Annotated in this window: 44 protein-coding genes (1 of these 44 running past the window's edge); 22 read left to right on the top strand and 22 right to left on the bottom strand. The window is 72.9% G+C overall.

Annotated elements, in window-relative coordinates; translation table 11 throughout:
* A protein-coding gene (locus ACFWJW_RS00220; RefSeq protein ID WP_387232590.1) for an NlpC/P60 family protein crosses the window boundary here: on the top strand, positions 1 to 1,035 show its 3' portion. Its footprint begins 114 nt before the window's first position; only the last 1,035 of its 1,149 coding nucleotides appear in the window; its start codon lies beyond the left edge, outside the window; its stop codon occupies positions 1,033 to 1,035.
* A gap of 118 nt (positions 1,036 to 1,153) precedes the next feature.
* Here the strand turns inward: ACFWJW_RS00220 and ACFWJW_RS00215 are convergent, their stop codons facing one another.
* Positions 1,154 to 1,507, bottom strand: a complete 354-nt coding sequence (locus tag ACFWJW_RS00215) for a hypothetical protein (protein ID WP_168481005.1) — start codon at positions 1,505 to 1,507, stop codon at positions 1,154 to 1,156.
* A gap of 322 nt (positions 1,508 to 1,829) precedes the next feature.
* Between ACFWJW_RS00215 and ACFWJW_RS00210 the strand changes: the two genes are divergently transcribed.
* A complete protein-coding gene (locus ACFWJW_RS00210; protein ID WP_387232586.1) occupies positions 1,830 to 3,011 on the top strand; it encodes an NlpC/P60 family protein in 1,182 nt (393 codons plus the stop codon).
* Positions 3,012 to 3,103: 92 nt separating this feature from the next.
* Here ACFWJW_RS00210 and ACFWJW_RS00205 read toward each other — a convergent pair whose 3' ends face one another.
* The 4 genes from ACFWJW_RS00205 to ACFWJW_RS00190 form a co-directional block, all read right to left on the bottom strand.
* Positions 3,104 to 4,228, bottom strand: a complete 1,125-nt coding sequence (locus ACFWJW_RS00205; RefSeq protein WP_387232583.1) for an alpha/beta hydrolase — start codon at positions 4,226 to 4,228, stop codon at positions 3,104 to 3,106.
* A gap of 184 nt (positions 4,229 to 4,412) precedes the next feature.
* Positions 4,413 to 5,123, bottom strand: coding sequence for a LuxR C-terminal-related transcriptional regulator (locus tag ACFWJW_RS00200; protein ID WP_387232580.1), 711 nt, complete (start codon positions 5,121 to 5,123; stop codon positions 4,413 to 4,415).
* Between the two features lie 89 nt (positions 5,124 to 5,212).
* Entirely contained in the window at positions 5,213 to 6,511 is a 1,299-nt protein-coding gene (locus ACFWJW_RS00195; protein WP_387232577.1) for a PspC domain-containing protein, read from the bottom strand.
* A gap of 96 nt (positions 6,512 to 6,607) precedes the next feature.
* Positions 6,608 to 8,413, bottom strand: a complete 1,806-nt coding sequence (locus ACFWJW_RS00190) for a serine/threonine-protein kinase (protein WP_387233406.1) — start codon at positions 8,411 to 8,413, stop codon at positions 6,608 to 6,610.
* A 250-nt stretch (positions 8,414 to 8,663) separates the two neighbouring features.
* Between ACFWJW_RS00190 and ACFWJW_RS00185 the strand changes: the two genes are divergently transcribed.
* Both ACFWJW_RS00185 and ACFWJW_RS00180 read left to right on the top strand, forming a co-directional pair.
* On the top strand, positions 8,664 to 10,103 hold the full coding sequence (locus ACFWJW_RS00185; RefSeq protein WP_387232574.1) for a PspC domain-containing protein: 1,440 nt from the start codon (positions 8,664 to 8,666) through the stop codon (positions 10,101 to 10,103).
* On the top strand, positions 10,100 to 10,330 hold the full coding sequence (locus ACFWJW_RS00180; protein WP_387232571.1) for a hypothetical protein: 231 nt from the start codon (positions 10,100 to 10,102) through the stop codon (positions 10,328 to 10,330). Before ACFWJW_RS00185 ends, ACFWJW_RS00180 begins: the two co-directional genes overlap by 4 nt.
* 109 nt (positions 10,331 to 10,439) lie before the next feature.
* On the opposite strand, the gene ACFWJW_RS00175 is transcribed toward ACFWJW_RS00180, so the two are convergent.
* A complete protein-coding gene (locus ACFWJW_RS00175; RefSeq protein WP_387232569.1) occupies positions 10,440 to 10,985 on the bottom strand; it encodes a TQO small subunit DoxD in 546 nt (181 codons plus the stop codon).
* Positions 10,986 to 11,447: 462 nt separating this feature from the next.
* Complete coding sequence (locus ACFWJW_RS00170) at positions 11,448 to 12,725, bottom strand: hypothetical protein (protein ID WP_387232566.1); 1,278 nt, start codon at positions 12,723 to 12,725, stop codon at positions 11,448 to 11,450.
* Between the two features lie 1,125 nt (positions 12,726 to 13,850).
* On the opposite strand from ACFWJW_RS00170, the gene ACFWJW_RS00165 reads away from it, so the two are divergent.
* Complete coding sequence (locus ACFWJW_RS00165) at positions 13,851 to 14,609, top strand: hypothetical protein (RefSeq protein WP_387232563.1); 759 nt, start codon at positions 13,851 to 13,853, stop codon at positions 14,607 to 14,609.
* A 131-nt stretch (positions 14,610 to 14,740) separates the two neighbouring features.
* On the opposite strand, the gene ACFWJW_RS00160 is transcribed toward ACFWJW_RS00165, so the two are convergent.
* On the bottom strand, positions 14,741 to 15,631 hold the full coding sequence (locus ACFWJW_RS00160) for a class II aldolase/adducin family protein (RefSeq protein ID WP_387232560.1): 891 nt from the start codon (positions 15,629 to 15,631) through the stop codon (positions 14,741 to 14,743).
* A 38-nt stretch (positions 15,632 to 15,669) separates the two neighbouring features.
* On the opposite strand from ACFWJW_RS00160, the gene ACFWJW_RS00155 reads away from it, so the two are divergent.
* Positions 15,670 to 16,194 carry an SRPBCC family protein gene (locus ACFWJW_RS00155; RefSeq protein WP_387232557.1) on the top strand — a complete coding sequence of 175 codons (525 nt, stop codon included), beginning with the start codon at positions 15,670 to 15,672 and terminating at the stop codon, positions 16,192 to 16,194.
* A gap of 168 nt (positions 16,195 to 16,362) precedes the next feature.
* On the opposite strand, the gene guaA is transcribed toward ACFWJW_RS00155, so the two are convergent.
* A complete protein-coding gene (guaA, locus tag ACFWJW_RS00150; RefSeq protein ID WP_387232554.1) occupies positions 16,363 to 17,949 on the bottom strand; it encodes a glutamine-hydrolyzing GMP synthase in 1,587 nt (528 codons plus the stop codon).
* A 250-nt stretch (positions 17,950 to 18,199) separates the two neighbouring features.
* Between guaA and ACFWJW_RS00145 the strand changes: the two genes are divergently transcribed.
* Entirely contained in the window at positions 18,200 to 18,493 is a 294-nt protein-coding gene (locus tag ACFWJW_RS00145) for a chorismate mutase (RefSeq protein ID WP_387232551.1), read from the top strand.
* 885 nt (positions 18,494 to 19,378) lie between these two features.
* A complete protein-coding gene (locus ACFWJW_RS00140) occupies positions 19,379 to 20,470 on the top strand; it encodes an LPXTG cell wall anchor domain-containing protein (protein ID WP_387232548.1) in 1,092 nt (363 codons plus the stop codon).
* A 73-nt stretch (positions 20,471 to 20,543) separates the two neighbouring features.
* Here the strand turns inward: ACFWJW_RS00140 and ACFWJW_RS00135 are convergent, their stop codons facing one another.
* From ACFWJW_RS00135 to ACFWJW_RS00125, 3 genes are all read right to left on the bottom strand, one after another.
* Complete coding sequence (locus tag ACFWJW_RS00135) at positions 20,544 to 22,412, bottom strand: GMC oxidoreductase (protein ID WP_387232545.1); 1,869 nt, start codon at positions 22,410 to 22,412, stop codon at positions 20,544 to 20,546.
* Between the two features lie 204 nt (positions 22,413 to 22,616).
* Positions 22,617 to 24,314, bottom strand: a complete 1,698-nt coding sequence (locus ACFWJW_RS00130; RefSeq protein WP_387232543.1) for a succinic semialdehyde dehydrogenase — start codon at positions 24,312 to 24,314, stop codon at positions 22,617 to 22,619.
* Positions 24,315 to 24,444: 130 nt separating this feature from the next.
* The gene (locus tag ACFWJW_RS00125) at positions 24,445 to 26,373 is read right to left on the bottom strand and encodes a serine/threonine-protein kinase (protein ID WP_387232541.1); all 1,929 of its coding nucleotides are present in this window, start codon (positions 26,371 to 26,373) and stop codon (positions 24,445 to 24,447) included.
* 428 nt (positions 26,374 to 26,801) lie between these two features.
* On the opposite strand from ACFWJW_RS00125, the gene ACFWJW_RS00120 reads away from it, so the two are divergent.
* Positions 26,802 to 27,824 carry a hypothetical protein gene (locus ACFWJW_RS00120; RefSeq protein ID WP_387232538.1) on the top strand — a complete coding sequence of 341 codons (1,023 nt, stop codon included), beginning with the start codon at positions 26,802 to 26,804 and terminating at the stop codon, positions 27,822 to 27,824.
* Positions 27,825 to 27,964: 140 nt separating this feature from the next.
* On the opposite strand, the gene ACFWJW_RS00115 is transcribed toward ACFWJW_RS00120, so the two are convergent.
* Positions 27,965 to 29,440, bottom strand: coding sequence for an MDR family MFS transporter (locus ACFWJW_RS00115; RefSeq protein ID WP_387232535.1), 1,476 nt, complete (start codon positions 29,438 to 29,440; stop codon positions 27,965 to 27,967).
* 598 nt (positions 29,441 to 30,038) lie between these two features.
* Here ACFWJW_RS00115 and ACFWJW_RS00110 point away from each other — a divergent pair.
* Both ACFWJW_RS00110 and ACFWJW_RS00105 read left to right on the top strand, forming a co-directional pair.
* On the top strand, positions 30,039 to 30,701 hold the full coding sequence (locus tag ACFWJW_RS00110) for a response regulator transcription factor (RefSeq protein WP_168480985.1): 663 nt from the start codon (positions 30,039 to 30,041) through the stop codon (positions 30,699 to 30,701).
* Positions 30,695 to 31,984, top strand: coding sequence for a sensor histidine kinase (locus ACFWJW_RS00105; protein WP_387232531.1), 1,290 nt, complete (start codon positions 30,695 to 30,697; stop codon positions 31,982 to 31,984). The genes ACFWJW_RS00110 and ACFWJW_RS00105 overlap by 7 nt, the downstream gene beginning before the upstream one ends.
* Before the next feature lie 48 nt (positions 31,985 to 32,032).
* On the opposite strand, the gene ACFWJW_RS00100 is transcribed toward ACFWJW_RS00105, so the two are convergent.
* Positions 32,033 to 32,407, bottom strand: a complete 375-nt coding sequence (locus ACFWJW_RS00100; RefSeq protein ID WP_387232528.1) for an STAS domain-containing protein — start codon at positions 32,405 to 32,407, stop codon at positions 32,033 to 32,035.
* A gap of 489 nt (positions 32,408 to 32,896) precedes the next feature.
* Here ACFWJW_RS00100 and ACFWJW_RS00095 point away from each other — a divergent pair, with 489 nt between their 5' ends.
* Positions 32,897 to 33,619, top strand: a complete 723-nt coding sequence (locus ACFWJW_RS00095; RefSeq protein ID WP_387232525.1) for a sigma-70 family RNA polymerase sigma factor — start codon at positions 32,897 to 32,899, stop codon at positions 33,617 to 33,619.
* Positions 33,616 to 34,950, top strand: a complete 1,335-nt coding sequence (locus ACFWJW_RS00090; protein WP_387232522.1) for a zf-HC2 domain-containing protein — start codon at positions 33,616 to 33,618, stop codon at positions 34,948 to 34,950. The genes ACFWJW_RS00095 and ACFWJW_RS00090 overlap by 4 nt, the downstream gene beginning before the upstream one ends.
* Before the next feature lie 185 nt (positions 34,951 to 35,135).
* Here the strand turns inward: ACFWJW_RS00090 and purU are convergent, their stop codons facing one another.
* On the bottom strand, positions 35,136 to 36,026 hold the full coding sequence (gene purU, locus ACFWJW_RS00085) for a formyltetrahydrofolate deformylase (protein ID WP_085926914.1): 891 nt from the start codon (positions 36,024 to 36,026) through the stop codon (positions 35,136 to 35,138).
* Between the two features lie 32 nt (positions 36,027 to 36,058).
* Positions 36,059 to 36,517, bottom strand: coding sequence for a hypothetical protein (locus ACFWJW_RS00080; protein WP_387233403.1), 459 nt, complete (start codon positions 36,515 to 36,517; stop codon positions 36,059 to 36,061).
* Between the two features lie 171 nt (positions 36,518 to 36,688).
* Between ACFWJW_RS00080 and ACFWJW_RS00075 the strand changes: the two genes are divergently transcribed.
* Positions 36,689 to 38,035: an ABC transporter substrate-binding protein gene (locus ACFWJW_RS00075; RefSeq protein WP_387232518.1), complete on the top strand. Its 1,347-nt coding sequence runs from the start codon at positions 36,689 to 36,691 to the stop codon at positions 38,033 to 38,035.
* Positions 38,036 to 38,111: 76 nt separating this feature from the next.
* Here ACFWJW_RS00075 and ACFWJW_RS00070 read toward each other — a convergent pair whose 3' ends face one another.
* The gene (locus ACFWJW_RS00070; RefSeq protein WP_387232515.1) at positions 38,112 to 39,929 is read right to left on the bottom strand and encodes a hypothetical protein; all 1,818 of its coding nucleotides are present in this window, start codon (positions 39,927 to 39,929) and stop codon (positions 38,112 to 38,114) included.
* Between the two features lie 205 nt (positions 39,930 to 40,134).
* Positions 40,135 to 41,529, bottom strand: coding sequence for a transcriptional regulator (locus tag ACFWJW_RS00065; protein WP_387232512.1), 1,395 nt, complete (start codon positions 41,527 to 41,529; stop codon positions 40,135 to 40,137).
* Positions 41,530 to 41,977: 448 nt separating this feature from the next.
* On the opposite strand from ACFWJW_RS00065, the gene ACFWJW_RS00060 reads away from it, so the two are divergent.
* The 6 genes from ACFWJW_RS00060 to ACFWJW_RS00035 all read left to right on the top strand — a co-directional run bounded on the left by ACFWJW_RS00060 (position 41,978) and on the right by ACFWJW_RS00035 (position 50,152).
* Positions 41,978 to 42,649: a bifunctional DNA primase/polymerase gene (locus ACFWJW_RS00060; protein WP_387232510.1), complete on the top strand. Its 672-nt coding sequence runs from the start codon at positions 41,978 to 41,980 to the stop codon at positions 42,647 to 42,649.
* 130 nt (positions 42,650 to 42,779) lie between these two features.
* Entirely contained in the window at positions 42,780 to 43,664 is an 885-nt protein-coding gene (locus ACFWJW_RS00055; RefSeq protein WP_387232507.1) for an ABC transporter ATP-binding protein, read from the top strand.
* Entirely contained in the window at positions 43,661 to 45,298 is a 1,638-nt protein-coding gene (locus tag ACFWJW_RS00050; protein WP_387232504.1) for a transporter, read from the top strand. Before ACFWJW_RS00055 ends, ACFWJW_RS00050 begins: the two co-directional genes overlap by 4 nt.
* Before the next feature lie 211 nt (positions 45,299 to 45,509).
* Entirely contained in the window at positions 45,510 to 47,630 is a 2,121-nt protein-coding gene (locus ACFWJW_RS00045; RefSeq protein ID WP_387232501.1) for a hypothetical protein, read from the top strand.
* Positions 47,620 to 48,930 carry a hypothetical protein gene (locus ACFWJW_RS00040; RefSeq protein WP_387232498.1) on the top strand — a complete coding sequence of 437 codons (1,311 nt, stop codon included), beginning with the start codon at positions 47,620 to 47,622 and terminating at the stop codon, positions 48,928 to 48,930. The genes ACFWJW_RS00045 and ACFWJW_RS00040 overlap by 11 nt, the downstream gene beginning before the upstream one ends.
* A 616-nt stretch (positions 48,931 to 49,546) precedes the next feature.
* Positions 49,547 to 50,152: a hypothetical protein gene (locus ACFWJW_RS00035; protein ID WP_387233401.1), complete on the top strand. Its 606-nt coding sequence runs from the start codon at positions 49,547 to 49,549 to the stop codon at positions 50,150 to 50,152.
* Positions 50,153 to 50,275: 123 nt separating this feature from the next.
* On the opposite strand, the gene ACFWJW_RS00030 is transcribed toward ACFWJW_RS00035, so the two are convergent.
* Positions 50,276 to 51,151, bottom strand: coding sequence for an alpha/beta fold hydrolase (locus tag ACFWJW_RS00030; protein ID WP_387232495.1), 876 nt, complete (start codon positions 51,149 to 51,151; stop codon positions 50,276 to 50,278).
* Positions 51,152 to 51,646: 495 nt separating this feature from the next.
* Positions 51,647 to 52,339 (bottom strand): metal-dependent transcriptional regulator, encoded by a 693-nt coding sequence (locus ACFWJW_RS00025; RefSeq protein WP_042147339.1) that lies wholly within the window; start codon positions 52,337 to 52,339, stop codon positions 51,647 to 51,649.
* Between the two features lie 185 nt (positions 52,340 to 52,524).
* On the opposite strand from ACFWJW_RS00025, the gene ACFWJW_RS00020 reads away from it, so the two are divergent.
* The gene (locus tag ACFWJW_RS00020; protein ID WP_387232492.1) at positions 52,525 to 53,292 is read left to right on the top strand and encodes an SIS domain-containing protein; all 768 of its coding nucleotides are present in this window, start codon (positions 52,525 to 52,527) and stop codon (positions 53,290 to 53,292) included.
* 13 nt (positions 53,293 to 53,305) lie between these two features.
* Here ACFWJW_RS00020 and ACFWJW_RS00015 read toward each other — a convergent pair whose 3' ends face one another.
* Together ACFWJW_RS00015 and pdxH are read right to left on the bottom strand one after the other, a co-directional pair.
* A complete protein-coding gene (locus ACFWJW_RS00015) occupies positions 53,306 to 54,832 on the bottom strand; it encodes a PAS domain-containing protein (RefSeq protein ID WP_387232489.1) in 1,527 nt (508 codons plus the stop codon).
* A 451-nt stretch (positions 54,833 to 55,283) separates the two neighbouring features.
* Positions 55,284 to 55,907 (bottom strand): pyridoxamine 5'-phosphate oxidase, encoded by a 624-nt coding sequence (pdxH, locus tag ACFWJW_RS00010; RefSeq protein ID WP_387233398.1) that lies wholly within the window; start codon positions 55,905 to 55,907, stop codon positions 55,284 to 55,286.
* A 468-nt stretch (positions 55,908 to 56,375) separates the two neighbouring features.
* On the opposite strand from pdxH, the gene ACFWJW_RS00005 reads away from it, so the two are divergent.
* A complete protein-coding gene (locus tag ACFWJW_RS00005) occupies positions 56,376 to 57,479 on the top strand; it encodes a citrate synthase 2 (protein WP_387232486.1) in 1,104 nt (367 codons plus the stop codon).
* Positions 57,480 to 57,671 lie beyond the last annotated feature (192 nt).

Here is a 57,671-nt window from a genome sequence, read left to right as displayed (position 1 = left end):
GCCGACGCGGCCCCCAGGGCGCCCAAGCCCACCGTCGAAGAGGTCCAACAGAAGGTCGACGACCTCTACCACCAGGCCGAGGTGGCCACCCAGAAATACAACGCCGCCAAGGAGCGCGCCGAGACCCAGCGCCACACCGTGGACCGCCTGCTCGACGCCTCCGCCAAGCGCGCCGAGAAGATGAACGAGTCCCGGCGCCTGCTGGGCACCTTCGCCTCGGCGCAGTACCGGACCGGCGGCATGAACCCGACGGCGCAGCTGATGCTCGCCAAGGACCCGCAGCAGTTCGTCGACCGCAACCACCTCATGGAGCGGCTGACCGGCCGGCAGAAGCAGGCCGTCACCGACTACCAGGAGCAGCAGGCGGCGGCCACCAAGCAGCGCGCCGAGGCGACCCGCAGCCTGGAGCGGTTGCAGGCGTCGCAGGCATCCCTCAAGGAGTCCATGAGCTCCGTCCAGGGCAAGCTGGCCGAGGCCCGGCAGCTGCTGTCCCGGCTGACCGCCCAGGAGAAGGCGCGGCTGGCCGAGCTGGAGCGCCAGAAGGAGGCGGCGGCCAAGCGCCGGGCCGCGGAGGAGGCGCGCAAGCAGCAGGAGCGGGAGCGCCAGCGGCAGCAGGACGGCGACGGCTCGACCGGGGGCTCCACCGGCGGTGGCTCCACGGGCGGCTCCACGGGCGACTCGGCCACCAGCAAGGGCGCCAAGGCGCTCGCCTTCGCCCGCGCCCAGATAGGCAAGCCGTACGTCTGGGGCGCGACCGGGCCCACTTCCTACGACTGCTCGGGGCTGACCCAGGCGGCATGGAAGGCGGCGGGTGTCGATCTGCCGCGGACGACCTGGGACCAGGTCAAGGTGGGCCAGCGGGTGGCCACCAAGGATCTTCAGCCCGGCGACCTGGTCTTCTTCTATGACGACATCAGCCACGTCGGCTTGTACCTGGGCGACGGGAAGATGGTGCACGCTCCGAAGCCGGGCGCCAACGTCCGGGAGGAGTCGATCTACTACATGCCGATATACGGAAGCGTCCGTCCGGGCTGAGCCCGCCCCGCTCCCCCACCAGACCACCCCCCACGGTCACCCCCCACACGCCACCGCGCGGCCGTCGTCTCCGGATATGGAGGCGAGGACCGCGCGGTGTGCCGTAGTGGGGCGCTCGTCAGGTCCAGAGCACCGCGATGAAGATGTTGGCCACCGTCAGGCCGCCGACCGCGCCGAAGAGCGCCTTGTCGACCGTCTCGTCGTCCCGCTTGACGTAGACCAGCGCCAGGATCACCACCAGGACGGCCATCTTGATGCCGAGCTTGATGTTGTTGAGCGGGTGGTCCTGGGCCTGGTTGAGGCCGACCAGCACGATGCCGGTGACCAGCATCGTCAGTGCGCCGTGCAGCATGGCCGGCACGAAGCGGGCGGTGCCCGCGCTCATCGCCTTCATCTGGGTCAGAAAGCCGCCCAGCAGGGAGGCGATGCCGATGATGTGCAGGCCGACGAAGATATTGGTTACTACGTCCATAGTGCTGGATCGTAGCCGCCGTATAGCACGGCCCTTCGGGCAGGGCGCCCACTATCGCCGCTTCGGTCAGGCCAGGCCGGTCCCGGCCGTACGGCCATGGCGCCGCGGTCACGCGCGTACCCGCCGCGGTCGAAAGCGAACAATGCCGGGCAAGGGGACTCACTGCCGCGACACCCAGGCTTAGCGTCCTCCCTCAGGCGGCCGACTCCCCGCCTCGCCGGTCTCCCACCGGCGTTCCGTCGGCCGCCCCGCCGAGAGGTGCGGCGGCGGCCGTTGCCCCCGTGACGGACCGCCGCCGGACCCGCGGCTCGAAGGGAAGGAAGTGACGGCCACCGTGGCCTCGCACCGCAAGCCCCGGCAGCATCCGCTCGCCTCGCTCACCGGTGGCGGCTCGCGCAGCGCGCGCACCGCCCGTACGGCCGCCGCCACCCTGGCACTGGCCGGTGCCGCCCCCGCGTTCGGCCTCGCGCAGGCGGCGGGCGCCCCCCTCACCCCCGATTTCGACGCCGCCGGCCAGGCCGCACACCGGCTCACCCCCGCCCAGGTCAAGGACCGGGTCGACGCGCTGTACCAGGAGGCAGAGGTGGCCACGCAGAGCTACAACGGTGCGAAGGAATCCGCCGACACCGCACGCGAGGAGCTGAGCAGGCTCCAGGACGAGGCCGCCCGCAGGACCGGGAAGCTGAACGCCGCCCGCGCCGAACTGGGCGCCCTGGCCGCCGGCCAGTACCGTTCCGGCGGCGTCGACCCGACCGTACGGCTGCTGCTGTCCGCGGACCCGCAGCGCTATCTGGACGGCGCCGCGGTGCTGGAGCGTACGGGCAGCCATCAGGCGACCGCCGTGGCCGGTTACGCGCGCCGGCTCGGCAGCGTCCGGCAGGTCCGGCAGCGGGCCGAGGACACCGTGGAGCGGCTGGCGGACACCGAGGCGCAGCTGAAGAAGCACCGGGTCACCGTCGTGCACAAGCTGGACGCCGCCGAGCAGTTGCTGTCCCGGCTGACCGCGGAGCAGCGGCAGCGGATGACGGCCCGGGACGGCGCACGGGGCGCGCGCCAGGGCCGCACGGAGCACGGGGGCGGCGACGGGGGCGGCCACGGCGGCGTGCTCAGCCGGCTTCCCGGCACGGCGGGGGCCGCCGCGGCGCAGGCGCCCAACCCCCGCGCCGCCCGCGCCGTCTCCTTCGCCTACAGCGCGCTCGGCAAGCCGTACGTCTGGGGCGCGACCGGGCCCGCCGGCTACGACTGCTCGGGGCTGACCCAGGCCGCCTGGAAGGCCGGCGGGGTCGCCCTGCCGCGTACGACCTATACCCAGATCAGCTCCGGGCCGCGGGTCGCCCGCTCCCAACTCGCCCCCGGTGACCTGGTGTTCTTCTACTCGGGCATCAGCCATGTGGGGATCTATGTCGGCGACGGCCGGATGATCCACGCGCCGCATCCGGGGGCGCCGGTACGGATCGCGCCGATCGACCAGATGCCGTTCGCGGCGGCGACCCGGCCCGCGTAGCCGGGGGGGCGCGGCCCGCTTGGCCGGGGCCGGGAGGCGGGTGCGGCCCGCGTAGCCAGGGGGCGGGTGCGCGGGGGTGGCGCCCCGTGGGCTCACGCCCTGAGCTGTGTGCCCAGCCAGCGGAAGATCTGCGGGACCTGCTGCTCCCAGACCGCCGTGGTGTGGCCGCCCGCGTTCGCCGGGATCAGCTGCACGTTCACCGTCGTCGGGAGCTGCGCGAACTGCCGCAGGGCGAGGCCGGACTGGTAGCCGTCGCGGGCCGCGCCCGACACATACAGCGCGGTACGCGGCGGCTGGCCGGCCGCGTTCGCCGACTTCAGGATGTGCAGCGGGTTGGACTCGATGCGCAGCTTGGGGTCCTTGCCGGCCAGCGAGTCGCGCTCCAGCGCCGGGTCGTTGTAGCCGGACATGGCGACCGCGGCACGGTAGCGGTCGGGGTGGGCCAGCGCGAGCTTGGCGGCGCAGTGCGCACCGGCCGAATACCCGGCCAGGGCCCAGGAGTCCGGCTTGTCACCGGCCCGGAAGTTGTCGATGACCATCTTGCGGACGTCGACGGTCAGCCAGCTGTCGGCGTTGACCTTCCCGGCGAGGTTGACGCATCCGGTGTCCACACCGGGGAGCAGGTTGGTCCGGGGCGCCACCAGGATGGCTGGCTTGACCGTACCGTTCTGCATCAGCGGCATCAGCTGCTGGGCCGCGTGCAGCGAGCCCAGCCAGGACTTCGCCGAGCCAGGGTAGCCGGGCAGCAGCTCGACCACCGGGAACTTCTTGTTCCGGTAGGCCGGGTCGTTGTACTGCGGCGGCAGCCAGACGTACACCTCGCCCCGCACCCCCGAGATCTTGCCCTGGAGGTCGGTCATTTGGACGCCGGCGCCCACCTTGGGGTCGTCGGCCGGGCGGAAGCGCTGGAGCTGCTTGGGCTCATGCGCGACCTGCCGGCCGCCCATGCCGTCGGGGCCGAGCTCCCGGGCCTCCGCCACATGGCTGTCCGTGCCGAGCAGATCGCCCCAGGTGTCGTAGAGGCTGTTGGCGTTGTTCACCAGGACGAAGACCACGGTGATGGCCGTGACCTGGGCGAACAGCAGCATCAGCAGCCGGGCGAGACCGCGCACCAGGGGCGGCCCGGCTATTCGGCCCCAGAGGGCGAAGGGCAGCACGACGGCGACGATCAGCAGCGTGAGCGAGGTGAGGAAGAAGGGCGTGCCCGTCAGGCTCATCGGGGTCTCGCTTCCAGGACAAACTAGGCGAAGGACGTGGGGATGGTTCCGGCCCCGCCTTCGGCAGTGAGCCTCTCCGCGCCCTTAGAGGTGATCAGCCCGGTCCTGGTTGCCCTTCTGTGGTGCTTTGTTACGCCCTCGTCATGAAGCTGCGGGTGCGCCCGCCCCGTGCCGGTTCCGCAGCTCAGACCAGCCGCCGGGCCGCGGCCCACCGGGTCAGCTCATGGCGGTTGGAGAGCTGGAGCTTGCGCAGCACCGCGGAGACATGGGACTCGACGGTCTTCACGGAGATGAACAGCTGCTTGGCGATCTCCTTGTAGGCGTAGCCGCGGGCGATCAGCCGCAGCACCTCCCGCTCGCGCTGGGTGAGGCGGTCGAGGTCCTCGTCGATCGGCGGGGCATCCGAGGAGGCGAAGGCGTCCAGGACGAAGCCGGCCAGCCGCGGGGAGAAGACCGCGTCGCCGTCGGCGACCCGGAAGATCGCGTCGACCAGGTCCGTGCCCGTGATCGTCTTGGTGACATAGCCGCGGGCGCCGCCCCGGATGACGCCGATGACGTCCTCGGCCGCGTCGGAGACGGAGAGCGCCAGGAAGCGGACCGGGCGCGCGTCGTCGCTCATCATCGCGGCGCTGCGGCGCAGCACCTCGACGCCGCCGCCCCCGGGGAGGTGGACGTCCAGGAGGACGACCTCGGGGCGGGTGGCCGTGATGACCGTGAGCGCCTGGTCGACATCGGCGGCCTCGCCGACGACCTCGACGCCGGTGCGCCCGGTCTCACCGATCTCGGCCTGGACGCCCGTACGGAACATCCGGTGATCGTCGACCAGCACGACCCGAACGGTCCGGCCCTCGGCCGCCCCGCCGGTCCCGTCCTGCTGTGCGTCCTCGCTGCTCATCTCTTCCGCCCGTCCCTCGATGTCTGCCCCGCCATCATCCCGTGCCCCGGCGCGCGCTGTCGCCTCCGGCCGCCCCTCGCCCGGCACGGTCATATCTCGTGCTCCGTCGCCGCGCGCTCTATTTCCAGCTCGACGACCGTGCCGCCCTCGGGGGCGGACCGCAGCCGGGCGGTGCCGCCGTGGCGCTCCATACGGCCGATGATGGACTCCCGTACGCCCATCCGGTCCGCGGGGACCGCGTCCAGGTCGAATCCGGGGCCGCGGTCGCGCACCGAGACGAAGACCGTACGGCCCTCCACTTCGGCGAACACCTGCACCGCGCCGCCCTCGCCGCCGTATTTCGCGGCATTGACCATCGCCTCGCGGGCGGCCTGCATCTGGGCGCCCAGCGGCTCGTCCAGCGGGCAGTCGCCGACGACCACGACCTCGATGGGGACACCGTGGTGGTCCTCCACCTCGGCCGCGGCCTTGCGGACCGCCTCCGCCAGGGTGGCCGGCTCCTCGTCCTCCTCCTTGCCGCGGCCCTCGGGCTTGTAGAGCCAGGCGCGCAGCTCCCGCTCCTGGGCGCGGGCCAGCCGCGCCACCTCCCGGGGGTCGTCGGCATTGCGCTGGATCAGGGTGAGGGTGTGCAGGACCGAGTCATGGACATGGGCGGCCACTTCGGCGCGCTCCTGGGCACGGATGCGCATCAGCCGCTCCTCGGAGAGGTCCTGGGCCATCCGCACGAGATAGGGGCCCGCCAGCAGCGCTATGCCGACGACGACGGCGAGCGCGGCCTGAAGCACCGAACCGAGATGGCGCACCGAGCCCTGAAGCACGACGATGCCCGTCACCCCGACGCCGACCAGCAGCACTCCGGCCGCGCCGCGCACCATCGGCAGCAGGCCCTTGCGGCGGCCGAGCTCCAGCCACTGGGCGCGGCGGGAGTTGTCCGCCTGCCGCCACACCAGGGCGACACCGGCGCCGATCAGCAGCACCGGCCAGAGATAGCCGTCGGCCTGGCCCAGCTGGAAGCGGGAGGCGACGACCGCGGCTCCGATGAGCAGCGCGATCAGCGCGAAGACCTGCCCCTTGTCGGGCCGGTGGCGCAGCAGGCGGCGCCGGCCGTCGGCCCCGGCGGGCTGCCGGTGCTCCACGCCTCCGACGCCCAGGGGCACGAAGAACCAGAACGCCGCATACAGCAGGGCGCCCATCCCGTCGGCCATGAACAGGGCCACGAACACGATCCGCACCCAGGAGACCGGCAGTCCGAGATGGCCCGCGAGCCCCCGCGCGACGCCACCGAGCAGCCGCCCGTCGGCGCTGCGGTAGAGCTTGCGCACGGGCGGGTCGTCGGGGTCCGGCGCCGGGGCGAAGCCCGTCTCGGCGCGGGGCGGAGCGGTGGTCATGTGCCCGATCGTCACACGGTTCCCGGGCCCGGGGCATCAGGGTCGTCCCTGAGGCTGTCCCTGAGGTTTGCGGGTGAGGTCCGGGGCCGGGGCGTCTCAGCCCTGGGGGTCGGTCCGGCGGAAGCCGTTCGTCACCACCGAGAAGACCTTCCCGAACTTCGTCCAGTTGGCTTCCGGTGCGGACACGAAGATCGCGTAGTCCGTGCCACCCGCGCGGCCGAACCCGAGATCCGACGCCCGGAACGGACGGGCCTTGCCCTTGAAGGTGTACTCCCAGATCGCGGCGGGTTCACCCTGGTAGACGGTGCTCTGCAAACGCAGCTGCTTGTAGGTCGGGTAATCCACCTTCTGGTGGGCCTCAAGGCCCTTGAAGTGCTGTACCGCGTTGCCGGAGGAGAGGTCCAGGACGCTGACGGTCAGTCTGGCCAGGTCCTTTTGCGAGTAGTAGGTGATCATCCGGCCGCCGTCCTCGACCATCCGCTTCCAGCCGTCCGGCACCGGGAAGGTCACGCCGAGCGCGGACTCCTTCGCCTTCCAGTAGCCGTCGGGGAGCGGTGGCGGCGGTCCGATGCTGTTTTCCGGTTCACTGGGGACGCTCGGTACGCCCTTGTCAGAGGCGCTTTGGGTCGAGCCGGAGTCGCCACGGTCCATCAGGTACCAGGCCGAGCCCACACCGCCCCCGGCGAACAGCACCCCGACGACGCTCCAGACCACGACCCGGGCGGTACGTCGCTTACGGGGCTTGCCGCCGGACAGCACATCCGCGCGGTCTCCGGCGGGCCGTACGGCACCGGCCCCGTCCGGCACCGCGACCCGGCCGGTCACGGCCTCGCCGCCGGTGTCGTGGCCGAAGCCCGCCCCCGCACCCGTTCCCGTCCCCGTTCCCGTACGGGCCCCGGCTCCGGTCCCGGCGCGGTCCGAAGTAGCCGCCACCCCGCCCGTATCGTGCACCGGGCGGGTGGGCGCCTCCGTCTCACCGTCCGGGGCGGCGGGCTCGGTGCGGCCCCGCGCGATCGTCCCCAGGGTCATCGTCGACCAGCCCATCAGCGCGGTCTCCGCCTCGGCTTCGGCCGCGCGCAGCGCCTGCTCGACGACCTCGGCCGTCGGCCGTTCCGCCGGCTCCTTGGCGAGCAGCGCCTCGATCAGCGGGGCAAGCGTCCCGGCGTTGCGGGGCGGCTCGAACGGGTCCATGGCGATCGCGTACGCCGTCTCGACGGCGGTGGGCTTCCGGAACGGCGAGCGTCCCTCGACCGCCTGATAGAGGGTCGCTCCCAGCGCCCACAGGTCGGAGGCGGGGCCCGGGGTGCCGCCCTTGACGCGCTCGGGCGCCAAGTAGTCGATGGAGCCCACCAGCTCGCCGGTCTTGGTGAGCGTGGAGGCACCGGTGGCGACCGCGATGCCGAAGTCGGTGAGCACGACCCGGCCGTCCTCGCCGAGCAGCACGTTGCCCGGCTTGACGTCACGGTGCAGCACACCGGCGGAGTGTGCGGCCCGCAGCGCCGCGACCATGCCGCGTCCGATACGGGCGGCTTCGCGCGGCGTGACCGAACTGTCGGTCCGGGCGGCCTCCTTGATGGCGTCGCCGAGCGTCGTGGAGGGGACGTACTCCATGACGATGCACGGCATCCCGGCGTCGTCCACGACGTCGTGGACGCTCACCACATTGGGGTGGTTGATGCGCGCAGCTGCCTGGGCCTCACGGGTGGTGCGCTCATAGCGCGTTGCCAGTTCGTCCTCGTCGAGCTGCGGTGAGACATGCAGACGCTTGACCGCGACCTGACGGCCGAGCAGTTCGTCCCGGGCCCGCCAGACGGTGCCCATACCGCCCTGGCCTATCCGCTCAACCAGGCGATATCGCCCGGCGACCAGTCGCCCCTCGTCCACCGACGCCGCCTCCGTCACCGCACGCCCCTCCGGAAACCCGTACGTATCCAGGGCGCAACGATAGTCGTCGATGCCGCCGGGCAGCCCCCCGGCCACCACCCGTCCACATCTGTTCCTCCTCCCGACCACGGGCGCGGGGGCATATGCGAACGCACGAGGGGTTTCAGGACCCCCCTGGGGCATCTCAGGGCCGCCACCGGCGGATCTCAGGGATGTGCCAGGGTTTCCACGGATGCCGCGGCGCGGCTGCCCTTGTCACCATGGCCTCATGAACGATGCAGCCCCCATCGACGAGTCGGCGCCCGCCGGCCCCGCCGGACCCGCCGCGCCTCCGCCGCTGCGCCGCAGCCGGCGGCACAAGGTGATCGGCGGAGTCTGCGCCGGGCTGGGCCGGCAGTGGGACCTCGACCCGGTGATCTTCCGGGTCGTGCTCGCCGTGCTCTCCGTCGGCGGCCTCGGGCTGATCGCCTATGGCTTCGCCTGGCTGCTCATCCCCCTCGACGGCGAGGACCAGAACGAGGGCCGCCGGCTGCTCTCCGGCCGGGTCGAGGGCCCCGCGCTGACGGCCCTGCTGTTCGCGCTGGTCGGCTGCGGGCTGTTCCTGACGACCCTTGGCAAGGGCAGCATGATGTCGTTCGCCATCATGCTGACGCTGACGGTGGCCGGTTCCGCCTATTGGTCGCGTCGGCGGCGGCTGGTGGAGGCCGAGGGCCCACAGGCGATGGACACCGCCACGGCCCAGGCGGTGGCCGACGCCCCGCCCGAGACCCAGGCGCCGCCGGTGCCCACCGGCCCCTCCTGGTGGCGCGCCCAGCGCTCCGGGGAGACGGCCGGCCCGGGCTATCTGTGGGGGCCCGACAACACCCCGCTGCCCCTCGACCTCAGTTACCGGGGTGAGCACGGCGCGGGCACGGCCCCGTACCGGCACGACGGCTGGTCCGACGGGGGCCGGCCGCCCGAGCCGCCGAGCGGTGCGCGGCCGGCCCGCGCCCCGCGCAGCGGCCGCCGCGTCGGACGCCCCATCGGGGGCTGGACGTTCCTGCTCGCGCTGTTCACCGGCGGCGGCGCCGCGGTCGCCGTCTCCCGCCATGACGGCCTGGCGCCGTCCCTCCAGGCGGGCCTGGCGTGCGCGCTGGTCGTCTTCGGCCTCGGGCTGGTGCTCAGCGCCTGGTACGGACGCACCGGCGGTGGCACGGTCTTCATGGTGGTGCTGACGGCCCTGCTGCTGGCGGGCGCGACGGCGCTGCCCGACAACATCACCGCCCACTGGCAGAAGCAGACCTGGGCCCCCGCCGCCCTCGGCGCCGTGCGGCCGCATTATGAGCTCGGTTCGGGAGAGGGGGAGTTGGACCTCACCGGCCTGCCCCTCAAGGCGGGCCGCACGGTCCACACCGGCGCGGGAGTGGGCGCCGGCCGCCTCCAAGTGACGCTGCCGCACGGTGTCACCGCCCGGCTCCATATCTCGCTCGGGCTCGGCGATGTCCAGCTGCCCGGCGAATCGCCCCACGACGTGGACCTCGTGGGCGGACACCGGACGGTCGACCTCCCCGCCGATGGCCTCAAGAAGGGCGAGAAGCCACGCGGCTCGGTGGAGCTGAACCTCGAACTCGGCGCCGGACAGGTCGCCGTCACCCGCGCCGACCCGGCCGCCGCACCACCGGCCCCCGCCGCGCCGACCGCCCCGACCCCCCAGGGAGCCCACCGGTGAAGCGCCACCCCTTCGAACCGGCCCGCCTGATCTCGGGCCTCACCGCCCTCACCCTCGGCACGGCCTACGGCCCCGACGCCCTCGGCCTCTGGCACGCCCCCGGCCCCTGGTTCTTCCTCACCCTCCCAGCCGGCCTGCTCCTCTCCGGTATCACCGCGGCCGTCTGGACCAGGACCCGCCGCCCGCACCAACCGGACACCGACACCGCCTCCCCGGAGGGCTCCTGACACGACGACCGACGGCACCGTCACCACGCCCCGGCACCACCGCCACCGACCCGGCCCCGGCCCCGGCCCCGGCCCTCATGAACGGCCCCCGCCGCCCACGGGGCAGCCCTCAGCCGAACAGCTGCGCCCCGTGCCGCTTGCGGCGGTTCGCCAGGGCGGCGTCCAGGGAGAACCGCGGCGTCCCGGCCAGCAGGAGCGGGATCCAGGCCACCAGGTAGGCGAGGTCGTTGCCGTAGTAGTAAGGCGTGGTCGCCCAGCTCACCGTGAGCCAGAGCGTCAGCGAGATCAGCGCACCGCCGAACGCCGCCAGCCGCCCCAGCAGCCCCACCAGAGTCCCGAGTCCCACCGCCAGCTCACCGGCCGCGATGGCATAGCCGAAGCCCACCGGACTCTTCTGCGCGATCTCCACGAGCTGCGGCAGCGCCGCCGCGTCATGGACCTGGCGCAGCATCTCGCCGAGCGAACCCGCGCCACCGGCCGCCAGAAACGCCGGATCCGTCAGCTTGTCGATGCCCGCATAGAGGAAGGTCGCCCCCAGAAAGAGCCGCAAGGGGAGCAGCGCATGGCGCGCCAGCTGCGCCCGCAATCCGGCGCCGGCACTCTCGACGCCCGCCCCTCCCAAGTCGGCACCGATCGTACGATTCGCGTGCACCATGACGTCCGCCTCTCCGTTGCCACCGGGCGCAGACGATTGTGCCCGCGCCCGCGCCTCCTGGGGAGATACGTACGCACGTGCGCGAGAGGTTCAACGGACCGATGCACTTCAGGCGACTACGCCACACAGAATCGTCACGCAAGGGCGCCGGGCGGCACCGGGCGGCACACCGAGCGGCTCCGGACGGCACCGGACGGCATCGACCACACCCGTCGCCGCCCGATACCCGGCACAAGGCACCCGGCGAGACGCCACGCCAGGCGCCGCGGGACCGACCGTGATCCGCGGGGGCCCCACCGTGATCCCTCGGCCCCGGACACTCCGGCCCCGCCCCCCCCCCGGACCCTACGGCCACGCCGAACACTCCGTACCCGCCGGTCCCAACGGACCCAACGAACACTCCGGACCTGCCGGACCCACCAACCCCACCGACCCCGCCCACCAGAGACTGCAACGCAGCCCCTAATCCACGACGTCGATCACATACCCCTTCGTCTCCACGCCCGCCGCCGTGACCACCCGGACCTCCACCCGGCCGGGCTCGACGTCGACCGGTACCGGGACCGTCAGCACGCCGTCCGTCGGGTTGGTGAAGCCGCCGGCCACCGGGACCAGGGGGACGGGGACATGGACGTCTCCGATGCGTACGACGGTCCGGGCGAGCCGGTCGGGCGTCCCGGCGCCCGGTGGGACGAAGCCGGCGCCGCGGATCTCGATGTCGTCGCCGGTACGGACCGGGGCGGCGAGATCGCCCAGCTCACGGGAGCGGACGACGGAGAGGATCACCGGTCGCCCGCCCGCCACCGCCTTCCCCCACAGATAGGTCGCCCCGGAGAGCGCGAGGAGCACCACCAAACCCCAGGGGAGCTGCGGCAATTGCTCCGGGCGGCCGGCCAGCCGTACCAGCGCGCACCCCAGCACGGCCGCGTTCACCAGGACGTACTGCACGTCCAGGAGGCTGCCCCGGCCCGCGTCGTCCGTCAGCAGATCGGCGGCCCGCGGCCGCTCCGCGGGCACCTTCTGAAGCCGGCCCGACCGCACCCGCGAGGCCACCAGCCCGTAGGCCAGCACGGCCACCGCGCACCCGAGGGCGAGCGCCACCAGCAGCGCGCCGGACCGTGCGAGCGCCACGCCCTGGAGCAGCGTCCGCCGCTCGTCCGGGCCCGCGGCCGTCACCTGCTGCACGGCCACCGTGAGGACGGCGTACAGCACCGCGACCGCCCAGCCCGCCGCCACCGTCCGTGAGGTGGACAGCCGCCCGTCCTCGCCGATCAGCGGCGCCAGCGCCCCGCCGTGCGCCCGGTGCCACCAGGCTGCCGCGGTCAGCCCCAGCGCCAGTACGACGGCCGCGGCCAGCCCCGCCGTACGGGCCGCCGTCCAGCCGGTGCCGAGGGCGGACAGTGCCTGGCCGACCAGCAGCGCCACCGCCGCGCTCCAGACGGCGAGCAGGGTGCGCCACCGTACGGCCGCCAGCCAGGCGGTCCTTCCGGCGGCGCGCCGCCGGGCGACCTCCCGTGCGGACAGCGTCAGTTCGTCGGAGACCCACTGCCGGGCGGCACCGGCGGAACGCGCGAGTCCGGCCGGCACCCCGCGCCCGGCGGCGAAGTCCTCGCGGAGCGCGACAAACGCGGCAACCGCCTGCCGGTGCCCCTCTCGGGCGCCGTGCGGGCACCGTCCGCACCGGCACTCGCCCCCGGTGGCACGCTCCGCGCCCTCCCCCGGCTCGCCCGTTCCGGCCATCCTGCCCGCCGCATCCACCGACACGTCCGCTACCGCCCGCCACCGATGATCATCAACTTGAGTTCTCCGAAGGCGAATTGTGCCGCACCTCGCCGGAGGCCCCTCAAACGTCCAGTTGGTGGCGGGTGACGGGCGCAGCGCTGTGTTGACGCCGGGCCGCAAACGGGCTCCGCCCCCGGCACCCACCGCCCGCACAGCGGCGCCCGGCACCCCCACACCGGCATCTGCGCAACCGCATCTGCGCACCGGCAGCACACGCGCCCCCGCACACAGGGAAATCGGCGCCCCCGTACACCTGACCGGCGCACCGGCCGGGTAACCAGGACACATCCCCTATTCGGGCGAACCGAGCCATCGCGAAGGCTGAGCGATGGGCGCGCTGCGCAAGCTCTCGCCGTGCGTCAAATAAACGGATTTCACGGATCGCACAGCCGCGATGACCTGGACGGACCGAACGCCCCGCGACGACCGAACGCACCCCGACGGCTGAACGCGCCGCGACGGCCGGACGGACCGTGCCCCGGCGGCCCCGGGCTGCGGGCCGCCGCCGCGTTCCTTCTACTGGCCGGGATCGCCGCGCTGCTCGTCGTCGCGCCCACTGCCACCGCCCGTGACCGGCCCAACCGCCCGGCCACCGGCGACAATTGCGCCTACGCCGGAACGGCGCCGCCGGTGGACGTACCGACCGATTTCCCCATGCCGCGCGGCTGGCACTTCCCCTGTAGCCGGACCAAGCCGCCGCCCCCCTCCCACCGGCCGGCACCGCGCCCCCACGTCCCCAAGCCCGCGCCCCCACCGCCCCGTGTCCGTACACCCCGGCCGGCACCGCCCCCGCCGCCACCGCCACCGCCACCCACTCCCCGCGCCCGTCCCACGGCGCCGCCGCCCCCACCGAAGCCGAAGCCGAAGCCGAAGCCCCCGCCCGTCGTCCGCCGCCCGGCGTCACCGCCGCCCGTCCTGCCCCGCAGCTACGCACGGCCGTCCCACCGGCCGCGCGACGGGCGCTCCATGGTGACCACGACCCTGCTGCTCACCGCCCCGGCCGTGCTGGCCGGCGCCGCCCTCCGTCCCCGTTCGAGCTCCTCGTCCGGTTCCGCCGGGCGCCGTTCCTCGTAGGAGGTCTCCATGTCGCAATGGCTGGTGCTGACCCTCGCCATGGCCGCTGCCTGCGGCGTCGTCCTGACCATCACGGTGCTCAAGGAACGCCGGATCGCCGAGGACGACGACCCGTCCGAAACACCCGATGTGATCGAGTATCTGACGATGATGGTGGGGGTGGTGTACGCGATCGTGCTGGGGCTGGCGATCGCCGGTGTCTGGGAGGCCCGCAGCGCGGCCGAGGACACCGTACGGACCGAGGCGCAGGCCCTGCACGAGGTCAGCGCGCGGGCCCGGGCCTACCCCGCGCCGGTGCGGGACCGTATCCGTGCGGATGTTGATGCGTATGTGAGCCATGTGGTGCACAAGGAGTGGCCGGTGATGGCCGAGCAGGGGGAGCTGACCGGGCGCGGTACCGAGCTGCTGACGAAGGTCCGGGCGGACGTCACCGACTACCGGCCGCGCAATGACTTCGAGGGGCAGTCCTACCAGCCCCTCGTCGACCAGGTCGCGGTGGCCGACGGGGCCCGCACCGCCCGTGCGAACGCGGCCGAGTCGACGCTGCCGGGGGTGGTGTGGTTCGGGCTGATCATCGGGGGTGCCATCTCGATCGGTGTCATGTTCACCCTGCAAATCCGCCGCTCGGGGCGGGAGTTGCTGATGGCGGGCCTGTTCAGCGCGCTGATCGCCTTCCTGCTGTTCCTCGTCTGGGACTTCGACGCCCCATTCAGCCGCGGCATCTCGGCGACGGCCTCACCGTTCGTCGACCTGTTCCCGCACCCATGAGGCGGTGCGCCCTGCGGGACCTCCGTACGACCCGCAGGGCACCCACAGGGGCACCCGCCCGGCCCGCCCGGCGTCCGGCTCACTCGCCCACCCGGCCACCGGCACCCCAGCCCCCGGCTATCCAGGACCGCCTAGTCGAAGAGGTCCGGCTCGGTGCGCACGATCTGCTGGTAGAGCGGCTGGTAGTTGATCCAGGCGACCAGGTCGTTGCCCAGCTGTTCGCGCGTGTGGACGGCGTTGTGGTGATCGATCAGCACCGGCTTGCCGGCGGCCTTGGCGGTCAGCTGGACCTGGCAGGAGCGCTCCATCGTGAGGAACCACCACGCCGCCGCGTCCACCGAGTCGCCGACCGTCAGCAGCCCGTGGTTGCGCAGGATCACCGCCTTGTGGGGCCCGAGTGCGGCCGCGATCCGCCGTCCTTCCTCCTCGTCGACCACCACGCCCGTGTAGTCGTCGAAGAGCGCATGGTCCTCATAGAACGCGCAGACGTCCTGGGTGATCGGCTCCAGCAGCTCGCCCAGCGAGGACAGCGCCCGGCCGTAGGTGGAGTGGCTGTGCGCCGCCGCGATGACATCGGGGCGGGCCTGGTGGACCTGGGAATGGATGGCGAACGCCGCCTGGTTGACGTGGTAGCGGCCGTTGACGACCTTTCCCTCCGCGTTCACCATGATCAGATCGCTGACCCTGAGGTGCCGGAAGGACATCCCGAAGGGGTTCACCCAGAAGCAGTGCGGGAATTCCGGGTCGCGCACGGTGATATGGCCCGCGACGCCCTCCTCGAACCCATGGCTTCCGAAGAGACGCAGCGCCGCGACCAGGCGCTCCTTGCGGTAGCGCCGCTCACCCTCGACGGTCGCATGCGTCGGCGGCATCGCGAAGTGCAGCTGATCGGTGGGTATGGGCGTCGGCTCGGGCATCGCGGCCCTCCTCTGGCACGTACGGCGTGATGCTCGATGCGGAAGGTACCTTCCGCTACCGCAGGTAAACAGGGCCGCGACCGGCGCACTTCCCCCTGCCTGCATGATGAGGGCACCAGGAACGGCAGCAGAGGGGGCACACCATGAGGGCCATATCGGTCAGCAGGGACATCGTCGCCACACCGCGGGAGCTCTTCGACGTCCTCCGGGACCCGGCCCGGCACGCCGAGTTGGACGGCTCGGGAATGCTGCGCGGCCACCCGCAGGGGCCGTCGCCGCTGGGGCCCGGCGACCGCTTCAGCATGGGGATGGCACAGGCCCGGATCGCGTACCGGTCGGTGAATGTCGTGGTGGAGTACGAGAAGGACCGGCTGATCGCCTGGGAGACCTGGGGCGAGTTCCGCGGCCGGCGGCTGGTCGGCGGGCAGCGCTGGCGCTACGAGCTGACGCCCGCGAACGGCACGGACGGCACGAACGGTACGGGCGGCACGGGCGGAACAGACGGCGCCGGGACGGGGGGCGGGGGCACCACCCGGGTCACCCACACCTTCGACTGGTCGCGCGCCCGGTTCCCCCGTCTCGTCGTCGAACTCCCCGGCTACCCACGACGGATGGGCCCGGCGATGGCCACGACACTGGAGCGGCTGGCCGCGACCGTACGGGACTGAGGACGCGGCCCCTCGCGCCCCCGCCGCACCACCGTCCCCACCGCCCCGGGCGCCCCCGGGCGCCAACCCGAGGCCGCCCCGCCAACGACAACGCCGCCGCTCAGCCGGAAGGCCGAGCGGCGGCGTCATCAAGCGACCGGCGGGATCACCCCGGCCCCATGGGCGGGATCACTCCCACTCGATGGTGCCCGGGGGCTTGCTGGTGACATCGAGGACGACGCGGTTGACCTCGGCGACCTCGTTGGTGATGCGGGTGGAGATGCGGGCCAGGACCTCGTACGGCATCCGCGTCCAGTCCGCGGTCATGGCGTCCTCGGAGGACACCGGGCGCAGCACGATCGGGTGGCCGTACGTCCGGCCGTCGCCCTGGACGCCGACCGAGCGGACATCGGCGAGCAGGACCACCGGGCACTGCCAGATCTCGCGGTCCAGACCGGCCGCGGTCAGCTCCTCGCGGGCGATGGCGTCGGCCTCGCGCAGCAGGTCGAGGCGCTCCTTGGTGACCTCGCCGACGATGCGGATGCCCAGGCCGGGGCCGGGGAACGGCTGGCGCTGGACGATCGCGTCCGGCAGGCCGAGCTCGGTGCCGACCATCCGGACCTCGTCCTTGAACAGCTGGCGCAGCGGCTCGACGAGCTGGAACTCGATGTCGTCGGGGAGCCCGCCGACGTTGTGGTGCGACTTGATGTTGGCGGTGCCCGTGCCGCCGCCGGACTCGACGATGTCCGGGTAGAGCGTGCCCTGGACCAGGAAGGCGACTTCCTCGCCCTCGGCGCCGGCCTCGGCGACCAGCTCGGCCTGGGCCTGCTCGAAGACCCGGATGAACTCCCGGCCGATGATCTTCCGCTTCTGCTCGGGGTCGCTGACCCCGGCCAGCGCGGTCAGGAAGCGCTCCTCGGCGTCGACGACCTTCAGCTGGACGCCGGTGGCGGCCACGAAGTCCTTCTCGACCTGCTCGGACTCGCCCTTGCGCTGGAGGCCGTGGTCGACGTAGACGCAGGTCAGCTGGTCGCCGATGGCCTTCTGCACGATCGCGGCGGCCACCGAGGAGTCCACCCCGCCGGACAGTGCGCAGATGGCGCGCTTGGTGCCGACCTGGGCGCGGATCGCGGCGACCTGCTCCTCGACCACGCTGGTGGTGGTCCAGTTCGGCTCGATGCCGGCGCCGCGGTAGAGGAAGTGCTCCAGGACCTGCTGGCCGTGCGTGGAGTGCATGACCTCGGGGTGGTACTGGACGCCGTAGAGCTTCTTCTCGTCGTTCTCGAAGGCGGCGACCGGGACCACGTCGGTGGACGCGGTGACCGTGAAGCCCTCGGGGGCGGCGGAGCAGGCGTCGCCGTGGGACATCCACACCGACTGCTCGGCGGGGGTGCCCTCGAAGAGGGTGGAGCCGGGGCGGGAGACGGTCAGCGGGGTACGGCCGTACTCACGGGCGCCGGTGTTGTCGACGGTGCCACCGAGGGTGGTGGCCATGAGCTGGAAGCCGTAGCACATGCCGAAGACCGGGACACCGGCCTCGAACAGCGAGCGGTCGAGGCTGGGGGCGTCTTCGGCGTAGACCGACGAGGGACCGCCGGAGAGGATGATCGCCTTCGGGTTCTTGGCGAGCATCTCCGCCACCGGCATGGTGGACGGCACGATCTCGCTGTAGACCCGGGCCTCTCGGACCCGGCGGGCGATGAGCTGGGCGTACTGTGCGCCGAAGTCGACTACGAGGACGACGTCCGGGGCAGCGGCAGGGGGCGCTGATGGCACTTCGGCGGCCTTCCGGCGGTGTGGAGCAGGGGTTGGACTTTCGATTCTAACGGGCTCATACTGAGCCCCATGAACAAGCAGCTGACCTTCGTCTTTACCTATGGCACCGGCCCAACCGGCTGCCATGGTCGTGCTGCTTGATCCACTGACGAGCAACTTCCCAGGCGCCCCGGGCCGACAAGGTCCGGGGCGTCTGCGTCTGTCCGGACCACTCTCGGCTCCGGGGCCACTCACCCCAGGAGATACGGACATGAGCACCTCCACCGGCACCGCCCCCGACACCGGCGCCCGCTCCCCCGAGGCCGCCGGGATCATCACCGACGCCCGGCAGCGGATCGACGATCTCGACGGCCGGATCATCGGCCTCGTCCAGGAACGGATGGCCGTCTCGGCCGTCATCCAGCACGAGCGCGTCACCTCCGGCGGACGGCGGGTGAACCTCGCCCGCGAGATGGAGATCCTCGGCCACTACCGCGACCAGCTCGGCAAGCCGGGCACCGCGCTGGCGATGACCCTGCTGGAGCTGTCCCGGGGCCAGATCTGAGGCGGCACGGGGTCAGCGGCGTGGCCAGTTTTGGCTGGTGTGCGGTCGGTTTTGCGGCCGGTCAGGCGCGTGAAGGAACGCACGCGCCCCGGCGCAGCTGCCGGATCTGAGTTCGGTTGCCGACTCACCCGTACGGCGCGTGACCGGCCGCTGCGAGGCTTCGTTGATCCCGGTGCCACGCCAGCCAGGCGCGGCCCGCACGACTACGCGTAGACGCCGCCCCACGGGCGGAAACCCGGAGCGATGAGACGCCGGCCGCCAGCCGCGGCCCGCGTCGTGGGACCTCGCTCCGTGCCGTGGCCGGTCAGCAGGGGACAGCAGCCCGGTCACATCCGATGGGGTGGTCGGTCCTGGGGACGCCCGGGACCGACCGCATCCGGTCGAAACGGTTGCGCCAGGTGAGGCGTATCCAGGACGATGCTTGACGAACGACGCACCGCGTCCGGTAGGGACTGTGCACTGCTATTGGTCCGACCTTCGCGGACTCCGCACCATCGCGCACCACCCCGAAAGCCAGCGGCGCTACCCCCCCAGCGCCGCCCCTCGGTGCCGGCGCTGCCCTGACGCCGGCACCGAAAGCAAAGGGCCCCGTGGCCGTCCGCAACCCCCCTCGCGGACGGTGTCCGGGGCCCTTCGCCGTGCCCGGGGTGCGCCCGGCGCACGCCCCTCGGCCGGCGGCTGCTGTGCACTGTCTTTGAGAAGCCTGTGAGGCTGCTGTGGCGGGTGTGATCGGCGTCACGACGGCGTTTCTGGTTGAGAGGACAACCTTTTTCGGCCATGGCCGGTCATGTACCTGCAATCGCACGGCCATCCCGCGCCCCACCGCGACGGCCCGCAACCCACTTGTGCCGGAATTCGGCACTTTGGACCCGAGAGGTCTTCTCGATGAAGCTTCGCCGTGCCCTGACGGCTGCCGCCGCGACGGCCGTCATAGCCCCCGCCGCCCTGCTGGCGGCCCCCGCCGCGTACGCGACCGGCCCCGAGACCGAGTCCACCGCGAGCGCCGAGCCCACCCCGGGCACCCCTGGCTCGGAGCAGACCGACGCGCCCACCACGCAGCCGGAGACCCCGGCCGCCGGTGACGAGAACGCGACGGACGACACCACGCCGGGTGACACCACCCCGGGCGACGGCACCAAGCCCGGCGAGGAGACCGGGGGCGGTGACGGCACCGCGCCGACCACCCCGGCCACCCCCGGCGGCGACACCAAGCCGGGTGACTCGCCCAAGCCCTCCACCTCGGCCAAGCCCACCGAGCCGGGCGAGCCCGGTGACGAGGACGAGTGCACGGTCGATGACGCCGCCATCAAGGTGACCGTCGCCAACCTGCCCTCCAAGCTCGTCGCGGGCGGCGGCTGGAAGGGCTTCAGCGTGCAGCTGGCCAACACCACGGACCGGACGCTGGACGAGGTCTACCCGGTCATCTACGCGGTGCCGACCGGCGACATCGACCACCCCAAGTCGCAGCTCGACCTGGAGTACCAGAACCCGGACACCGGCAAGTGGACCTCGTTCGACGAGTGGACCGACGGGGAGTACTTCGGCTGGTTCCAGCTCGACGCGCACCAGACCGCCGAGCTGAAGATGCGGATCCGTGCCGACAAGGGCGCCACGCCCGGTGACGGCTTCGCGCTGGTGGCGGGCGACTACCAGAACCAGGACGGCTCCTGCGGCTGGTCCGAGGAGCAGTGGTACGACTTCACCATCCTGTCGGCCGGCAGCAACCCGGGCGAGATCCCGCCGGCCAAGCCCGGTAAGCCCGGCAACAAGCCCGGTACGCAGGGCGGCGGGAAGCCGGTCAACACCGGTAAGCCGAAGGACGGCATGGACAAGCTGCCGGTGACCGGCAACCTGGCCGAGACCGGTGCCTCCTCCGCGCTGCCGACCCTCGGCCTCGTGGGCGGGGTCGCCATGGTCGTGGGCGCGGGCGCGATCTTCGTCGTCCGCCGCCGTAAGACGGACGGCGCCGCCGCCTAACGGCAGACGCAGAAGCGGAGGGCCGCACCCGGTTCGGGGTGCGGCCCTCCGTCGTACGTGCGCAGGAGACGCGCTAGGAGAGCGACTTCTTCGGCGGGACCGGCGGGACGGCCAGGAAGGGCAGGTTCAGTGCGCCGAACGCCTTCTTGGGGACGGCGGGGCGGACCGGCTCGACCGGTGCCAGCCGGCGGTAGGCCCGGCCCGGGGCGGGGCGCGGATCGGCCTCCCCCTTGTTGGGCCACAGCGACATCGCGCGCTCGGCCTGCGCGGTGATGGTCAGGGACGGGTTGACGCCCAGGTTGGCGGAGACCGCGGCACCGTCGACGACGGAGATGCCCGGGTGGCCGTAGAGGCGGTGGTACGGGTCGATGACGCCGTGGTCGGCGTCGGCGCCGATCGGGCAGCCGCCCAGGAAGTGCGCGGTCAGCGGCGTCCCCATCAGCTCGCCGACATTGCTGCCCGCGAAACCGTTGATCTCCTGGGCGAGCAGGGTGGCCGCCTGGGTGGCCTCGGGGATCTGCTCGGGATTCGGTGCGCCATGGCCCTGGCGGGCGGTGAGCAGGCCCTTGCCGAGGCCGTCCGGCTTGCGGTAGGTCGTCAGGGAGTTGTCCAGCGACTGCATCACCAGGCCGATGATGGTGCGCTCCGACCAGCGGCGGTTGGAGAGCGACCGGAGCAGCAGCAGCGGATGCCGCAGACAGTTCGCGGCCCACCGGCCGGCGCGGGAGCCGCGGCCGTCGACGGGCACCTGGAGGATGGACATCGCGCCCATCGCGTTCGAGCCCTTGCCGTAGCGGACCGGCTCGATATGGGTGTGCGCGTCGGGGTGGATGGACGAGGTGATCGCGACCCCGCGGGTGAAGTCGGCCTTGGTGCCGTGCCGCTTGCGGTAGCGGCGGTTGTCGGTCTGCGCGCCCACCAGCGCCTCGGAGTTGGTCCGGGTCAGCTCGCCCAGCCGGCCGGAGATGCCGGGCAGCAGCCCGCTGTCCTTCATCTTGTGCAGCAGGGTCTGGGTGCCGTACGTGCCGGCGGCGAGGACGACCCGGCGGGCGGTGAAGGTGCGGCCCCGGCCCTTGCGCTTGTTGTCGGTGGGGAGGGTGGCGACGGCGAAACCGCCGCGGGAGTCCTCGGTGACGGTGACGACCGAGGTCATCGGGTGGATGACGGCGCCGGCCCGCTCGGCGAGGTGGAGGTAGTTCTCGTTGAGGGTGTTCTTGGCGCCGTGCCGGCATCCGGTCATGCACTCGCCGCACTCCGTACAGGCCCTGCGGGACGGGCCCTGGCCGCCGAAGTAGGGGTCCGGGACCTCCGCGCCCGGTGCCGCCTTCGAGGTCCCGTTCGCGTCCTCGCCGTCCCCGAAGAAGACGCCCACCGGCGCGAGATGGAAGGAGTCACCGACGCCCATCTTGTCCGCGGCCTCCTTGAGGTGCACGTCGGAGGGCGTCATCGTCGGGTTGAGGCGGACCCCCAGCATCCGCTTGGCCTGGTCGTAGTAGGGAGCCAACTCCTCCTGCCAGTCGGTGATATCGCCCCACTGCCGGTCCTCGAAGAACGGCTTCGGGGGGACGTAGAGGGTGTTGGCGTAGTTGAGCGAGCCGCCGCCGACGCCCGCGCCGGCCAGCACCATGACATTGCCGAGCAGATGCACCCGCTGGATGCCGTAGCAGCCGAGCGCCGGCGCCCACAGATAGTTGCGGATGTCCCAGGAGTTCTTCGGCAGGGTCTGCCGGGTGAAGCGGCGGCCGGCTTCGAGGACGCCGACGCGATAGCCCTTCTCGGTCAGCCGCAGTGCGGAGACCGAGCCGCCGAAGCCGGAGCCGACGACGAGCACGTCGTAGTCGTAGCCGTCATTGCCGTCTTGGCCGTCGCGGTCGTGGCCGTCGTCCTCGGCGTCCCGGGCGCCGTTCCGGTCCTGGTTCCGGGCAGAGTTCTCCTGGGGCACTGGCTCTCCCTGCTGTGTTGCGTCGGGCCTAGGGCCTGTCTTCAAAGTCCCGCCTGCCTCGCGACGCCTGGCACGCACGCTCGCCGCGTTGTCGGGATCATCCCGGTACACCCAGTACCGGGACGACCCTCCGCCTTGCGATCGCACGCACCAGACGCCGCGAGCCCGCCCTACGGGCGAACGACGGGACTTTGAAGACAGGCCCTAGCGGAGCCGGAACGCCTTCATCGCGCGCAGGCTGTGGCTCATGAACTGTGCGTACTTCTCGTCGGTCATGCCGAAGGACGGGGCGAGCGGCATCAGCCGCTGCTGGGCGACGGTCTGTGCCTCGGTGTACTTGAGGATGCCCTCGGAGCCGTGCCGGCGGCCCAGCCCCGAGTCGCCCATGCCGCCCATCGGCGCCTGCACACTGCCGTAGCCGGCGGCGTAGGACTCATTGACGTTGACGGTGCCGGTCCGCAGGCGGGCGGCGACCGCGCGGCCGCGGCGGCCGTCCTTGGTCCAGACGCTGGAATTCAGCCCGTACGGGGTGGCGTTGGCCAGCGCCACCGCCTCGTCCTCGTCACGGAAGCGGTAGATCGAGACGACCGGGCCGAAGGTCTCCTCGCCGCAGACCGCCATCGGGGCCTCGACGCCGTCGAGGATGGTCGGCTCGTAGAAGAGCGGGCCGATGTCGGGGCGCGGGCGGCCGCCGGCGACCAGCGTGGCGCCCTTGGCGACGGCCTCCTCGACATGGCGGGTGACGGTCTCCAGCTGGCGCTCGCCGACCAGGGAGCCCATGTCGGCGCCGTAGGCCAGGGCGTTGCCCAGCCGCATCGCCTTCGTCCGGGCGGCGAACCGCTGGAGGAAGTCGTCGGCGATGGACTCGTGGACGTAGAGCCGCTCGATGGAGATGCACAGCTGGCCGGCGGAGGAGAAGCAGCCGCGGACGGCGCCGGCGGCGGCCTTCTCCACGTCGGCGTCCCTGAGCACCAACATGGCGTTCTTGCCGCCGAGTTCGAGGGAGACACCGACCAGCCGGGCGGCGGCACCCTGGGCGACCTCGCGGCCCGTACGGGTCGAGCCGGTGAAGGAGACGTAGTCGGCGTGTGCGACGACGGCGGGGCCGACGACCGGGCCCTCGCCGATCACGACCTGCCAGACGTCCTCCGGCAGCCCCGCCTCGATCAGCTGCTCACGGGCCCACAGCGCGGTCAGCGCGGTCTCCGTGTCGGGCTTCATGACGACGGCGTTGCCCGCGACGAAGGCCGGCAGGGCGTCGCCGACGGACAGCTCGAAGGGGTAGTTCCAGGGGGCTATCTGCCCGACGACGCCCCGGGGCTGGCGGAGTTCGGTGACCTTGGTGAGGGTCGGGACGACGCCGGTACGGGCCTTGGGCTTGAGGTAGGCGTGGGCCTTGCGGCCGTAGTGGCGGGCGGTGACGGCGACCGCCTGGAGCTCCTCATGGGCGTGCAGCCGCGCCTTGCCGGTCTCCAGCTGGATCAGGTCGAGCACCTCGGCCTGGCGGCGCAGCACCAGGTCGTGGAAGCGCAGCAGGACCGCGGCGCGCTGCTTGACGGGGACCTTGGCCCAGCGCTCCTGGGCGGCGCGGGCCCGCTCGAAGGCGGTGGCGACGTCCTCGGGGGTGGACTCCGGCAGGTCGGCCAGCTTCTCCCCGGTGAAGGGCGTGTGGTTGGCGGTACGGCCACTGCCCACCACCCCGCGGGTCAGCCGGGCGGCGATCTCGGGGGTGACCACCTCCGCCGCGGTGCGGGCGGCCGCGGGGGCGGGGGCGACCGGGTTGCCCGCGGCGGGGGCCCCGTCGGGCGCGGTGGCCACGGGGGCCGCGGGGGCGTCCGTGGGGGCCTCGGCGGGGGCCTCCGCGGCGGAGGCAGCTGTTCCGGTGTCCTGCGAGTCCGTCATGCGGGCGAGCGTATTCCTCCCCCGGCGCTTTGTGTACCCGGCAGTAACGAGTTTTCCCGCGGCACCCACAATCGTGCCAGTGTCCGCTGGCCGCAAGGGCGCTGGTCTGGGACGACCGGAAGGCCCGCGCTCACGTCCCGGACAGCCGGAAGGCGTCGACCGCGGTGTCGAAGTGCCGCTTGGCCTCGGATTGCGAGGCGAGCGGGGAGGAGATCCACACATCGATCATCCGGCCGCCCTCGTCCCAGCTGAGGTCGTAGGTGTACCGCGCGCCGCCGTCCTGGGCACTGCCGTCCCAGACGAACTCCCAGAGCCCGGCCTGGAGCCCGTTGTGGGTGGTCTCGGTGACCTGCCCCTGGCGGTAACCGCGGTAATCGGCGGGGCCCTTGGCGTGCGCCGCGCGCATCGCGCCCAGTGGCCCCTCCGGCACCGGCCGCTGAAGCTGGACGCCGATCCGGAACCGCTTGCCCTGGGAGTAGTAGTAGACCCGGTCGTTCTCGTAGGACCGGGTGAAGCCCTCGGGGACGGCGAGCGCGAACCCGGCCGGGTCGCGGACGAGGCGGTAGCCGGCCGGGACCTTGCCGGCGCCGCCGGAGGCCGGTGGCGCGGTGACGGTGGGTTCCGCCGTGCCGGAGTCGCCGCCCTTCGAGGGGCTGGTGTCCGATGCCTGCTGGGACCGGCTGGGCCGGCCGCCGGCGCCGGTGCCGCCCTCGGCTCCGCCCTGGTTCATCAGCAGGACGGCGATGCCCGCACCGGCGCCGCCGATCACCACCGCCGCGAGCGCGACCAGCAGGGCGGTGCGGGCGCGGCCGGTGTGCGGGCGGGCGGCCGCGGCCAGTGCCCGGTCGTCGAGCGCGTCCCGGATCGGCAGGCCCGGGGTGCGGCCGCCCGTACGACCACCGGGTCTTCCGGCGCCCCCGGGTGCAGCGGCCGGTCCGGGGGGCGGCGTGCCCGCGACCGGCGGGTCCTCGCTGGACGGGTGCTCGCCGGGCGGGGGTTCACCGGGCAGGCCGCCGCCGGGGACGTCGTACAGGGGGGCGTGGACGTCGGGCCCGTGGTACCGCGGGGTGTCCGGGCCCCCGGGGAGCGGCCCGCCCGCCACGGCCTCGGCCGCGAGGCCCGCGGCACCGGCGCCGTGACCGCCGTGATCTCCATGGGCGCCGTGGCCGCCGTGGCCGCGACCGGACCCGTGCCCCAGCGGCCCGCCCGGCCCGCGTTCCGGGGCGCGGCCCGACTGGAGATAGCCGCGCAGCAGCCGCTCCGTCTCGGCGACGCCCAGCCGCCGCTCCGGCTCCCGTTCCAGCAGCCCGTCGACGACGGCGTGCAACGGGCGGGCGGATTCCGGGAGTTCGATCTCGTCGTAGACGACCGCGTGCAGCACCCCGCCCAACGAGTCGCGGTGGAACGGCGAGGCGCCGCTGAGCGCCGCGCACAGCAGCACCCCGAGCGACCAGAGGTCGGCCTCGGGGCCGGTGCCGCGCCCGGCCATCCGCTCCGGCGCGGTGTACTCGGGCGAGCCGACGAAGCCGCCGGCGTCGGTCAGCGTCGTGACGCCGGGCACCTGGGCGATACCGAAGTCGGTGAGCACGACCCGGCCGGTGCCCGACTCCATCAGGACGTTGGCGGGCTTGATGTCGCGGTGCAGTACCCCGCGGGTGTGCGCGGCGCGCAGCGCGCCCAGCAGCGCGACGCCGATCCGGGCCGCCTCGCGCGGTGCGACCGGTCCGCCGCTCTGGAGCCGGTCGGCCAGCGACGGGCCCTCCACCAGCTCCATCACGATCCACGGCCGGCCGTCCTGCTCGACGACGTCATGCACGACGATCACATTGGGATGCTTGATCCGCGCGACGGTCCGCGCCTCCCGCATCGCCCGCTCGCGCTGCACCCGCGCCTCGGGCTCGGCCGTTCCCTCGTCCAAGTGCAGTTCTTTCACCGCGACTTGACGTCCCAGCACTTCGTCGGTGGCTCGCCAGACCGTTCCCATTCCGCCGCGGCCCAGCCGTATTCCCAGGCGGTACCGGCCACCGATCAGTCGGCCCTCGCCCCCGAAGATCCCCATGGCTCCATCTTGCCGCACGGCCGCCCTTCCGGCAGGGGCGGCACCCCTCGTCCGGCCATGGTCCCGCACACCCTGCCGCTGACCTGGTGCGCTGTGATCCACTGCCCTCATGGAGGCAGTTGTGGCAAGCGTCGTGGCCGTCCCGGGCACCCTGCGGGGTTCCGGAATCGCCCCAAGAGGCCCTGTTCCGGGGGCAGATGGTGACCGATGACCCGGAGATACCCGTCCACAGGGAGCAGGTTTCCCTGGCGGCCACGGCCCGTCATGTGCGCTGATCAACCGGGCGGGAGCCGGACGACACGGGGTGGAACCTCCACCGGCTCTCCCGCCGTCCTTGACACAGTGAGGCTGTTGTACGGGAACTGCCGGTACGGCGGCCACGAGAGGCGGATCGGGGGTCGGTCATGGTGACGCAGGACGGTGGAACGGTGGATGTCCGTCCGGGCCCCGACCCGCGCCGGGCCGCCCCGGAGCACAGCGGCGCCTATCTCGCGACCGGGCTGTGCCTGACGCTGTACGCCGGAGTGCTGGCCGCCTGGACGGTCTTCGGCATCACCCAAGGGGACGGCAGCACCTGGGACTTCGTCGAGGGCCTGTTCAACCCGGGCGCCTCCCCCACGACCCAGATCCTCGGCCCGTACGAATGGGCCTTCACCGTCGCGTTCCTGGTGATCGCCGGACTGATGCTGGCCCAGCGGCGGGTGGCGCGCTCCGCGGCGCTGCTGTCCGGTTTCGTACTGCTCGCCCTCTCGCTGCGCGAGGGCGTGGGCCTGCTCCATGCCGCCTACCGCCACCAGTACACCAACGACCCGCTGGGCAGCTGGGCGCTCGCCACCCGCGGGCTGGGGGTGGTGGTGGCGCTGGTCGTGCTGTGCTCGATGTTCCCGGCCGCCGAGCGCCGGCAGGACGCCCGGCCGCCCGCGGCCGGCGCGCCCGGTCCCGAGGCCCAGTGGCGCCGTCTGTCCCGGATCTGCGGGGTGCTGTTCCTGGTCATGGCGCTGGCCGAACTCGGCTGGGCGGTCCGCGACATGACCGCCGGCGGGACGGACACCGGCCGCTATCTGCGCGGGGTGGTCGACGGTTCGGTGCTCGGCGCCCTCGATCTCGCCGCGTCCGCCGAGTTCACCACCGTCGGCTCGGTCCTCGTCCTGCTGATCCTCGGGGTGCTGGCCCTCCGGGGGCGCCGGGAAGTCCGGGGCGCGCTCCTGGTGTTCGCGGCGCTGGAGCTGTACATGACCGTGCGGACGGTGGTGTGGCTGACCGTCTCCGACTTCTTCAACCGCTCCTTCGAGACCACCGAGGGCGCCCTCTCGATGGCCACCACGGCCTACGGCCTGGCCGCCATGACCTCGGTCGTCGTCCTGGCCACCGGCCGCGGCTCCGGCCCGTACGACGCCGTCCGCCCGGAGGGGATCCGGGCGGCGGCGGTGGGACGGGAGGGGTGGCTGTGAGGGTCGCACGGGCCGGAGGGGCGCCCGCGCCGTGAGGTACGTACGGGCGGACGGGCCGCCCGCGCTGCGGTGGGCGGAGCCCGGGGGCTGAGCTCCGCCCTGTGGCGTGCGCAGCCCAGGGGCTGAGCTCCGCCCGGCCCTCATGACCCGACTGGCTGCTCCGCGGCGCTGTCGTGGTCCTGGGCGTCGTCGGCGGCGGCGACCCGGCGCGGCAGTTTCGCGGCCACGACGATCGTCACCACCGTGAGGGCGGCGGCGACGCCGAAGGCCAGCTTCATCCCGCTCAGTGCCGCGGGCGCGGCGGCGACGCCCTCGTCGGCCAGCTGACCGCTGCGCGCGGACATCACGGTCACCACCAGCGCGGTCCCGAACGCCGCGGCGACCTGCTGCAACGTCCCGAGCATCGAGCTGCCGTGCGAGTACAGATGCGGGGGAAGCGCGCCCATGCCCAGCGTGAAGACAGGCGTGAACGTCGCCGCCAGGCTCACCATCAGCAGCGTGTGCAGTCCCAGCACCTGCCAGTACGGCATCGTCATCGAGACCTGGGTGAAGCCGCCGAGGGCGAGCACCATCCCGATCGAGCCGGGCAGCACCAGCGGCCGGCTGCCGAACCGGTCGAACAGCTTGCCCACGGTCGGTCCGAGCAGTCCCATGGCCAGACCGCCCGGCATGACCAGCAGGCCGGTCTCCAGCGGGCTGAGTCCGCGCATGTTCTGGAGGTACAGCGGCAGCAGGATCATCGACCCGAGCATCGCCAGGAAGCCGACGGAGATGAGGGCCAGGGAAAGGCCGTAGGTGCGGTGCTTGAGGGTGCGCAGGTCCATCAGCGGCGTGCCGGTGCGCTGGAGCTTGAGCTGGCGGACCACGAAGACCGCGATGGCCGCGACCCCGGCGACGACGATCCCGATGCCGAGCCCGACCCGGTCACCGGATTCACCGAGGAGGCTCAGCCCGTACACCAGGCCGCCGAAGCCGAGCGTCGCCACGGAGACGCTGAGCCAGTCGATGGAGCTCACCTGCGGCTCGCCGATGTTGTCCATCTTGCGCAGCCCGAACAGGGTCACCAGACCCGCGATCGGCACGACGACCACGAACAGCATGCGCCAGGAGCCGGCCTGGAGGACCAGCCCGGACACGGCGGGTCCGAGCGCGGGCGCCACCGAGATCGCCAGGGTGACGTTGCCCATCACCCGGCCGCGGTCGTGCTCGGGCACCACGATCATCAACGTGGTCATCAGCAGGGGCATCATCACGGCGGTGCCGGCGGCCTGCACGATCCGGCCCAGCAGCAGCACCTCGAAGGAGGGCGCGACGGCGGACAGCACCGTCCCCGCGAGGAACACGCCCATCGCGATCGCGTACGCCTGGCGGGTGGTGACCCGCTGAAGGAACCAGCCGGTGACCGGAATGACCGCGGCCATGGTCAGCATGAACGCGGTGGAGACCCACTGCGCCGACTGCTCGGTGATGTGCAACGAATCCATCAGCCGCGGGATGGCGTTGACCAGAATCGTCTCGTTGAGGATCACCACGAACGTGGCGAGCACCAGCAGCCGCACCACGGTCGGGATGCGGCCCGCCTTTGCGGCTGGTCGTTCTTGGATTGCAGCAGTCACGGCAGCACCTCGCTGGGGTTCCTGGTCACAGTCGCCTCGCAGCCAGGGGCTGTCGGCACGAACACGGTCGGTGGATTCTCGGTAGAGACCGATGGGCAGGGCAGAACTCATCGGCCGGCCCGAGTCTTCCGCACCCTCGCGCCGAATTCATCCGATTTTATGCCTGCCCGCGAGGGCATCCGCCGACGCCGCCATGACCGGCGGCCCACGTTTCGGCGACGCTCGCCACCACGCCGGGAACCTGCTCCACCAGCGGCTTCGAGGGGGTGTCAGGCCACGCTCCGGCGGTGCGGGGGAGATCCCCCTCCGAACCGCCCCCGCACGCCAAAGGCGGCCGCCGCGTGTGGGGGTCGCGGCGGCCGCCGATGTGAACTGCACCGCGTCCTGGGCTCGGGGCCTCTTCAGTGGTGCAGCATGAGAACCACTCTGCCCGCGGGGGACCCCCCGCGGCATCCTCCAGAGGTCGCGGGCTCACCCCCGCCGCTCGGCGGGGGTGCGGGTCCGTCGCAGGGCGGGCCCGGGTGACAGGGGAACGGAATCGCGCAGCGCCGGGCGGTTCCGCGGATGCGGGTGGGTGCGGAGGAGAAAGGGGCGGCCGGTGATCCGTGTCGCTGTGGTGGACGACGAGCGGCTGGTCAGATCGGGACTGCGGATGATTCTGGGGACCGCCCCGGACATCGAGATGGTCGCGGACTGCGGTGGCGCCGAGGCCGTGGAGACCGTGCTGCGCTGTGCGGCCGATGTCGTGCTGCTGGACATCCGTATGCCGGACGTGGACGGACTGACCGTGCTGCGCGGGCTGCGCGCCGCCCCGGAGCCGCCCGCGGTGGCGATGCTGACCACCTTCGACGCCCAGGAGTATCTGACCGCGGCGCTGCGCGAGGGCGCGGCCGGGTTCCTGCTGAAGGACTCCGATCCGGAGCAACTCGTACGGGCCGTACGGACGCTGGCGGAGGGCGGGAGCGTGCTCGATCCGGGCGTCACACGGGCGGTGATCGGGGGCTATCTGACCGCCGAGGACCAGGCGTCGGCGGCGCGGGCGGTCAGCGGGCTGACGCCGCGGGAGTCGGAGGTGCTCGCCCTGCTCGGCGAGGGGCTGGCCAACGCCCAGATAGCCGGGCGGATGGGGCTCGCCCCCAGTACGGTCAAGGACCATGTGCGTGCCCTGCTGGGGAAGTTGGGCGGGATCAACCGCATCCAGGCGGCCATCGTCGCCGACCGCGCCGGACTGGTGACGGGCGATCCCCGGGGGGCATGGTGAGAGCCCGGGGCGGGCGGAGCCGGCTGCGGGCGCGCGCCGGGCGGGCGGTGGCCCGCGGGGAGGCGAAGGGGCGGGCGCTGGGGCGCGGGGCGCTGGGGCGGCGGCTGCGCGCCCTGGTTCCCGTAGTGGTCCCGGTGCTGCTGGCGATCGCCGACGCGATGCTGGTCAACGGCCTCGAACTCGACCTGGAGGTCGGTGTCTCGATGCTGGCCGCGGCGGCCCTGGTACTGCGCCGGCGCTTCCCGCTGCTGGTGTTCCTCTTCACCCTCCCCGGGCTCTACATCGGCTACATCTGGTTCGCGCCGATGATCGGGCTCTACACCCTGGCCGTCCGGCGGCCCGGCCGGGCGCGGCTCGGCATCTGTGCGGTGCTGCTGATCGCCGCGCACTTCTTCCCGTATCCGATCACCGACTTCGAGCTCACCGTCTACCGCGAGAACACCCTGGTGCTGATCGACGCCTGCGTCACCTCGGCCGCGCCGATCGCCCTGGGCCTGCTGGTGCGCACCCGCCAGGAGCTCGCCTCCCGCGTCGAGGACCTGACCCGCAGCCTGCGCCGGGAGGACCGGCTGCTCGCGGACCGGGTCAAGACCACCGAACGCGCCCGGCTGGCCCGTGAGATGCATGACGTGGTGGCCCATCAGGTCAGCCTGATCAGCCTCCAGGCGGGGGCGGTGCAGGTCAGCACGGAGGACCCGGCGGCGCGCGCGGGTGCCAGGACGATCCGGGAGCTGTCCGTGCGGACGCTGGAGGAGCTGCGGCACATGGTGGGCGTGCTGCGGGCGGACGGCGGTGAGACGGCGGAGGCGCACCGCCTGGCGCCGCAGCCGGACTTGACGGAGCTGCCGCGGCTGATCGAGATGAGCGCGCTGGATGTGACGTACGAGGGCGGGGTGGCGGCCGGGGCGAGCGGCACGAAGACGGTGGAGCGGGCGGCGTTCCGTACGGTCCAGGAGGCTCTCACCAACATCCGCAAGCACGCGCCGGGGGCACGGGTCCGGGTACGGGTGGATCCGGTGGACGCGGTGCGGGGCGAGGGTTCCGGAGGGGCCTCAGGGCGGGCCGAGGGGGCCGGGGAGAGCCGTGCGACGCACGGGCTGCGGGTGGAGATCCGCAACGGGCCGCCGGACGCGGCGGCGACGGTTCCCGCGCTTCCCGGGGGCGGGCACGGGCTGGTGGGGCTGCGCGAGCGCGCGCAGAGCCTGGGCGGGACGCTGGAGGCGCGTCACACCTCCGACGGCGGCTTCGTCGTACGGGCGGAGTTTCCGTACGGAGCGGGGTGAATCAGGCAGGGGCGGGCGTACGGGGGCAGAAGGTGCGTCCGTGCGCGGTCAGGCGGAGAGCGGTGCGGCGCCCTCGTCGACGGCGGTGAGCAGGTCCGGGTAGACCTCGAAGAGCCGGCGCACACCCAGGGCGGCCAGCACCCGGTTGACGTGCGAGCCGTCCACGGCGCCCTGCGCGGGGAGGATCAGCCGCAGCCGCCCCTGACAGGAGCGCATCAGACGGCGGGCGGCGATCAGCACACCGACCCCGCTGGAATCGCAGAACCGCACCTCGGAGAGGTCCAGTACGAGCGATCTCCGGCCGTCCGCCACCGCGTCGTGCACATGCTGGCGCACCGCAGGCGACGTGACCAGGTCCATCTCCCCCGACACCTGGAGTACGGCCCACGGGCCCTGTTCGTCCTCTGCCACCTTCAACGACACGCGCTCGAAGCCTTTCGCTCGCTTTCGGACCGGATGGGCCCGGCTGCATCCGGAACTCATCCTTCCCCGCCTCGACTGCCCGGCCTCTCTCCCCTGAAACTCTTCCGAATCCTTGGCGCAACAGGCAGTCGGCTTAAGGCTATGCCCCAGCGGCCACACCTTTTCGCCGACATCCGGTCACACACGGATAACACATCACCGTATGCGGACACGAACGATCGGCATCGATCGGCTCCGATCGGGCAGTATCGCCACAAAGCGCTGCCATCCCTCGCCACACAGCGAGACCATCCGACGTGAGGTCCTTACCATCCCCGTCCCCGTCAGGGCTCGGTTTGCCGCAAAGGAGCGTGCGTTGTCAGACCCGCGCATTACATTCGGTAGCACGGTGGTTTCTGTGATCGTGCGCACAGCTCCGGGCGGGCGTGCGCGTACAGAAGTGACGGCTGAGGAGTGAGCCCGGAGGCGACGGGCAGGGATGGGGTTCCTATGGGACACGACGCGCCACCGCGCTGGGACAGGCGGATGCAACAGCGGCTCGCCCACGGCGAGGCGGCGGCCCTGGGCGAGCTCTACGACCGCTTCGCCTCGCTCGTGCACAGCCTCGCCCACCGCGTCCTGGACGACGAGGACGCCGCCGACCGCCTCACCCGCGAGGTGTTCACCTACATCTGGGAACACCCCGATTCCTACGACCCCAAGCAGGGCCCGCTGCGCTCCTGGATCGCCGGTGTCACCCGCCACCAGGCCGTCCAGCGGCTGCGCCAGACCGAGGCGGCCTCGGCGCGCGACTGCGGAGCCGGGGCCCCGGAGCCCGCCGAAATAGAGCAGAAGATCCGCGAGGCTTCCACCGCCGCCCGCGCCGACTACATCGTCACGTCCATGCCCGCGCCCCTGCGCGCCGCACTGGAGCTGGCGTACTTCCAGCGCCGGGACTACCGCCAGACCGCCGCCGACCTCGGCGTCACCGAGGACGAGGCCCGCCGCCGGCTCCGTCTGGGCCTGCAACTGCTCTCCACCGCCCATCACCACCACGCCCTGCCGCCCGGCCACCGCGCCTCGTACACCGCCCGCGGCGCACGCCCCTCCCCCGCCGCACCCACCGCGCCACCGGGGCCGCACGCTCCCCGCGGCCCGCTCCCGTCGCACTCCCAGCACACCGGCCCGGGATCCTCCGCACCACCCGGTCCGGGCCCTGGGCGGTCGCGGTGAAGGGCCCCGACGAGTGGGACGGCCGCGAGCTGCCCGGCAGCCCCGGTGAGCGGCCGCGGATACCCTCCCCGCGCTCCGCGGCCGAGGACCACGGCCCCCTTCCGGACACCCCGCCGGTGCCCGTCCACGACCCGGCGAGCGACACCGTCGAGCCCCTTCCGGCGGCCGGGCCCGGGTCCGAGCCGCCCGCCGCGCCCCAGCCGCTCCCGGACCCGGATCCCGCCCGGCCGCACCGGGTCCTCAAGTCGCTGCTCGGCGCCTGGGCGCTGGCGGCCTGCTCCGCCGAGGAGACGGCCGCCGTCGAGACGCATCTGACCGACTGCGCCTCCTGCGCGGACGAGGCGCTGCGGCTGCGCGATGCCGTCGGGCTGCTGCACCCCGCCGACAGCCTCGACCTCGATCCGCTGCTGCGCTCCCGCGTGCTGGAGGGCTGTCTGGGCCGGCGGCCGGCCCGTATCCCGGTGCCCGACTGGGCGGCGCCCTATGACGCGGAGACCGCCAAGCTGGATGCGCTGCTGCATGACATGGGCGAGGCGGAGTGGCGCGCTCCGGTGCGGCTGCGCTGGTTCGAGGGCGACCGCCCGGTCGAGCGGCAGACCACGGTCGCCGGTGTCATGGGGCATCTGATGGCGGTGGACGGCCTGGTCGCGACGGCCCTCGGGCTGACCGACCCGCTCGGCACCGCCGCCCCGCCCGGCACCCCGGACCCCCTCATCCGTACGGAAACGTTCTGGCGCGCGGCACACGAGACGCGGCGTCCGCTCACCGTCCACGCCCCGTGGCGCGACCAGAGCTATGCGCTGATGCGGCAGGTGTCGTTCGCCGGCAGCAGGGTCGCCGAACTCGCCGTCCCGTATGGCGACTTCCGGCTCGCGCTGCGCGACTCGTTCCTGGACCGCGCCTTCGAGTGCTGGGTGCACGCCGGCGATATCGCGGAGGCGGTGGACTACCCGTACGTACCCCCGGCCGCCGCGCACCTCCACCAGATGGTCGACCTAGCCGCCCGGCTGCTGCCCAGTGCGCTGGCCGACCGCCGCCGGGCCGGGCTCGCCGCGCCGCCGCAGCGGCTGGTCGAGGCCGGCGCCCCGGGCCGTACGCTCCATCTGGAGGTCGAGGGCAACGGCGGCGGCCACTGGTACATAGCGCTGGACTCACCGGCCGCCCTGGGCACCCCGGAGCGCACCGTCGCGCATATCGCCCTGGACAGCGCCGAGTTCTGCCAGCTGGCCGCGGGCCACATCTCCCCCGAGGAGGCCGCCGCGGGCCAGGACGGCGAACGCGACGCGATCCGCGATGTGCTCTTCGCGACGGCGTCGCTGTCGCGTCTCTAGATGCTGGGCTGTGGCCAGGCGCCGGCCTGTCGCCGGTGGCCAGGCGGCCGGCCTGTCGCCGGTGGCCAGGCGCCGGCACGTAGCCAGTAGGGGGCGGTCGAACAGGTCCCGTAGGGGGTCCGAGCGCCCCCTCGGGGGCCACAACGTGCGAGGTGCGGAGGGTATTCCGGCCGTCCGGCCGTTCCCTACGCGAAGACGACCGTCCGGCTGCCGTTCAGCAGGACCCGGCGTTCGCTGTGCCACTTCACGGCGCGTGCCAGGGCCTGGCACTCCACGTCGCGGCCGATCGCCACGAGCTGGTCCGGTGTGACCTCGTGGCCGACCCGCTCGACCTCCTGCTCGATGATCGGGCCCTCGTCGAGATCGGCGGTCACATAGTGCGCGGTGGCACCGATGAGCTTCACCCCGCGGGCGTGCGCCTGGTGGTACGGCTTGGCGCCCTTGAAGCTCGGGAGGAAGGAGTGGTGGATGTTGATGATCCGGCCGGACAGCGCCTTGCACAGATCGTCGGAGAGCACCTGCATATAGCGGGCGAGGACCACCAGCTCGACGTTCTCCGCCGCCACCAGCTCCAGCAGCTGCGCCTCGGCCTGGGCCTTGGTGTCGCGGGTGACCGGAATGTGGTGGAAGGGGATGTCGTACGAGGCCACCAGCTCGGCGAAGTCGGTGTGGTTGGAGACCACGGCCGCGATCTCCACCGGCAGCGCGCCGATCCGGGAGCGGAACAGCAGATCGTTGAGGCAGTGCCCGAACTTGGACACCATCAGGACGACCCGCATCTTCTCGTCGGCCCGGTGGATCTGCCAGTCCATGCCGAAGGAGTCGCCCACCGCCGCGAAGCTGGCCCGCAGCTTGTCGACGCTCACCGAGCTGTCCGCGCTGAAGTGGACCCGCATGAAGAACAGCCCGGTGTCGTGGTCGCCGAACTGCTGGCTGTCCTCGATGTTGCAGCCGGTGATGAAGAGGTAGCTGGACACGGCGTGCACGATGCCCTGCTTGTCGGGGCAGGACAGGGTGAGGACGTACTGATCGTTCCGATCGTGCTGACCGGGCTGGGTGGGCTGCGACTCGCTCATGACCTCATAGGGTCGCACACCCGCGGAGCAGGTCAGGCCGGGGAGTCCGGTCCGCCGGTCATGATGGCCAGCACCTCCAGCGAGCGCGGCGCGGCATCGGGGTCCTCGCCGTCCGCCGTCGCCAGCTGGACATGGGCCTCCCGCGCCGCCCGTACGGCCTCCGGCCAGCCCTGGTGGGCCATGTACGCGGTGACCGGGGCGTCCGCACCGACCTGGTGCATGATCCGCAGCACCCGCAGCACGGCGACATCGACGAGCTGCGCTTCCTGGGCGTCCCGGAAGATCGTGCCGACGTACTTCTCGGCGGACCAGTTGTCCAGCCAGGTGTCCTCGACGAGCCGGTAGACGGCGTCGGTGACGTCTCCGTACCCGGGGCGGCCGGCCAGCCAGGTCTCCTGCTGGAAGGCGGGGTCGGAGAGCATGTGCAGCGCGGAGCGCACATTGCTGCGCCAGCGCCACCACGGCATGTCGTTGAGTGGCATGCCGCCCATGGTGGTCGAGCGGCGGCCGCGACGGGAAGACTTCTCCGAACCTTGCACAGTATTGGATCGTACGTTCCGCGCGGATGATCTCAAGCGGGCCCCCGGAGTTCACCTTGCCGTCACCATCCGTTGCCTTGTCGTCACTCAGCCGTTCCTGGCAGGACGGAAGGCTGCGGTGCCATGACCGGACGGCGACGCTCCTCCCCCCGCCCTTCTTCTCACGCCCCCGCGGCCGGTGCGGCGGTGGCATGTACGGCGGTCATCGCGTCGCTGCTCTCCGGCTGCGGCTCCCTCCCCGGAGCCTCGGGGGACTCCGGGGAGAAGGACCCGGTCACGGTCATGACCTGGGCCCCCGAGAGCACCAAGGCGACGAATATGCCGGGTATGCCCGCCATGGCGCAGGCTTACGCCCGCTGGGTCAATTCCCGGGGTGGTATCAGGGGGCATCACCTACGGGTGCTGACCTGCAACGAGCGCAATGACTCGGTGTCCGCCGCGCAGTGCGCCCAGCGCGCGGTGGACCGCGGCGCGGTCGCCGTGGTCGGCTCCTACAGCCAGTTCGGCCGCTCGTTCATGTCGCCGCTGGAGGTCAAGGGCGTTCCCTTCATCGGCGGCTACGGCGCCTCGGACGAGGAGTTCGAGAGCCCGCTGTCCTACCCCGTCAACGGCGGGCAGGCGTCCCTGCTCGCCGGGAACGGCCGCCAGTTGGCGCGCGACTGCCGGCGCGTCGCGCTGGTCCGCCCGGACACCATCCAGGGCGACCAGATGCCGTCCCTGCTCAACTCCGGCCTGGAGAACGGCAGTCGGCACCCGGCCAAGGACATCAAGGCGCCCGAGGACGGCACCGACTACTCGTCCGCGGTGAACCGCGCCCTGGACGGCGTGGGTGCCGACCCGGTCGTCTACGGCACGTCGAAGGCCGGCGGTAAAGCGGACGGCTCCTGTGTGACCGCCTCGCTCGGCGATCACACCGATGCGTTCTTCGACTCGTTCCGGCGGCTCCAGGAGGACAGCCCCCGGGTGCGGGTCGCCTCCGTGCTCGGCAGCGTCGGCCAGGCACTGGTGAACCGTACGGGCGGCAAATCCGGGCCGCTGGAAGGCGCGGACATCACCGGCTGGTATCCGGCCGCCGGCGATTCCCGCTGGGCGCCGATGCGCAAGGTCATCAACGACTTCGCGTTCAACGACAACCGCATCGACCCCGCCGACCAGGGCGCGCAGACGACCTGGATCGCCTATACGGTGCTGCGGTCGATGATCGAGCAGCTCGATGACCAGGGCGTCGAGGAGATCACCCCGCACTCCCTCCAGACCGCGCTGGACCGCGGTGACCGTGCCGTCGACACCGGCGGGCTGACCCCGAAGCTGCGCTGGCGCGAGGACGACATGCTCGCCGTCCAGGACTACCCCCGCATCGTGAACGGGACGGTGACCTACCAGGTCGTGCGGGACGGCGAGTTGGTCTCCGCCCGGCACGGCTTCGTGAACGTCACCAAGACGCTGGAACGGCGGCGCACGGACAGCTGAGCCGGGACGGGCCGCCCGGCGGCGCACGGACGGCTGAGCGGGACGGGCCGCCCGTTGGCGCCCGTCCCGGCCCGGCTCAGAGCTGCTCGGGACGGCGCTCCGTCAGCCCGTACTTCTTGGCGAGCGGGTTCCAGATCTGCGCCGCCTGCTTCTTGGCGAGGGTGGCCTGCCCGCTGGCCGCGTTGCCCTGGGCGGTCTGCCGGGTGACCCGGGCCTTGCCCTTGTGGCAGCCCTTCTTGCCTCCGACCTGCCCGGCCCAGGCCGCGTAGTGGTTGTCCGCGGACGCCGAGGACTGCCATGCCTTGGTCAGCGCGGCGGTCAGCCGGTCGTGGTTGGGGATCTTGTCGACGGGCAGCTGCTGGAGCCGCTTCACCAGGCTGTTGCGCTGCCCGGCCGCGGCCCGCAGGTCCTTGGCCGCGCCACCGAGGTTGTCGCAGGTCCTGATGCTGTTGACGGCATTGATCACCGAGGAGCGGCTGTTGTTGCTGTCGCCCAGCAGCGCGTCCAGCCCCTTGGCCTGGGCCTCGGCCGGGTCGGTGGTCGGCTTCGGCTGCTCCGACTCCTTGGCCTCCTTGGGCGTATCGGCCCCGGAGCCCTGCTTCTTCGCGGTCTCCTCGCTGCCGCCGCCGCTCAGCGCCCAGCCGAGGCCGAGGCCGGCGCCCGCGAGCGCCACGATGACGATGCCGACGATCGCGATCGGGGCGAGCCGGCGGCGTCCGCTGCCGCCGTCGTCGAAAGTGGGCCGCGGCTCGTAGCCGCCGGGCGGGAACTGCTGGCCGTGGCCCTGGCCCTGCTGCCCGTACGGCGGGCGGCCCGGGTCCTCGAAACGCGGCAGCTGCGCGGTGGAGTCCGGGGCGGCGGCCGGTCCGGTCTGGCCCGGTGCGCCCGGCCCGTCGCGGAACAGGCCGTCGAACTCGGCGGGGGTGGGGCGGTCACCGGGCGCGCCGGGGCGCACGCCGTACGGCGCGCCGGGCGGCGGGGGCGGCGCGGCGGCGCCCACCGGGGCGATGAGCTGGGTGGCCTCGGCGTCGCCCGTGCCCTGGGCACCCGGCATCGGCTGGGACTGCGGCATCGGCCGGCCCTGGGGTCCGCCCTGGTTCGGCTTGATCGCGCGCAGCATGGTCGTGGACTCGTCGGGCGTCTCGGGGCGGCCGGCCGCCTCGGGCGGCAGCGGCGCGCTGCCGGGGCCGCCGGCGGGGGCACCGATAGGCGGAATCAGCGCGGTGGCCTCCGCGTCGCCCGCGGCGGGCGGCAGCGGCGCACCGGTCTGCGGGGTCGCCCGCACCAGCTCTCCGGACGGGCCCAGGGGCGGCTGCCCGTACTGCTGTTGAGGCTGCTGGGCCTGCTGTGCCTGCTGGCCGTACGGCTGCTGCGGGATCTGCTGGCCGTACGACTGCGGGCCCTCGGGCGGCAGCGCGCCGGGCGCACCCTGGCCGGGCTGTGCGCCGGGCGGCAGGAGCGCCGTCGCCTCGGCGTCGAAGCCGGGTGGCGGCTGCGGCGCGGCGGGCTGCTGGGGCGCCTGCTGCGGTGCCGGGGGCGGCATGGCCGGCGGCTGCTGTCCCTGGGGCGCGGCCGGGAAGCCCTGGCCGCCCTGCGGGTGCGGGGCGTGCGCCGGGGCGTGGCCCTGCTGCGGTCCTTGGCCGTAGCCCTGCTGCGGGGCCTGGCCGTAGCCCTGCTGCGGGGCGGGCTGTCCCTGGGCGGGCGCCTCGCCGTACGGCTGCGGGGCGGCGGCCTGCTGGCCGGGGCCCCAGGGCTGGCCCCACGGCTGGCCGGCCGGCGGCGCGGCCTGCTGGTCGGGCACCCACGGCTCACCGTTGGCGGGCAGCACAATGCCCTCTCGCGCGGGACCGGCCGCAGAATTCTGCGGGTCGTGACCCTGTCCGCTCTGCGTCACCGTGACTCCTACCAACGTGCAGACCTACGGAATCGTCGGCTGCACGCTACCGGGTCGCAGCAACGTTCGACCACGTCGCCTGGTCACCGCCCCCGCCCGCCCCCGGAACCTCCTGGCAGGCCCCGCCGCCTGGGCTTTCCGACGTGCCACGACAAACCCGGCGTCGCCCGACAAAGCAGTCGTCACCCCTGGGGTGAGGCGCTGGTCACGCCGCCGTGGCCCGCAACTCCAGCCGCGCGCTGAACTCCCGCACCACCGGTTCGTCCCGATAAGGCTCCAAACGCAGCTGAAAGTCCTCCAGGTACTCCGCGCCGCGGTCCGAACGCAGTCCGCTCAGCAGGTCCACCGCCTGGGTGCCCGTATGGCAGGCCCGTTCCACCTCGCGCTGCTGCACCTGCGCGCCGGCCAGCAGCAGCAGACCGATGGCCCGGCGCCGGGCACGGCCGGGCGGATGCCCGTCCAGCGCCTCCTGTGCTCGCTGCGCGGCGGGCCCCGGCTGCCCCAAGTCACGGTGGCAGTGGGCGAGTTCGTCGGCCAGGTAGGCCGGGTCGAAATGGGCGATCCAGATCGGGTCGTCGCCCGCGTCGGCGGCCGCTTCGGCACGCTCCAGGGCGGCGACCGCCCGGCCGGCCACCACCTCGAAGGCCCGCCCGTCGCCCATCAGCGCGTGCCCGCGCGCCTCCGCGGCGCAGAACATCGCCTCCGCGCGCGGTGTGACATGGCCCCGGGCGCCTTCCTGTGCGGCGCGCGCGAGCTGGGCGATCTCCCGTGGGTTGCCGAGCGAGGCGGCGAGATGGCTCATGCTCGCGGCGAGTACGTAGCCGCCGTAGCCGCGGTCACCGGCCGCCTGGGCCAGCCGCAGCGCCTGGATGTAGTAGCGCTGGGCGAGGCCGGGCTGGCCGGTGTCGACGGCCATGTAGCCGCCCAGTTCGGTCAACCGCGCGACGGCGGCGAAGAGTTCGCGCCCGACGGACTCCCGGTACGAACCGGCCAGCAGTCCGGAGACCACGCTGTTGAGGTAGTGCACGACGACCGGCCGGACATGTCCGGAGCCGAATCGGTGGTCGAGCTCGCTGAGCGCCGTGGTCATCGCGCGGACCGCCTCGACGTCCGAGATCCCGACCCGGGCACCGGCGTTCCGGGCGACCTGGGTGTCCGCCCCGGTGATGAGCCAGTCGCGGCTGGGCTCCACCAGGGCGGACGCCGCGACCGTGGAGCCACTGAGGAAGTCGCGCCGGCCGACGTCGCTGCGCCACAGCTCACAGACCTGCTCGATCGCCCCGAGGACGGTGGGCGAGAACTGCAACCCCACACCGGACGCGAGGTTCTTGCCGTCGGCCATCCCGATCTCGTCGATGGTGACCGTGCGCCCCAGCTTGCGCCCCAGCGCCTCCGCGATGACGGCCGGGGCGCGGCCCCGTGGTTGCTGGCCGCGCAGCCATCTGGCCACGGAGGTCTTGTCATAGCGGAGGTCGAGACCGTGTTCCGCACCGCACATGTTGACGCGGCGGGCGAGGCCCGCGTTGGAACAGGCGGCTTCCTGGATCAGCGCCTGGAGCCGTTCGTTGGGCTGCCGTGCGACGAGTGGCCTGGCGGCCATGCTTGTACCCCCTGAGTACCGCTGTGCGTTCACCGCCGAACGCCGTTCCCCGTGATCGATTCCCCAGGAATATGCCGGATATCCGAGAGATCCTGAATATGCGCGATAGGTGGGATCGTTGTGATATGCGCTGTGCCAAGGATGCTCGGTCCTGAGCGCTTTTGCGCCAGGTCCGGTGCCCCCTCGGTGCAGCGCCGTTCACGGGTGGGAAAGGCTGCGGGGTGCCGTGCACAGATCGCGGCGCCGCCGTGCCGGGCTCCCCCCGGGTGCACCGCGACTGCCGCCGGGCGGTCCCTCCGCCCGTCACGCAGGTGGCTACCCGCTCCTCGGGCCCCGCCCGCATACGCGCCCCCACCGGTGCACCCATGCGCCCCACGTGCGAGAACGATGCGCCCTGAGGTCCACCCCTGAGCCGTAACCCTTGGTGACGGCGGAAGTTGTCCTCAGCGTGGAAAAAACCATCGGAGTCACAGAAGCCCCGCACATCCCCCTACAGCGCGGCGAGCAGCTGATCGACACTGCGGTGCGTTACGCGGAAGAACGGCATTGGGACGTGTTCCCCGGCGCATGGCTGGAGCACGACGGCGAGACCCCGCGCTGCTCGTGCGACGCCGCCGACTGCGCCGTACCGGGCGCGCACCCCACCGGGCCCGGCTGGGCCGGACAGGCCAGCGGCAGCGCGACCGCCGTCCGCCGGATGTGGAGCAAGCAGCCGCGCGCCTCGATCCTGTTGCCCACGGGCCGGACGTTCGAGGCGCTCGACGTGCCCGAGACCGCGGGCTGTCTGGCGCTGGCCCGTATGGAGCGGATGGGGCTGACCCTCGGCCCGGTCACCCGTACACCCGCCCGCCGGATGCTCTTCCTCGTGCTCCCCGGCGCCTCGGTGAAGGTGCCCGCCCTCGTCCGCACCCTGGGCTGGGCACCGGCCGCGCTCGATCTGATCTGCCGCGGCGAGGGCGAGTACATCGCCGCACCACCGACCCGTGTGGGCGCGCACGGCATGGTGCAGTGGGCGCGCCGCCCCACCCCCGCCAACCGCTGGCTGCCGGACGCGGAGGAACTGATCAGCCCGCTCGCCTACGCCTGCGCACGGGACGCGGTCGCCCTCCGGGCACGCTGATCCCGGACCGGTCCGCTCGCTTGTCCCCAGGCTGTCCACAGTCCCGCCACGGCCCGGAATCCGCCCGTATCGTGGGATGCCGGACGGGGGTCGGGACCGGCCCCTGCGGGGACGTCGAAGGGCAGGACCGGTGGCGAACGAGCCGGAACACATCGAGGAGCGGGGCGCCTCGGCACCGCCGCAGCGCACCACGGCCACTTCTCCGGGCGGGCCGGCCGCGGCCACCGGGGGCGGCGCGGCCGGTCCGCCCGCCGTCCGCGTCCAGGGCCTGTGGAAGAAGTTCGGCGAGCAGATCGCCGTCAACGGCATCGATCTGACGCTGCCCGCCGGCCGCTTCATCGGACTGGTCGGCCCCAACGGCGCCGGCAAGACCACCACCCTCTCCATGGTGACGGGCCTGCTGCGGCCGGACGCCGGGCTGGTCGAGATCGGCGGGCACGACGTCTGGAAGGACCCGGTGTCCGTCAAGTCCCGGATCGGGGTGCTGCCCGAGGGACTGCGGCTCTTCGAGCGGCTGTCGGGCCGCGAACTCCTCGGCTACATAGGGCGGTTGCGGGGTCTGCCCGGCGACGAGGTCGACCAGCGGGCCGCTCAGCTGCTGGACGTGCTCGATCTGGCCGGCGCGCAGCACAAGCTGGTGGTGGACTACTCCACCGGTATGCGCAAGAAGATCGGGCTGGCCGCGGCGCTGCTGCACAACCCCGAGGTCCTCTTCCTCGACGAGCCCTTCGAAGGCGTCGACCCGGTGTCGGCGCAGACGATCCGCGGCGTACTGGAGCGCTACACCACCTCCGGTGCGACGGTGATCTTCTCCAGCCATGTGATGGAGCTGGTCGAGTCGCTCTGTGACTGGGTCGCGGTGATCGCCGCCGGGCAGATCCGGGCTGACGGCCCGCTCGCGGAGGTGCGCGGCGCGGCACCCTCGCTTCAGGACGCGTTCCTGGAACTCGTCGGCGCGGGTGACCGCGGCGCGGCGGCGAACCTGGACTGGCTGGGCGGTGGCGGCGCCCGATGAGCACCGAATCCGCCGCGGCGGCCGTACGCCCGGCCGCCGCGCCGTCCCTGACCGCCGTCTTCGTGCGGCTGAAGCTGAGCCTGCTGCGCAACGGGCTGCGCCAGTCGACCGGGCGCACGCTGGCGTATGTCTCCTCCGTCCTCGTCGGCCTGCTGTTCGCCTCGGGTGTCGTCGTGGGGCTGATCGCGCTGCGCGGCAACGCCCATGTCGGCGCGCTGGTCGTGCTGCTGACCGGGATCCTCACCCTGGGCTGGGCGGCGATGCCGCTGTTCTTCCCGGCGAGCGACGAGACCCTCGATCCGACCCGGCTGGTCATGCTGCCGCTGCGGCCACGGCCGCTGATCGTCTCGCTGCTGGTGGCCTCTCTCGTGGGCATCGGCCCGGCCGTCACCCTCGCGCTGGTGACCGGCTCGGTGATCGCGGTCGCCGACGGGCCGGCCGCCGCGGCCGTCGGTGTGGTGGCCGTGGTCCTGGTGGTGCTGGTGTGCGTATCGCTGGCGCGTGCGGTCGCCACCGCCTCGGTGCGGCTGCTGACCAGCCGGCGGGGCCGCGATCTCGCCGTGCTGAGCGGTCTGTTCATCGCCCTCGGCGCCCAGGGCGTCAATATCGCCGCCCAGAAACTGGGGCGGTCGGACGGCTTGGCCGTACTGGAGCCGCTGGGCAACATCCTGCGGTGGGTGCCGCCGGTCTCGGCGGTGGGCGCCGTCGACGACGCCGGACACGGGGCGTACGGGCGGGCGCTGGCCGGGCTGGGGCTGACGGTGCTGGCGCTGGTCCTGCTGCTGTGGTGGTGGCAGCGCACCCTGACCACCCTGATGACGTCACCGGACTCCTCCACCCTCCAGGCGGTGGAGAAGGACAGCGCCCGGCGGTCCGGCGGCGGGGAGCGGGGGCTTGCGCGGATGCTGTCGCGCGGACGCACCGGCACGGTCATCCTCCGTACGCTGCGCTACGGCTGGCGCGACCCCAAGTCGAAGATGTCGTGGGCGACCGCGATCGGCGTCGGTCTGCTGGTGCCGGTCGTCTCGGCCGTGCAGGGCAACGGCAGCATCTACACCGCGTTCTCGGCGGCCACGCTGCTCGGCATGCAGATGTACAACCAGTTCGGGCAGGACACCTCGGCGTTCTGGATGGTCGCCTCGACGATCTCGACCCCGCGCGACGCCTACCAGGAGCTGCGGGCCCGCGCGCTGGCGCTGGCGCTGGTGGCCATCCCGTACGTCACGCTGGTCGTCGTCGGCAGCGCGGCGCTCATCGGGCCGTGGTCGGCCTTCGTGGAGGTGTACGGGCTCTCGCTGGCGGTGCTGGGCGCGCTGCTGGCCACCGGGGCGATGTCGTCGGTGGTCTTCCCGTACTCGATCCCCTCGGAGGGCAACAAGAACGTCGCACCGGGACAGGGCGCGATCGCCTGGTTCAGCCTCTTCGGCGGGGTCGTGGTGGGTGCCGTGCTGTGCGCGCCGCTGCTGGCGCTGACGATCTGGCTCCATGTCGCCGGTCTGCACCATCTGTTGTGGGTGCTGCTGCCGGTCGGCGCGGTCTACGGCGTGGGCATCGCGGAGCTGGGGCTGCGGCTGATGGCGCCGCGGGCCGCCCGGCGGCTGCCGGAGATTCTGGCGGCCGTCAGCAAGGGCTGAGCGCGCGCGGGCCGGGCGGCGGTGGCCGGGCCGGGCCGAGCCGCGGGTTGCCTCGCCGGACCGGGCGCCGGTGGCCTCGCCGGACCGGGCGCCGGTGGCCTCGCCGGGCCGGGCCGCGGGGGCCGCGCCGGAGAGTTATCCACAGGCCGCACCGGCCGGCGCGCGGTGGCGGTAGCGTCATCCACGACCTGGACGAGGGGTGGTGGGGGCGGTGCGGCGCGCCGGATGGGTGCTGGTGACGGGCTGGTTGGCGGTGCTGTTCTGCGCCGGGGCGGTGCGGGCGGCGCCGGCCGGCCCGGACGCACCCGACGAGCCGACGCAGTACGCGTACCTCGCCGCGCAGCTCCGCAAGAGCCCGGTCTATGTCAGCGACCAGATCCCGCGCGAGGTCCCCCGCTCGACCGCGCCCGCCTTCGGCCGCGAGGCCCGGCGGCTGGGCGTTCCGACGTACGTCATGGTCCTGCCGCACACCTCCTACGGCACCGAGGCGGACGGCCTGCTCGCCGGTGTCCATGACCGGCTGGGGCGCCGGGGCCTGTATGTCGCCCTGAGCGACACGGGACTGGACGCGGCGCAGACCTACGGCGTGGACCTGCCCGGCACGGCGGACGCCGTCTCGGAAGCGGTGTACGCGATGCCGTACGACGCCACTCCGCGCGAGGTGTTCCGGCACTTCGTCGAGGTGGTCACCTCCGGGCAGGCGCATCAGCGCGCCGAGGAGGCCCGCGCCGCACACGAGGACGAGGGGCTCGACGACGGCCCCGGTCTGCACACCGACACCACCGAGCGCGAGAACCAGAGCTTTGTGACGGGCATCGCCGTCCTCGGCATTCCGCTGACCGTGCTGCTGGTGACGGTCCATGCCCTCCAGCGGCGCCGGGTGTGGCAGGCCGCGGCGGCGGGCGGAGGGGCGCGCGTACCAGCGGCGCGCGGTGGTGCGCAGGGTGGGGGCAAGAAGTCCGGCGGGGGAATGAAGGCCGGCAACACTGCGGGCGGCGCCCGGCGGCGGCCGGGCGCCGGTCCCGGTCCGTTCCCCCGCGCGCGGCTGCTGCCCCTGATGGCGGGTGCCGCCGTGCTGGGCGGACTGATCGCCTTCACGGCGTCCCAGATCTTCGACGACACGACCAGTGGCGACGGCTCCCGTCCCACGGCCGCCGATATGCGGGCCCGGATCGACCGGGTGTCCGCCGGGCTGCGCCGCGACCCGCTCTACCTCGACCCGGAGAGCCGGTCCACGCTGGACGCCGCCGAGCGCGACCGGCTCCGCAAGCGGCTGCGGGAGCTGGACGTTCCGGTGGTGATCGCCGCCCTGCCCACCCCGCCGGACGACGAGTCCGGGGGCAGCACGGAGCTGCTGGCCAAGGAGTTGCACGACCGGCTGCGGCGCGATGCCCTGATGGTGTTCGCCGACCCGGCGACCGGCGGTATCGAACTCGTCAACTACAGCACCCGCGTCGATGACAGCTATCTCGTCGACCGCCCGCGCGACCTCACCTACACCGGGCCCGCCGAGGAACAGCTGGGCCGTCATCTGGACGAGCTGCTCACGTATCTCGGCAAGGCCCCGCGGGCCAAGACGGGCGGCAGGCCCTATGACCCGCCGCCCGCCGCCGACCCGGTCGAGGAGAAGGCGCTGCCCGGTCTGTTCACCGGGGACTTCGAACCCGGCATGGTGATCGGCACGTTCGCCGCGGGACTGGTCTTCGGGCTGGTGGCGGCGGCCCGTGCCGTCGCCCGCCGGCTGATACGGCGCGGGAGGCCGGCGACCTCGGGAGCGGGCGGCGCCGCGGCACCCGCGGCGCCGGACAGGCCCACGCTTTCCTGGCTGCGGCGCACCGCCCGGCAGGATCTCGACGCCCTCACCGCCGCGTTGGAGGCGTCGGCCGCGCCGTCCGAGGAGGCCCGGCGCCGGGCCTGGGAGTGCCTGGACGCCGCGGCGCTGCTGGTCGACGGCGACAGCGACGGCCGGATCGACACCGACGCCGGCCCCGCCGGCCTTGCCTGTGCCGTGGTGCTGGCCCGCGCCGGACGGACCGCGCTCGGGGAACCGGCCGCCGCGCGGCAGGTCTGCCACCGCAACCCGCTGCACGGCGCGGCCCGCAGACGCGCGACGGCCCGGCCGGCCGACGGCGGTCCGGCGCGGTCGCTGCCGGTGTGCGAGGCGTGCCGGGTGGCGTCCGGTCCGGTGTTGCGGCTGCGCTCCTCCGGGGGCGGCGAGCGCGGCGGATACGTCCCGTACGCCACCCTGCCCGGACCGCTGGCCGCGCTCGGCGACGGCGTCGGAATCGATCAACTCACCCGCGATGTACGGGAGTACTTCGGTGTGCACTGACCTCCTCCACCCCGCCGGCCCGCAGCGGGCCGCCACCACCCGCCGGCTGCGCAGGGCCCTCGCCGTCGGCGTCGCGTCCGCCGCGCTGCTGTGCGGCACCGCGGCGCCCGCCGCGGCCGCCGAGAGCCCGGGGCAGAAGATCGCCGACGCGCTGCGCCACTCCCCCGTCCATGTCGACCCATCCCTGACCTCGGCCATCGACGCGGAACAGCAGCGGGAGCTGGCCGCGCGGATCCGGCGGACCCATCTGCCGATCCGGGTCGCGCTGGTACCGCTGGTCGAGGGCGACAGCTGGGGCGGCAAGCCGGAGCAGCTCGCCGAGGTGGTCCATGACCGGATGGGCGGCGGCCCCGCCATCCTCATCACCCTCGGGGACCAGCCCGATGACATCTCCGCCCGCGAATGGCCCTCGGGCACGCATCAGGCGTTCCACGCCGCCGCCGCGGTCTTCTTCCAGAAGGACATGCGGGGCGCGGGCCCGGCGAAGCGGGTCGCCCGCGCGATCGACATCATCGAGGCCGGTAACGGCGATGCGGTGTACGAGCGGGCCACCGCCGATCTCGGTGCCCCAACGCCGACGCGGACCACGGCGGACGGCGCGGGCGCGAAGGACGCGTCCGGGCCCGGCTCCCCTCTCGTGCGGCTGCTGTCGCTCGTCGTCGGGCCGGTGCTGTTGCTGGCCGCGGTCGGGCTGTTGCTGCGGCGCCGGTCGCGGCTGCGGGACCTCTCGACACCGTTCGCGCTGCCGCGCTCGGTCTTCGCCGCCGCCCGGCAGGCGGACGAGGCGGAGCTGCGGGACCGGGCCGCCGAGGAGGTCGTCCGGCTGGGCGAGGAGTCGCGCACCGCGCAGGGCGCCCCGGCAGCGGTCGAGCGGGCACTCGACGCGTATACCGCGGCCGGCACGGTCCTGGACCGGGCGCGTGGAGTCCCGGACCTGGCAGGGGTGTTCGCGCTGGTCGCCGAGGGCCGGGCGGCCCTCTCCGGGGCCGCGGAGGCGCTCCCGCTGTGCTTCTTCCATCCCCTGCACGGCCCGGCCGTCCGCCGCATACCCTGGCGGCCACTGGGCCGGCGCGAGCAACTGCGGGTGGCCGCCTGCGAGACCTGTCTGCGCGCGATACGCACCCGGCGTGCCCCGGAGGTGCTGACCGACCGGCAGGACGGCCGCCCGGTGCCGTACTTCGAGGTCCCCGCCGAGGACAGCCTCTGGGCGGCCACCGGCTACGGCTCCCTGCTGAGCGGCACCGACGACTCGCTCGCCGGACGGGTCCAGCGCGGCGACTTCACCCGCACCCAGGACTGACCCGGCCCGGCCCACGGTTCCCGGCTCGGTCACCCACGCCGTCGGCATGACGCACGGCAGCGCGCCCCCCGACCGGTGCCACCCGCGCTGCCCACAGCCCGCCACGGCCCGCCGGCCTGTGTCCACACGCCGCCCGCACACCACCATCGCCCGCCGGCCCGTGCCCCCACGCCGCCCGCACTGCGCAACCGCCGGCAGCCCGCCACCGCCGGCAACCCACCGCCGGAAGCCAGAAGCCGGCAACCCGCAGTCGGCAGCCGGAGGCCCGCAACCCGCAGCCGTAAACCGACAGCCGCCCCCCAGCCGCCCCCGCACCTGCCCCCGCCCCCGCCCCCGCCCCCTCAAATATTTCTCCCGCAATCAATGCCGCACATCAATCACATGGAATTCACCGCCAATTGGACAAACGCCCGGCAGAACACCCCAGCTTTTTCGGGAATTTCACGCGAATCACCGGTGACGGTCCCGGGCCCCTCGCACGGCAATGTTTCGACAAATCCGAAAGCCCCCTCCTATGCTCCGCTGACACAGCCGTTCGCACACCCATGGGGCCGTTCACGCATCCATGGGCACTGAATGGTGCGACGGGGGAAACGTCTGTCAGGAGAATGCTGTGCTGCACAAGAAGACCGCTTTGCTGCGCGCCGCCGCGCCCGTCGCCGTACTGGCGCTGGCACTGACCGCCTGCGGCGGCAAGAAGAAGAGCACCACCACCGCCGACGACGCGCCCAAGACGGAAAAGGGATCGTCGGCCCCGGCGGACAGCGGTGAACTGAAGCCCGGTCAGGGTGGTACGGGGAAGTTCAAAGAAGAGAGCGGGACCATCACTTACGAGGTCGCCGCGCAGAAGGTGCATGTGGGCACCGAGGCCGAGACCAAGAAGCTGGTCTCGGACCCGAAGCGGGCCAAGGGGCTGGTGGCGGCCACCGCCTGGGTGAAGTACACGAACAAGGGCGGCGGTGTCGTCAAGGAATCGCCCGACGTGGCCGACGAGTCCGAGATCTACGCGGACGGCCAGCGCGGCGGCCTGCTCATCGGTGCCGCCGAGGACGGTCCGGGCTGCGAGGACGCCCTGGACATCGAGAACTGGAAGGCCGGGCAGAGCCACACCATCTGCCAGACCTACATGATCCCCAAGGGCACGAAGTCCGTGGAGGTCCACTGGGCGGGTGAGGGCCAGAGCGGCTCGCCGCTGATCTGGAAGTTCGACAACGCCGGCTGAGCCGACGGCAGGCCGGATGCCGTGCGCCACGCCCTCGGGGCCGTGGCGCACGGCAGAGGGCCCTTAGGGCGCGTCCGCAAAGCCCCGCCCTACGGGCGAACGACGGGACCGTGCGGACACGCCCTACGCCGGCATCGTGGCCGCATGGAGAAACGGTTCGATGGCGGCGCACCAGGCGTCGGGCTGTTCCCACGGGAGCAGGTGTCCGGCGTCGGGGATCTCGGCATAGGCGCCGCGGGGCAGCACCCGGACCATCTCCTGGGCCTCGGCGCGGCCGAGTTCGGCATCGAGGCCGCGGACCACGAGGGCCGGGCACGGCACCTGGGCGAGCTCCTCCCAGTGGGCGTCATGCACCCAGGTCTCCCGGGCGCTGAGCATCTGCCGACGGGAGAAGACGGGCCGCCAGCCGTCGGCGCGCTCGGCCATCACCTCGGCGAAGAATTCCCCACGGGCGGGTCTGGGCCGCTCCAGGGTCGGATCGTCCTCGCCGAACCACTTACGGACATCCGCGAGGGTGGCGAACGGCACCGGCCAGGACCGGAACCACTCGGTCCATTCGCGCTGTGAGGCCGCGCCGAGGGCCGAGGCCCGCATATCGCAGATGACCAGCGCACTGACCAGATCCGGCCTTCGGGCCGCTAACTGCCAGGCCGTCAGGGCGCCCATGGCATGCCCGACGAGGGCGACCGGGGCGAGGCCGAGCTGCTCGATGGCGGCGATGGCGTCATCGACGTATGCCTCGCGGTCGTACGGCCCCTCGGCGGGCTTCTCGCTGCGGCCGTGGCCCCGCTGATCCAGCGCGACCGGGCGGTGACGGGCACTCAGGCGGCGTGCGGTGGCCGCCCAGTGCGAGGCGCGCCCCATCAGGCCATGGAGCAGCAGCACGCCCGGCCGCTGCTCGCCCTCCTCCAGCCCGCCGCCGCTCTTGGGCGGGTCGGTGAACTCCCAGGCGGCGAGCCGCACGCCGCCGGCCCCTGCTACATCGATGCGCCGCACCATGTGCCCTGGCACCCCCAATCGTCCCTTGCGCAGCACCACACTATCGAACCCCTATTCGAACGCACCGTTCCGACGCGGAACACCCCTCGTTCGAGTGACCTCGCTCAAGGATTGGCCGCGCCCGCCACGGGGAGACATCTGCCGGGAGGCGGGCCCTACCGGGAAGGGGGCCCGTGGGGACAGACCCTGGGAGCTCGGGGCTCCGGGTCTGGGGTGGGGGACATGGGGAGGCAGGGCCCCGGCTGCTCGCAGCGCCGGGGCCCTGACTGTCTCCCAAATACGTGGATGCATCCGAGCCCCCTCCCTGGCCAGGACAGGCCGATGCATGGCCATGCGTCAGGGTGGCACGAGACCGGCCGTATCGCACGGATTCGCACAAGTCCGTTCAGCGGGACGGAACGCGCCGAGCCCGCCGAACGGCGCGTCGGCGCAGCTCAGCGGGCTCGGGACGAGCTATGGGCGGAAGCGCGAAAAGGAAACCGGCCGAAAGCGATGTCAGCGCTTGGCGACGAAGACATGCGAGGCGATCTCGGAGTCCAGCTCGGCGGCCTCGCCGCTGCTGCCGACCAGCACCCCGGCCGGCGACTCCGTCACGCTCACCACCGCGCCCGGCTGCACACCGGCCCGCCGCAGCGTGTACATCAGCTGGGCGTCCGCCTGGATCGGCTCACCGATCCGGCGCACCACGGCGGTCTTCCCGTCGGCCCCGGCGTCCAGATCCATCAGGCTCACCATGCCGGCGTCCAGGAACGGGTCGCCCCCGGTCTTCTCGCCCAGCTCCTCCAGCCCCGGGATGGGGTTGCCGTACGGGGACTCCGTCGGGTGCCGCAGCAGCTCCACGACGCGGCGCTCGACCGCCTCGCTCATCACATGCTCCCAGCGGCACGCCTCGGCGTGGACCTGCTCCCATTCGAGCCCGATGACGTCGACGAGCAGGCACTCGGCGAGGCGGTGCTTGCGCATCACCCGCGTCGCCAGCCGGCGGCCCTCCTCCGTCAGCTCCAGATGCCGGTCGCCCGCGACCTGAAGCAGGCCGTCTCGCTCCATGCGCGCCACCGTCTGGCTCACCGTCGGGCCGCTCTGTTCGAGCCGCTCCGCGATGCGGGCGCGCATGGGCACCACACCCTCCTCTTCCAGCTCGAGGATGGTGCGGAGATACATCTCCGTGGTGTCGATCAGTCCGGACATGCGTGCCCCTCGATGTGTGGTGCGGTGGCCCTGGACTCAATTCTGACGCATCCCACCGACAACGGTGCCGCCTCGTCCGCCCCCCGGTCCCTCCCGGCCGTATTGACAGGGCACTGGTCCAGACCGCAACGTGATCCGCGCCACTGATCAAATGCGCCGAGATCCGATGAGAGGGGCCCGCGGCCATGGCTGAGAGCGACCGGAGCGACCGGCTGGCCGGGAAGTACTTCGACGCCGCGATCGACCTGCTGCGGCGGGTCCGCGACGAGGAGGGCGACCGGATCACCGCCGCCGGCACGCTGATCGCGGACACCGTCGCCGCGGGCGGCCGGGTCTTCTCCTTCGGTGCCGGGCACTCCTCGCTCCCCGCCCAGGACACGGTCTACCGCGCGGGCGGCCTGGCGGTCATGAATCTGCTGTCCGTCCCGGGCGTGGTCGGCGTGGACGTGCGGCCCGCGACCCTGGGCAGCGCGCTGGAGCGGGTCGACGGGCTGGCCGGGGCCGTATTGGACACCAGCCCGCTGGAGCCGGGCGATGTGCTGGTGATCATCTCGCTCTCCGGGCGCAACGCACTGCCCGTCGAAATGGCCCGGCACGCCCGCGCCCTCGGCATCAAGGTCATCGGCGTGACCTCGGTGGCGTACGCGGCGGCGACCACGTCCCGGCACGTCTCCGGGGACTTCCTCAAGGACCACTGCGATCTCGTGCTGGACAGCCGGATCCCGGTCGGGGACGCGGAGCTGACGCTGAAGGGCATCGACGCGCCGTTCGCCCCCGCCTCCACGGTCGTCACCAGCGCGATCATGCAGGCCGTGGTGGCGACGGCCGCGGGCACCCTCGCCGAACGGGGCATCCAACCGCCGCTGCTGCGCTCCGGCAACGTCGACGGCGGTCACGACTGGAACGCCGGGGTGATGAGCGCCTACAGGGACCGGATCTTCTACCGGCAGTGAGCGGCCGGCACGCTCAGCACGAGGCCGCACCCGCGAGGTCCATGGCCGCCGCGATCCGGGCCGCGACCTCCTCGGCGTAGTCCGCGTCCGCGCGGTCGAACGGGCGGCGCGTGGGCGCCCGCAGAAAGGTCACGACGCCGAGCCGGCGGCCGCGGCTGCACAGCACCACGCACAGCCCGTGCACGGTGCCCTCCGGCCAACGACGGGCGGCCGCCCAGCCCTCGGGCGAGGCGGGCCCGGCGCTCGTACGCACCGAACCGCGCCGCTCGTACGCCTGGATCGCCGGATGGCCCGGCATATACGGCACCGGAATGCCGGTCGCCGCCGGCGTCCCGGACGGGCCGGGCGAACCGGCCGGGGACGCCAGCGCCCGCACCAGCCGGGGCGCGCCCGCCGGCGCCCGGCGCCCGGCATCCGTGCCGGTGCCGGCGGCGTCCCCGGCCCCGGACGCGGCCCCCGGCTCGGCACCCCCCGCCGCGGCCTCCGCACCCATCGCGCCCACCGCCTCGTACGCGTCGAGCGCATCGCCCTCGGCGACCGCCCCGAACGGTACGGGCGCGGGTGTCGTGGCGAGATCGACCAGGCCGTGGTCCGCGAAGCCCGCCAGGGCGAAGTCGAGGTGGACCGCGGCGGCCTCGGCCGGGTCCGGGCAGTCGGCGGCCGCCCGGCCGGCGCGGTGGAGCTGCTGGGCACGGAAGCGCAGCAGGGAGTTCTCCTGCTCGGCCCGCTTGGTGTCCGTGACGTCCTGGAAGAGCCAGGCCACGCCCAGCGGTACCGGCTCCTCCGCCAGCGGGGAGGCCAGCCGGACGAAGCCGCTGCGCCAGCACCGGCGCGGCACCTCGGCCTCCTCGGCGCGCAGCGTCACCCACAGCTCGCTGACGGCCGGCGGCGCGCCCTCGGCGAGCACGTGCTGAAGGGCGCACTCCAGCTCCTCGACGCCCTGCGCCAGCAGCTCGCCCAAGGGGCGGCCCAGCAGGGCCGTGCGCCCCACGCCCAGGGCGCGGGCGGCGTGCGCGTTGACGACCGCCGGCCGCAGATCGGCGTCGATCAGCACCACGCCCCACGACGCGTCCTCGAACAGCGCCTCGCTGAGCGCGATGGACCGCTCCAGATCCATCTGGGTGTGCACCTCGCTGAAGGCGCAGTACACCCCCGCGACCCGGCCACCGGGGGCGCGGACCGCGGAGGACTGGGTGCGCACGAGCACGCGGTGGCCGTCCTTGGTCAGCAGGGCGAACTCATGGACCTGGCGGCCCGGGGAGCGCATCGCGGCCGCCAGTGCGGCCTCGATCCCGTCGGCGTCCTCCTTGCGGACCGCCCAGCCGGTCAGGCCCGTACGGCCGACGGCCTCGGCGGTGGTCCAGCCCAGGATGCGCTCGGCCTCGTGGTTCCAGTGCGTGACCGTGCCGTCCGCGGAGAACGCGACCAACGCGGCGTCCATACCGTCCAGGAGCGCGGCGAGCAGACCCGAGTCCTCGGTCTCGTCGGCGGCGCAGCGCGCCGAGGCCGACGAGGCGGAAGAAGCTGACGAAGCAGTCACTGGCACCCCTCACGAACGCGGCCACACATGCTCCACCTGGGAACATTCAACTGGAACGTGACACAGCGCACACGGGATTCGCGGAAATCGTTGCCAACGGGAAATTCCCTTGTGTGCGGCCGGACGGCTTCCTAGTGTGTTGAGCACACGAGAAGGGAGGTGGTTCGGCAGATGATTTCGCACCGGACGCGTGAGGTGGCTGCGGGCTAGCGGCCCGTCGCTTCACCGCAGTGCAGCGCCGGACCGGCGCATCCTCGGATGCGCAGCCGGCCAATCCCAAGCAGTCACCCGACCCGTGGGCTGCCGGTTCGTCCGACCGGCCCTTCGCGCCACCCAGCGCGGAGGAACGAGCCCACGGGTCGTCTGCGTCTGCGTCTGCACACAACAGGCGCACACTCGGCGCCGGGGCACCGACCCGGCGGCGCCGTCCCGCTCTCAGGGCGCCCCGCTCTCAGGGCGCCAGGCGCTCCACACTCCAGCCGTCGCCCGCCCGCACGTACCGCAGCCGGTCGTGCAGCCGGTTGAGCCGGCCTTGCCAGAACTCGATCGTCTCGGCGGCGATCCGGTAGCCGCCCCAGTGGGGCGGTGCCGGCACCTGCTCGCCCTCCGGGTAGCGGGCCGCCAATTCCTCGTAGGCGCGCTCCAGTTCCGCGCGCGAGCCGACCCGTGCGGACTGGTCGCTGGCCCAGGCGCCCAGCTGGGAGCCGTGCGGGCGGGTGCGGAAGTAGGCGGCGGTCTCGTCCCGGCCGATGCGCTCCGCGGTGCCGGTCACCACGACCTGACGGGCGAGCGGGTGCCAGGGGAACAGCAGCGAGATGGCCGGATTTTCGGCCAGTTCCCGCCCCTTCCGGCTGTTGTAGTTCGTGAAGAACACAAAGCCGCGGTCGTCGAACGCCTTCAGCAGGACGGTCCGTGAGCTCGGCCGGCCCGCCGGGTCCACGGTCGAGACGACCATCGCGTTCGGCTCGTGCAGACCGGCCACGGTCGCGTCCTTGAACCAGCGCGCGAACTGGTCGTACGGGCTGGCGGCGAGGTCGGACTCGACGAGTCCCTCGGCGCGGTAGTGGGCACGCATGGAGGAGGGATCGGGGGTCTCGGCATGAGGCGCGTCGGCGGGGTGCACGGCCTCATCTTGCAACACCCGGTCAGACGCGGTCAGCCGGGAGGGGCGGAAGTCTGCCCCTCGTCGACCGGCCGTAACCCTCCCGACAGCAGATCGACCGGTGTGCGGGTCGCACCCCTCCGCGCAGGTGAGGGACCCGCCACAATCAGGGGCAGGCCCCCTGTGGCCCCCGGGCGGGGAGAGCTATCGTGACCGTCCGGCCTGACGGGGCGCACCACAGCACCTGCCTGCCCGCGGCCGACCACCGCGGGCACGACCCTCGCGTGACCCACGCCCTGGCGGGGCATCACCGGGGTGACCGGTACGGACCGCGAGCTGCCGGCGCAGCCGCGGAGCCGCACCGGCACCGCACACCAGAGACTCGACCGCACGGCAGCTGGTCACGGACCGTTTGCCGTCCCCATCTTGAGGAGCTGCCTGATGTCCGACTTCGTACCCGGGCTCGAAGGAATCATCGCGTTCGAGACGGAGATCGCCGAGCCGGATAAGGAAGGCGGTTCGCTCCGCTACCGCGGTGTGGACATCGAAGACCTCGTCGGCAAGGTGTCCTTCGGAAACGTCTGGGGGCTGCTGGTCGACGGGGCGTTCAACCCCGGACTGCCGCCCGCGGAGCCCTTCCCGATCCCGGTGCACTCCGGTGACATCCGGGTCGATGTGCAGTCGGCGCTCGCCATGCTCGCGCCCGTATGGGGCCTCAAACCGCTGCTGGACATCGACGAGCGGACGGCCCGGGACGACCTCGCCCGCGCCGCCGTGATGGCGCTGTCGTACGTGGCCCAGTCGGCCCGCGGGCCGGGCCTGCCGATGGTGCCGCAGAAGGAGATCGACAAGGCGGAGACCATCGTGGAGCGCTTCATGCGGCGCTGGCGCGGCGAGCCGGACCCGCAGCACGTCAAGGCCGTCGACGCCTACTGGACCTCGGCCGCCGAGCACGGCATGAACCCCTCCACCTTCACCGCCCGCTCCATCGCCTCCACCGGCGCGGACGTGGCGGCCGCGCTGTCCGGTGCGGTCGGCGCGATGTCCGGCCCGCTGCACGGTGGTGCGCCCTCCCGCGTCCTCGGCATGATCGAGGACGTCGAGCGGACCGGCGACGCGTCGGCCTACGTCCGCCAGGCCCTGGACAAGGGCGGCCGGCTGATGGGCTTCGGCCACCGGGTCTACCGCGCCGAGGACCCCCGCGCCCGGGTGCTGCGGCGGACCGCCCAGGAGCTGGGCGCCCCCCGCTTCGAGGTCGCCGAGGCACTGGAGAAGGCCGCCCTCCAGGAACTCCGCAGCCGCCGCCCCGACCGGGTGCTGGCCACCAACGTCGAATTCTGGGCCGCCATCGTCCTCGACTTCGCCGAGGTCCCGGCGCACATGTTCACCTCGATGTTCACGTGTGCCCGCACGGCGGGGTGGAGTGCGCACATCTTGGAACAGAAGCGGACGGGCCGACTGGTCCGGCCGTCGGCCCGGTATATCGGGCCCGGGGCCCGTAGCCCGCGGGAGATCTCTGGGTTCGGGGACATCGCGCCGCGTTAGTCCGGCTTCCCACGTTTTCGGCTGTCCCGTCGTCGGGGACCTCGCTCTATCGCCTGCGGCGGGCGTTGCCGCTGCGCGGGGCTGTCGGGGTGCGGTGACGGACCTCCGGGGTAGGGGTGTGGGACTGCTTCGCTTTACGTCCCACACCCCTACCCCACCCCCCCCGCCCCAACCCCAGACTGTGGGGGAGAA

This window comes from Streptomyces sp. NPDC127097, assembly GCF_042724075.1.
Classification (GTDB): domain Bacteria; phylum Actinomycetota; class Actinomycetes; order Streptomycetales; family Streptomycetaceae; genus Streptomyces.
This window is presented reverse-complemented; position numbering and strand designations above follow the sequence as displayed.

Excerpts from the sequence above, each read along its gene's own strand:
- ACFWJW_RS00065 (WP_387232512.1), bottom strand. The coding sequence starts at position 41,529 with ATGGCCGCCAGGCCACTCGTCGCACGGCAGCCCAACGAACGGCTCCAG.
- ACFWJW_RS00165 (WP_387232563.1), top strand. The coding sequence starts at position 13,851 with ATGTCGCAATGGCTGGTGCTGACCCTCGCCATGGCCGCTGCCTGCGGC.
- purU (WP_085926914.1), bottom strand. The coding sequence starts at position 36,026 with ATGAGCGAGTCGCAGCCCACCCAGCCCGGTCAGCACGATCGGAACGAT.
- ACFWJW_RS00205 (WP_387232583.1), bottom strand. The coding sequence starts at position 4,228 with ATGAGCCTGACGGGCACGCCCTTCTTCCTCACCTCGCTCACGCTGCTG.
- ACFWJW_RS00025 (WP_042147339.1), bottom strand. The coding sequence starts at position 52,339 with ATGTCCGGACTGATCGACACCACGGAGATGTATCTCCGCACCATCCTC.
- ACFWJW_RS00030 (WP_387232495.1), bottom strand. The coding sequence starts at position 51,151 with ATGGTGCGGCGCATCGATGTAGCAGGGGCCGGCGGCGTGCGGCTCGCC.
- ACFWJW_RS00020 (WP_387232492.1), top strand. The coding sequence starts at position 52,525 with ATGGCTGAGAGCGACCGGAGCGACCGGCTGGCCGGGAAGTACTTCGAC.
- ACFWJW_RS00175 (WP_387232569.1), bottom strand. The coding sequence starts at position 10,985 with ATGGTGCACGCGAATCGTACGATCGGTGCCGACTTGGGAGGGGCGGGC.
- ACFWJW_RS00080 (WP_387233403.1), bottom strand. The coding sequence starts at position 36,517 with ATGGGCGGCATGCCACTCAACGACATGCCGTGGTGGCGCTGGCGCAGC.
- ACFWJW_RS00105 (WP_387232531.1), top strand. The coding sequence starts at position 30,695 with ATGGTGAGAGCCCGGGGCGGGCGGAGCCGGCTGCGGGCGCGCGCCGGG.
- ACFWJW_RS00140 (WP_387232548.1), top strand. The coding sequence starts at position 19,379 with ATGAAGCTTCGCCGTGCCCTGACGGCTGCCGCCGCGACGGCCGTCATA.
- ACFWJW_RS00145 (WP_387232551.1), top strand. The coding sequence starts at position 18,200 with ATGAGCACCTCCACCGGCACCGCCCCCGACACCGGCGCCCGCTCCCCC.
- ACFWJW_RS00185 (WP_387232574.1), top strand. The coding sequence starts at position 8,664 with ATGAACGATGCAGCCCCCATCGACGAGTCGGCGCCCGCCGGCCCCGCC.
- ACFWJW_RS00170 (WP_387232566.1), bottom strand. The coding sequence starts at position 12,725 with ATGGCCGGAACGGGCGAGCCGGGGGAGGGCGCGGAGCGTGCCACCGGG.
- ACFWJW_RS00095 (WP_387232525.1), top strand. The coding sequence starts at position 32,897 with ATGGGACACGACGCGCCACCGCGCTGGGACAGGCGGATGCAACAGCGG.
- ACFWJW_RS00155 (WP_387232557.1), top strand. The coding sequence starts at position 15,670 with ATGAGGGCCATATCGGTCAGCAGGGACATCGTCGCCACACCGCGGGAG.
- ACFWJW_RS00130 (WP_387232543.1), bottom strand. The coding sequence starts at position 24,314 with ATGACGGACTCGCAGGACACCGGAACAGCTGCCTCCGCCGCGGAGGCC.
- ACFWJW_RS00215 (WP_168481005.1), bottom strand. The coding sequence starts at position 1,507 with ATGGACGTAGTAACCAATATCTTCGTCGGCCTGCACATCATCGGCATC.
- ACFWJW_RS00125 (WP_387232541.1), bottom strand. The coding sequence starts at position 26,373 with ATGGGGATCTTCGGGGGCGAGGGCCGACTGATCGGTGGCCGGTACCGC.
- pdxH (WP_387233398.1), bottom strand. The coding sequence starts at position 55,907 with ATGCGTGCCCACTACCGCGCCGAGGGACTCGTCGAGTCCGACCTCGCC.
- ACFWJW_RS00050 (WP_387232504.1), top strand. The coding sequence starts at position 43,661 with ATGAGCACCGAATCCGCCGCGGCGGCCGTACGCCCGGCCGCCGCGCCG.
- ACFWJW_RS00160 (WP_387232560.1), bottom strand. The coding sequence starts at position 15,631 with ATGCAGGCAGGGGGAAGTGCGCCGGTCGCGGCCCTGTTTACCTGCGGT.
- ACFWJW_RS00200 (WP_387232580.1), bottom strand. The coding sequence starts at position 5,123 with ATGAGCAGCGAGGACGCACAGCAGGACGGGACCGGCGGGGCGGCCGAG.
- ACFWJW_RS00075 (WP_387232518.1), top strand. The coding sequence starts at position 36,689 with ATGACCGGACGGCGACGCTCCTCCCCCCGCCCTTCTTCTCACGCCCCC.
- ACFWJW_RS00195 (WP_387232577.1), bottom strand. The coding sequence starts at position 6,511 with ATGACCACCGCTCCGCCCCGCGCCGAGACGGGCTTCGCCCCGGCGCCG.
- ACFWJW_RS00005 (WP_387232486.1), top strand. The coding sequence starts at position 56,376 with ATGTCCGACTTCGTACCCGGGCTCGAAGGAATCATCGCGTTCGAGACG.